Below are 50672 nucleotides of genomic sequence, written 5' to 3' on the forward strand. Positions count from 1 at the left end.
CTCTCGCGGCGCGTCGCCTCTCGGCGACTTAGAAAACTTACAGCACCGTCGGCTCGCGCCTCTCAGTCTCAGTAAGTCCGCGTCCCGCTTGAGCTCTCGCTCTCTGGGGCGCAGTCCAAAATCATATCACCTAAGCCGGCGGCCTTTGCGGCTTGAGGACTTCGGCCCACGGCATGAAGCGATCCAGTGTCTCCTGGCGGTTGGCCACCAACACCGGGAAATCCGTCTGGGCCAGATCTTCCCCGGCCTGCAGTCCATTCGGACTTGCTCCCAGCCAGCGCAGGGGACAGCCCAGTTCCTCAAGCACCAGCCAGGCCGCCGCCAGGTCCCAGATTTTCGGAGTGGCCTCCAGGGCCGCCACGGTCTGGCCCATGGCCACCGACACCATGTTCAGGCTCGCCACACCCAGCAAGCGGATCTTTCCCGGGAAGGGACGGTGCGGCAGCTTCTGAAGCACCCGGATCGAACGGCTGCAAAGGGAGGCGCAGCCGGCGTTGTGCAACTGCTGCGCCGGGGGCGGGATGGGCTTGCCATTGCGCCAGGCTCCCCTCCCCCTGATCGCCACGATCCGCTGACGTAGCGGAGGCACATCAAGGATCGCCAGCACAGGCACTCCGGCCTCGAAGCGAGCCATCGAGATCGCCCAGTAAGGGATGCCGGCGGCGAAGTTGGTGGTGCCATCCAGCGGATCCACCACCCAGTAGGCCTCCGTGGCCGGCACCTGCTGCCGGCCTTCCTCGCTGAGGACGCCTTCGCCCGGGAACAACTCCGCCAGGCCCTCCACAAGGGTGGCGTCGCTCCAGCGATCACAGGCGGTGATAAAGGAACCATCCGCCTTCAGATCCGGCTGGCTGTGGCCGAAATCGGCGCGCTGTCGCTCGGCGACCCGATCGATCAGGGCCTCCAGCCGGGAATCGAGGCGGTGCGGGACATGGTCCGTCATCCGAGTTCCAGCTCCAGAACCTGGCTGAGGCTGCGGGAGGTGTCCTCCCGGAACTGGCGCACATTGACACGGGACAGCAGCACCAGGGCCGCCAGGGCCACCAGCAATTCCACCCCCAGCACCAGGGCGAAGGGGCCGTAGGGACCCTGACCCAGCGGCAGCGAGCGGCCGATGTCGTACAAGCCACCACCAAGCAGCTTGCCGATCGCCCGGGACAGGGCCTGGGCCAGTCCCCAGACGCCGACGAAGGTGCCGGCCGCCTGGGGCAGGGTGAGGTCGAGCATCAGGCAAAGGGCGCTGTTGGTGCCGATGCCGGCCGCCAGGCCGAACAGCACCATCACAGCCTGCAGAAAGGGGATTCTGGCCGTCAGGCCCGCCACAATCAGCAGCAAAAGGGACAGGGCGATCAGCTGGCAGCCGAGGCGCGCGGTGGCCATCTTCCCTAGCCGCGGCACCACCCAGAGCCCTGCCAGCAGCAGGCCCACCAGGGTGCCGACGCCCCAGAAGGCGTTGAGCTGGGCCGTGGCGGCAATCGGCATGGCGAAGACCTGGGCGCCATAGCTCTCGAGCACCGGATCCTGCAGGAACAGGGCGAGGGTGAACAGGATCAGGAAGGAAAAGAAGATCAGCACCTGGCGACTGGAGGTGATCAGGGTCCAGGACTGGTGCAGACCGATCGCATCCTCCCGCCTGGTCGCCGTCCCATCGGGGCCTTCACGCAGGGGCGACTCCATCCCCCAGGTGGCCACCACGGTGAGGAGCATCACGACGGCGGCCACGATCGTCATGAAGCGGGAGAGGGTCGCCTGGAGCACCACAGGATCGCTGACCCCATCCAGGGAGCGCAGGCTTACTCCGATAGCCACGGCGCCGACGACGATACCGACCGTGAGCATGCACCAGATGACACTCACTGCCCGGGGGCGTTCCTGTTCGCTGGTGCGGTCGATCACCAGAGCCAGGTAAGGGGTGGTAGCCAGAGAAATAGCCAGGCCGTAGAGAGCAAACAGGCCGCAGAGGGCCGCGATGCCAAGGGCGAGGCCAGGCTGACTGCCGTCCTGCAGAAGGCGTCCGACCTGGAAAATCAGCGGTACCGACAGCACCGCCAGCAGGCAGAACGCCGCTGTGCCGATCAGGACGTAGGGAACCCGGTGACGGGAGGCCAGGGGGTGGGCATCGGAGATCTGACCGAACAGCACCCGCGACGGGGCCACGAACTGCTCGAAGGCCAACGCTCCGCCCACCAGCAGTCCGGGGAAGCCCAGCTCACTGAGCATGATCCGGTTGAGCAGTCCGGAAAAAATCACCGCCAGGCAGCCCAGGCAACCCTGGAAGAGACCGAGGCGCACGGTGGCGGGGAGGGTCAGGCCGGGGCGAAGGTGGGATGACAACGGGCCTCAGGACCCCGGCGGCATGGCCTCGGGCCCGATCGGGCTGCCCGCCCGACAGGCGGGAATCAGGGGCTGGGGCTCCACTGGAATCAAGGTCGATCCCGCTGGCCTCGGACTGGTGGCTGGCAGGGACTGACGCTGGCAAAGGCCGACCTGGTCGAGGCCGGTGAAACGCCGCAACCGGGCCAGGGCCTTGTTGTAGTCGGAGATGGCCGTCGACCAGCGCACTTCGGCCTGGGTGAGGTCACGCTGGGTATCCACCACCTCCCGCTGGGTGGTGACTCCGGCCTGGAAGCGGAGACGGGCCAGACGCAGGGATTCCCTGGTCGAGATCACCTCGCGGGAGGTGGTGGTGATATTGCGGTTGTTCTTTTCGAGCTCGTAGAAGTTGGTCTCGACCTGCTGGCGGATCGCGTCGCGCTGCTGGGCGAACTGATACGTGTTCTGTTCAGCAACCTGCTTCTGGCGGCGGTAATTGGCCCGGGCGGCACCACCATCGAAGAGGGTCCAGTTGAGGTTCAGACCCACCGTGTTCTCCACCGACCAGCCCTCGTTGCCGAAGTTGACGCCCGGGGTGCTGCGGTTGGCGAACTGAACACCCCTGGTGCGACCACCGGTCAGTCCATAGGCGATGTTCAGGAAGGGTTGGACCCGGCCCAGTGCGGTGTTCGCCTCACTGTTGGCGATGGAAATGTTGAGCAGGACGTTGTCGAGCTCCTCGCGGAAGGCGTAGGCGGCAACAATGCTTTCCTGCAGCGAGGGCAGCCAGGACCCCACCACCCGGGAGGGCTCCTTGGAGGTGGGCGTCACGTCCTGGGGAAGATCAAGCAGGGCGGCGAGGGCGCGGCGGGCGATGGCCTGATCAGACAGACCCTGGGTGAGAACCTGCTGATCGCGGGCCAGCTGGGTTTCCGCTTCCAGCACCTCCAGCTTCGTGGCCACCCCAGCCTGGAAACGGGCCTTGGCATCGCGCAGGCTCACCAGGGAGGAGCGGACCGATTCCTGACCGATGCGGACCGTTTCGTCGGAAACCTGGAGATTGAAAAAGGCCTCGGCCGCCTCCAGACGCCTTGCCCGCAGGCCGATCAGGTACTGGTTCTTGGCCTGCTCAAACCGGTCACGGGCCGCAGCGATCTGCGGCGTGCGCGTGGGGTTGATCAGGCCCCAGCTGGCCTGCAGCACCGCCGTCATCCGCCAGATGCTGGTGATCGTGTTGCCGGGCTGCTGGCCGGTGCCAGTGAACGCGCTGCTGAACTGCTGTCCACCGGTGTAGGTGGGCAGGCTGTTGGCATTGAGCTGGATCGTCGGGTACCAGAGGGCGATCTGGGCGCGTAGGGCCGACTGGGCCTGCTCGACCTGGCTGGCGATCGCCTTGAGCTCGGGGTTATTGACTTCGACCAGGGTTTCCACATCGGCCAGAGCCAGGGGCCGCAGTTCCCGGATGCGCACCTGGGAGGGCTTGATCGGCAAGGCCAGGGGATTGGGAGCCCGAAGGTCCTGGAGCGCCGGGGGCAGCTCCTTGGCGGCGGGAGCCAGCACGCTGGGGTTCGACTTCGGCCTGGATCCCTTGACCTCCGGCGCCAGGGGCAGGGGCTGGGGAGCCGGAAGGGTCTGGATGGCGGGGGCTGGAGCCGGCTGGGCCCCCACCGGCAGCGACTGGAAGCCAACCGAGGGGAGCACCACCAGTGCCGCGAGCAGGAGTGGTTGGCGCCTCACGTTGGACCGTTCGCTTCCGCCCGAGCTTAAGCATCTCCCCGTGGGGTGCCGAGGCAGGCGGCCACCAGATCGTCCGCACCCCCCAGCAAACGGACCGGGACGGGCAGCCGGCTGCGCAGGTCGGCGAGTGTGGTGTCGTCCAGAAACACCTCCTCCACATCCCGCAGCATCACCCTGGGCAGCAGCAGTTCCTCACCCAGGTCACGGCCGCTGAGCCCCTCGATCAGGTCGGAGCCCGTGAGCAGCCCAGTGACCACCTGCTCCTGGCCCCAGTAAGGACTGGGCAGGCCATGGAGCAGCAGCTCCAGCCCCTCGACCCGGTTCAGGCGCTCCACCACCGGTTGCAGCGCCTCGGCCACCAGGCGGCCGACCACCCAGCTGCAACGGCGGACGGTAGCGATCCTGCTCGGCAGGTCCCGGGTGACCCCCTCCAGCTCCTCCAGGAAGGCGCGGATGCTGCCGACGCCGTTCTCCTGCTGGGGCAGGTCCTCGTAGCTGGCCCTGGGCGGCAGGGGCTGGCCGGCGATCAGAAACCACTCATCGGAGAGCCAGGCGAAACGGCTGCCAGTGCTGGCCTGGAAGATCCGCTGCAGCCGCTCGACCCGAGCGATCACCTCCAGGGCCCCGTCACGGTCGACCGGACGCAGGGCATCACCATCCGGCCGGAACCGCGTCAGACCCACCGGCACGACGGCGGTGGACAGCACAGCGGGCCAGGGTCCGGTGGCGAAGCGCGCCAGGTCGGTGAGGGTCCGCTCCAGGGCCTCGCCATCGTTCAGCCCCGGACACACCACCACCTGGGCGTGGATCTGCAGGCGCCGCTCGGCGAACCAGTCCAGCTGCTCCAGCAGCAGGCCGGCCCGCGGGTTCACCAGCAGGCGGCTGCGCAGCTCAGGGTCAGTGGCATGGACCGAGACGAAGAGGGGGGAGAGGCGCTGCTCCTCGATCCGGACCCAGTCGGCCGCCGTGAGATTGGTGAGGGTGAGGTAGGAGCCGTAGAGGAAGCTGAGCCGGTAGTCGTCATCCTTGAGGTAGAGGCTCCCGCGGCGCCCTGGCGGTTGCTGATCGATGAAGCAGAAGGGGCAGTGGTTGTTGCACTGACGCAGGCCATCGAACAGGGCTTCGCTGAAGCCCAGCCCCAGCCCTTCGTCCAGGTCCTTCTCCAGCTCCACCACGTGGAGGGTTCCATCGGGGTCTTCCACCTCCAGTACCAGCTCCTCCTCCCCCTGCAGCACCTGGAGATCGATCAGATCCCGCGGGCGCACTCCGTTGATGCTGCGCAGGCGGTCACCGGGCTGAAAGCCCAGCTCCTCGGCGATCGAGCCAGGCTCCACCGAGGCCACCAGCGCGGGCAAGGGTTGGGTGACGGGCCCGGCGAGGGCAGAGGAGGGCTCCTTCCACACGGGGGTGACGGCAAAGGCGACAGGGATATCGCTCCAGTGTGGCGGCCCTGCCCCCTCAGGGGGTGACACCCTCCAGCCCCCGGAACCCCAGCAGGATCACCAGACCGAACAGCAGCCGGTAGATCACGAAGATCCAGGTGCTGTTCTGCTGCAGGAAGCGAAGCAACCAGGCGATCGCCAGCCAGGAGACCACCGCCGCCGCGGCAATGCCCACCAGCATCGGAATCACACCGCCGTTCTCGACCGAGCCGAAGGCCGACTTGAGTTCCACCAGCCCGGCCAGGGTGATGGCGGGTATGCCCAGCAGGAACGAGAAGCGTGCCGCGTCCGCCCGCTGCCAGCCATCAAAAAGCGACGCTGTCAGGGTGCTGCCCGAGCGCGACACCCCGGGGATCAGGGCCAGGGCCTGGGCCAGGCCCACCAGCAGGCCGTCCCGGGGGGTGACGGCCTCGAGCAGGCGGCGGCGGCGGCCCACCAGTTCGGCCACCGCCAGCAGCAGCGCCATCACGATCGAGACGATGGCGATCGACGTCAAGCTGCGCAGGGGGGATGTCTCGTAGCCGGGCACCAGCACTTTGATGGCCAGGCCCGCCAGCACGATCGGCACGGTGCCGAGGGCGATGGCGACCCCCAGCCGGGCCGGCGGGTCGTTCCACTGGCCGTGGCGGAAAGCGCGGGCCACGCCGGCGCCCACCTCAGCCAGATCCTTGCGGAAGTAGCCGAGCACGGCGGCAATGCTGCCCAGCTGGATCACGGCCGTGAACGCCACTCCAGGATCTCCCCAGCCCAGGAGCACCGGTACCACCTTGAGGTGGGCCGTGCTGCTGATCGGCAGGAACTCCGTTAACCCTTGAACGATCCCCAGAACGAGGGCGTGCCAGCAGGCCTCGACCAGGGGCAGGGTGGCGGCCGTGGCGACCAGCGGCATGGGGAAAGCCGATACTGCGGCTGACCCTATGGCCGGACGGGTCACGGAAGCACCCACCCCGCCCTTTAAGGTTGGTCAACTTTCTTCACAACCAGGTGCTCGGGGTCCCACCCACCCTTTCGACTCGCGCCACGGCCCTGCCGAGGCTTCCGATCGTGGCGACGCCGGCTGCCATCCCAGCCGCGGCGATCCTGCCCCTGGCAGCCGCCTTGTTGGTCACCGTGCCGGTGTTCCTCCAGGCTCCCTGGGTGCGGGCCGCGCCGATGGCGGCGGCCCTGTTCACCATCCCCCTGATGGCCGTGGCCCTGCTGCTGGAGCGCCGGGGCCAGGGGCAGTGGCAGCAGTTGGGTGTGCTCCTGGTTGGCTTCTGCGGCAGCTGGCTGGGGGGCTGTCTGTTCTGGGGTTGGCTCCGGCTCCACCCGGTCTTGCATCTGCCGATCGAGGCTTTCGCCCTGCCTCTCGCGTTGGCGGGTCTCGGGGGCCGCTGGCGCCTGGCGGGGGCTTTCTATCTGAGCTCCCTGCTCGGCACCGCCAGCACCGACGGGGTGATCGCGGCCGCCGGACTCATGGACCTCTGGCCCCAGGTTCTCAATGCACCGCTGGCCGAGGCACCGCTGCTGCTGCAAGGGGCCGCCATCCAGGTGCTGCAGCCCTGGCCCCTGGCCCTCGTTGGCCTGACCGCGAGCCTGCTGGTGCTGATCTGCCGCCGGCTCTGGATCCTGGGGGGGGCCTGGCGGGTTGCCGCCTCAGCCCTTGGCACCACCCTGGCCGTCGACGCCCTGTTCCTGGGTGCTGCCCTGGTGGCCCCTCATCTGAGTGGCCTGATCTGAAGATCTGCAAAAGCAGAGCCGCCCGCCGGGGAAGACCAGGGGGCTTTCTGTAACGTTGCACCGGTGGTCTGCTGATCACCGCCCTGTTACTGCCAGGGTCCCCTGGTTCTATCCCCCAAAGGAGTGTCGTGATGAAGCGGCTGCTTGCCTGGTTGATGAGTGGTGTGGTCCTGGCCGGTCTGCTCATGACCCTGGTTCTGCCCGGTGCCGCCCTCGCCGCGGAGCGCCGTAACGAGATTGACGACAAGATCGCCGAGAGCGGCGGCAAGGTGGACCTCAACAACGCCTCGGTTCGCCGTTTCCAGCAGTACCCCGGGATGTATCCGACCCTGGCCGGCAAGATCGTCCTCGGTGGTCCTTACGACAGCGTCGACGACGTGCTGGCGCTGGATCTCACCGACCGCCAGAAGGAGCTGTTCAACAAGTACAAGGGCAACTTCACCGTGACCCCGCCTGCGATCGCCCTGAACGAAGGCTTCGATCGCATCAACGACGGCGTCTACCGCTGAGCCCATCGGCAACCCGGCGGGCCATTCCCGGCTTTGCCTGGACCACCATCTACGAACCGCCGTCTATGAACCGCCGTCACCCCGGCGGTTTTTTGATGGCAGGCCTGCCGCCGCCCTGGCCATAGGCTCTCCAGCACAAGGCACGGTGTAAAGGGGTGAAGCAGCCACTTGGATGAGCCGAATCCACGCATGGCCTCCCACTGGGACGTGGTGGTGGTGGGCAGTGGCGCCGCAGGACTGATGACCTGCCTGGAGTTGCCACCCCAGCTGCGGGTGCTGCTGCTGAGCAAATCCAGCAGTCCACCATCTGCCAGCCGATGGGCCCAGGGCGGTATCGCCGCCGTGACCGGAGCCGACGACAGTTTCGCCAGCCACATCGCCGACACCCTCAGGGCCGGTGCCGGCCTTTGCGATCCGGAGGCGGTGGACGTGCTGGTGCGGGAAGCGCCGGCCTGCGTTGAGCGGCTCGTGCAACTGGGCATGGACTTCGACCGCACCGCCCAGGGCCTGAGCACCACGCTTGAAGCGGCCCACAGCCACCGCCGGGTGCTGCACGCCCAGGACCGCACCGGCGGCGCCCTGGTGGATGCCCTGGAGCGGGAGGTGCAGCGCAGGCCAGGGCTGGAGCAACGCAAGGGCATCCCCGCCCTGCAGCTGTGGGTGGAGAACGGCCGCTGCGTCGGGCTGCAGGTGCTCGAGGGTGACCGCCTGCGCTGGCTGAGGGCCGGTGCGGTGGTGCTGGCCAGTGGGGGCGGCGGCCATCTTTTTGCCCACACCACCAACCCGACCCAGGCCAGCGGCGATGGCGTGGCCATGGCCTGGAGCGCCGGGGCCAGGGTGCGGGACCTGGAGTTCGTGCAGTTCCACCCCACGGCACTGATGCTGCCAGGTGCGCCCCATTTCCTGATCAGTGAAGCCGTGCGCGGCGAAGGGGCGCGGCTGTTCGACGCCGCCGGCCGCTCTCCGGTGGCTCAGCTGGAGGGAGGCGATCTGGCCCCCCGCGACCAAGTGAGCCGCGCCCTGGCCCGCTGCATGGCGGAGCAGGGGGTGACCCATCTATGGCTCGACCTGCGGCCTGTGGGCCGCGAGCGGCTGGAACGCCAGTTCCCGACCATCCTGCGCCGCTGCCGTGAGCTGGGGCTGTCGCCCTGCGACGCCCCGATTCCCGTGGCCCCGGCCGCCCACTACTGGATGGGGGGGGTCGGCACCGATCTGCAGGGCGCCACCAGTCTGGGCGGCCTCTATGCGGTGGGGGAAGTGGCCAGCACAGGCGTGCACGGGGCCAACCGCCTGGCCAGCAACTCCCTGATGGAATGCCTGGTCTTCGCCCGCCGGCTGCGCCACCTGCGCCCCCAGCCCCTTCCCCCTGCAACTCCCGGCACCCCAGTGGCGGCACCGGGGCTCAGCCGAGCTGAGGTGCAGGCGAGCCCGGACGAAGCCACCCTGATCGCGGCGATCGGCGACCTGCGCCGGTTGTGCTGGCAGGTGGCGGGGGTGGAGCGGCGCGGCGTGGATCTCGAAGGCGCCCTGCATCAGGTCCGCCGTGAACGCTCCGCCCATGAACGGGCTCCCCTGCTGCGCCGGGCCCACGACCTGCCGCCCGGTCAGGAGCTTCCATTGACGTCGGAGCAGAGCCAGCACCTGTTGCTGCTGCAGGATCTGCGCCAGCGGCTGGTGCTGGCTGAACTGCTGATGGAGGCCGCCGCTTTCAGGGTGGAGAGCCGGGGCGGCCATCACCGCACCGATGCCCCGACCCCCCAGCCGTTCTGGCGGCGTCACACACTTCAGCGGCTGAGCCGATCTCCCTTCACAGGTCCGGTGGGCCAGAGCTGAGGGGAGCGCCTCAGTTGGCGGGGGCTGCAGGGTCCTTGAAGCCACTCAGGGCGGCGAGCTGGGCGAGGCTCTTCTGGCCGGAATCCAGCTGGCCCTTGATTTCCCAGGTGGGGAAGCCCTGGATGTTCTTGCTGGTGCAGAGCGCCGCCTGGCTGTTGCGGCCATCGGGCGCGCACTCAATGATCTTGAGCTTGGCCGTGGCCTCCTTGCCGAAGAGCTCCTTCTGGTCGTGGCAATGGGGGCACCAGTAGGCCGAATACATCACCGCGCCTGTGGCGGTGAGGTGCTCGGCGAGGGCCAGGGTGGCTGGGGTGCTGGCGGCGACCACCGGCCTGGGCATTCCAGGGCCGGTGGTCGCCTCGGGGCGGTTGAGGGAGGTCGCCCAGCCGAGTCCGATCAGACCGACAGCCAGAGCGGTGAGCACGCCGCGGAAGATCAAGGCGCCGGTGTCCTCCCATTCCCCGCCGATCAGGCTCAACACGAACAACGACACACTGATGAGTGCCGACATCAGGCAGAAGGTGCAGAAGGCCTTGATCTGGAAGGCCATCACCCCTACCAGCACCAGGCTGAAGATCGCCATGCCGGCGCTGAGCAGGAACAGGCCCCACCAGCTGAGCCCGTTGATGCTGGTGCGGGCCTCGCCCTTGAGCACCAGCGGCAGCAACGCCATCACCAACACCGCCCCGTAGGCCAACAGACCGAAAAGGGACAGGGGCTGGCCGAAGACACTCCCCCAGGGGCTGTTGAGCACCTTGTCGCAGCCCTCGGCCCCTCCAGGACAGGTGAGGCTGCCGATCACGCCCCAGCGGTTCAACGTGATCGATCCGGTGTCGATCACGCCGATGGTGGCCAGCACGGCCATCACCACCCGCGCCCAGCGGCGACCCGGCTCGGGTCGGCGGCGATTGGTGAGGCGGCTGGCGAGGCGGGTGGAAGTCACAGGCACGGACGCGTCGTGGAGGGATTCTCGCAGCCGCGGGGGCTTGCATAGGGTGGACATTGGCGTTGGCGCCCACTCCCTTGGTGCCGGCGTCCCGGCCCGTTCCCCCTCCACCCGCAGCAGCATGTCCCCCCAGCCCAGTCGAGAACGGCCCACCGTGGCCTTCACCCACCTGGGATGCGAGAAGAACAGGGTGGACACCGAGCACATGCTCGGCCTGCTGGCTGAGGCCGGCTACGGCGTCAGCGCCGACGAAAGCGAGGCAAGGGTGGTGGTGGTCAACACCTGCAGCTTCATCCAGGAGGCCCGCGCCGAATCGGTGCGAACCCTGGTGGAACTGGCCGAACAGGGCAAGGAGCTGATCATCGCCGGCTGCCTGGCCCAGCATTTCCAGCAGGAACTGCTCGAATCCCTGCCGGAGGCGCGGGCGATCGTCGGCACCGGCGATTACCAGCACATCGTGGAGGTGCTGGAGCGGGTCGAGGCCGGGGAGCGGGTCAACAGGGTCAGCCCGGTGCCCACCTTCGTAGGCGATGAACACCTGCCCCGCTATCGCACCACCTCCGAGGCGGTGGCCTACCTGAAGGTGGCCGAAGGCTGCGACTACCGCTGCGCCTTCTGCATCATCCCCAGGCTGCGCGGCGACCAGCGTTCCCGCACGATCGAATCGATCGTGGCCGAAGCCCACCAGCTGGCCGCCCAGGGCGTCAAGGAGCTGATCCTGATCAGCCAGATCACCACCAACTACGGGCTGGATCTCTATGGCAAACCGCGGCTGGACGACCTGCTGCGGGCCCTCGGGGACGTGGAGATTCCCTGGATCCGGGTCCACTACGCCTATCCCACCGGCCTCACCGAGAGCGTGCTTGCCGCCTACCGGGATGTCCCCAATGTTCTGCCCTACCTGGACCTCCCTTTGCAGCACAGCCATCCGGAGGTGCTCAGGGCCATGAACCGTCCCTGGCAGAGCGGCGTCAACGGCGCCCTGCTGCAACGCATCCGCGCACAGCTGCCCGACGCCGTGCTCCGCACCACCTTCATCGTCGGCTTCCCCGGTGAGACGGAGGAGCACTTCGAGCATCTGCTGGCCTTCGTGGCCGAGCAGCGTTTCGATCACGTGGGCGTCTTCACCTTCTCCCCCGAGGAGGGCACCGCCGCCGCCGAACTGAGCGACCCCGTGCCACCGGAGATCGCCAAGGAGCGGCGGGACAGGCTGATGGCCCTGCAGCAGCCGATCGCCGCCGATCGCAACGGCGCCTGGGTGGACCGGATTGTGGATGTGCTGATCGAGCAGGAGAACCCCTCCAGCGGCGAGATGCTGGGCCGCTGCGCCCGCTTCGCCCCTGAGGTCGATGGCGAGGTGCATGTCAGCCCCGGTGAGGGTGGACTCTGCGCCGCACCCGGGACGATGGTGCCGGTGCGGATCACCGCGGCCGACACCTACGACCTGCGCGGCGTGGTGGTGGGGGCGGGCGCCATGGTGCGTGAGGCCCAGGCCGCCACGCGGAGCCGGGCTTGAGCCCCGGCAGCAGAGACGGTTGGCTGCAACGGCACCAGCGCCCCCTTTTCCTGGTCGCTTCCGGCCTGAGCACCTCCGGATCCTTCGCCGGGCTGACCGCCAAGGGCTGGATCCTGATGGCCGGCACCGGCAACCCGCTGCTGCTGGCCCTGCACTTCGCGGCCCTGGCCCTGCCCAGCCTGCTGGTCAGCGGCCGGGCGGGGGTGCTCACGGATCGGCTGGGCTGCGAAACCATGCTCATCCGCTCCCAGTGGGGTCTGTTCGGCGGGGCGGCCCTGGGGGCCTTGGCCATCCCCCTGCTGCAGGGGACGGGGCAGGTGGTCCTGCTGCTGCTGAGCACCCTGGTGGTGGGCGTATCCAGCTCCTTCGAGCTCACAGCGCGCAGCAAGTACTGCTCCCTCCTGGTGGACCAGCCGGAGCAGGTGGCGCCCTATCTGGCCAGTTTCTCTGTCGTGTTCAACGTCGGCAAGCTGGTGGGCCCTCCGCTCGGGGGGTGGCTCGTGGCCCTCTCCGGGCCCGCCATGGCCCTGGCGATCGATGCGGCGTCGTACCTGCTGCCGATCGCCACCGTGATCTGGCTGCTGCGACCCCACAGGGAGCTGGAGCAGCGCAGTGCCGGCGGTGAAGGGGCCAGCCTCGGCGCCGCCTGGCGGGATTGCGGCTCCACCCTGCGCCACGTGCTGCGCTTCACCACCGTGGCCTGCCTGGTGGGCTTCTTTCACCCAGGCCTGGCCCCCCTGATCGCCGCCGAAGTGATCGGGCCCTCGCCGCAGGCCCTCGGACTGTTCACCAGCGTGCTGGCGGCTGGCAGCATCGCCGGCGGCGTGGTGCTGCAGCGCAACAGCCTGGCCCTGAGCGAACGGCCGGTGCTGCTGCTGGGGGGCTGCGCCGTGCTGGTGGCCCTGGCCCAGCTGGGCATGGCGGCGGCCACCAGGGGCACGGCCGCCCTGGCGATGGCCCTGTTGATCGGAGCCGGCACGGCGGGCCTGCTGGCGGGATCGAGCCTGATCCTCCAGGTGGGGGCACCCATGGCCTTGCGCGGCCGCATGGCCGGTCTGGGGCAGATCGCCTTCCTGGGCGGCGGCGGGGTGAGCGGACTGGTGGCCGCTGCCCTGGCGATGACCCTGGGACTTCAGGCCACCTTCGCCCTGCTCGGCGGCCTGGGGCTGGTGGTGGGTGTGCTGGAACTGGGGCGCAACGGAGCCCTCAGGCTCAGATCAGCCTGACGCCCTTGAGCACGACAGTGGCCAGGAAGGCGGCGGTGAGCCCGCCACCGACGAGCGCCAGATAAATCACCACACCCACGGCCGCAACTGCGAGGAACCGGATCATTACAGCAGAGGATCCGCCCCCTCTCTCCCCCACAGCAGGGGGAGAGGAGGTAGAACGGCCTGATATTTCCCGAAACCTCCTAGGGTTGCGGCGCAGCGGGACCTGCTCAAGACCCCCTTCCCGTTGCCGCGCAATCGCCCACGGCCCTTCCACAACGCTCCTGCAGCATGCGCACCCTTTTCATCTATCCCGAATTCCCGAAGACGTTCTGGAGTTACGAAAAGATTCTCGAGCTGGTGAACCGCAAGGTGCTGCTTCCGCCACTCGGAATGGTCACCGTGGCGGCCCTGCTGCCCCAGACCTGGGAGATGAAGCTGGTGGATCGCAACGTCCGGGAGGTGACGGAAGCGGAATGGAACTGGGCGGAACTGGTGGTGATCTCGGGGATGATCGTTCAGAAGGCCGACATGGCCGCCCAGATCGCCAGGGCCAAGCAGCGGGGACTGCCGGTGGCAGTGGGCGGCCCTTTCGCCAGTTCCACCCCGGACGCCCCGGAACTTCAACTGGCCGACTTCAAGGTGCTCGACGAGGGGGAAATCACCCTGCCGATGTTCATCGAGGCCATCGAGCGCGGCGACAGCCAGGGTCGTTTCAGTGCTGATGGCGAAAAGCCCGACGTCACCGGCACCCCCATCCCCCGCTTCGATCTGCTCGAACTGGATGCCTACGACTCCATGTCGGTCCAGTTCTCGCGGGGCTGCCCGTTTCAGTGCGAGTTCTGCGACATCATCGTGTTGTATGGCCGCAAACCGCGCACCAAGGCCCCTGATCAGCTGGTGGCCGAACTTCAATATCTGTACGACCTGGGCTGGCGCCGCTCCATCTTCCTGGTTGACGACAACTTCATCGGCAACAAGCGCAACGCCAAGCTGCTGCTGCCCGAGATCAAGCGCTGGCAGATCGCCCACGGCTACCCCTTCAGCTTTGCCACCGAGGCCTCGGTGGATCTCGCCGCCGACGAGGAAATGCTGGAGATGATGGCGGAGGCCCGCTTCGACAGCGTTTTCCTCGGCATCGAGACCCCCGATGAGGCCAGCCTCGAGACCGCCCGCAAGCTGCAGAACACCCGCAGCTCGCTGGAGGAATCGGTCGACCGGATCACCGCCTATGGCATCAGGGTGATGGCGGGGTTCATCATCGGCTTCGATGGCGAGAAGCAGGGCGCCGGCGACCGGATCGTGGAATTTGTGAGCCGCACCGGCATCCCCGCCGCGATGATGGGCATGCTGCAGGCGTTGCCCAACACGGGCCTCTGGCATCGGCTGGAGAAAGAGGGCCGTCTGGTGCAGGAAAAAACCGACGCCAAGGGTGTCAACCAGACCAACCTGCTCAACTTCGTGCCCACCCGGCCGATCCGCCAGATCGCCAACGAGTACGTGGATGCCTTCTGCCGCCTCTATGAGCCCAACGCCTACATCGATCGGGTCACCCACTACTACCTGAAGATGGGCCAGCCCCGCTGGCAGCAGTTCGTCCCGGCGGCGGCCTTCGGCAAGGCCAGCCTGCCCACCTGGACCGATGTCCGCGCCCTGCTGATCGTGATCTGGCGTCAGGGCCTTAAGCGCGACACCCGCGGCCGTTTCTGGCGCTCCCTGCTCACCATCGCCCGCAAGAATCCCAACAACCTGGAGCAGTTCCTGGTGACCCTCGCCCACAACGAGCACTTCCAGGAGTACAGGGGTGTGGTGACCAGGGAAATCCAGGACCAGCTCGCCGCCCTGCCCCCGGAGCCGCCGGAAGGGTCCCGCGCCACCAGCCGCGAGCTTCAGCCTGCCTAGGTCGGAGTACGTTTGATCTGCTGCCTATGAGGCGCAGTGATGCGGCAATCACAAGTCACCAACGCTGGGCTCACCAAGTTTTTTGTCCTGGCGATCATCGGCGGCTTGGGCGTGCTGGTGCTGGCGTTGAGTCGCTGGGACACCATCGGTCCCCAGTCGATGATCTGTCGCCATCGCGATGACCCCACAGGACAGATCGATTTCAGGGTGGATGTGGGCCAGGGCGATGACCGGGTCCGCTTTGCTGACGGCCAGACCCTGCCGGTGAAAACCTCCCGTGATCAGATCACCTTTCTGGAGAAGGAGTCCAACAACTTCCACCTCTCCGACAATGACGGTGATGAGGTTGCCCTGGGCCACGCCCCGACCCAGGAGCAGCTTCCCGGCATCGCGGCGGTGAAGCCCCCGATGGTGATCCATCCCGACCACGGCCACGACGTGGAGCACCACACCACGATTGACCGTCGGGCCCTCACCTTCCAGGAAAACGCCATGCAGAAAGGCGGTGGGCGCGGGGACCTGATGATGGATGGTCGCTGCCGTCTGATCGCGTCCAGCTGACGTCGCTCCGCGGCCGATCCCCCCTAGTCCTGCACGTAGGGCAGGCTCTGTGCCAGGCAGAGCTCGGCCTTCTGCAGCTCCCGGCCCAGGTAGAGGGCATGGTCGAGACGTGACAGAGGATGGGGGCCCTCCGCCTCGGTGAGGGCGATCCCGAGTTCCTTGGCTGTCCGGCCCCGGTAGGTGGCCAGGGGCGCTCTCGGGTCGCTGCTCCGGCAGCTGAGCACCTCACCGGTGTCGGGGTCGGTGGCCAGCCCCCGTTCATCGATGCCGTTGGCGTAGTGCTCGGCCACCAGCTCACCGGCAGCGGCATCCACTTTGATCAGGAAGTAGCCCGACGGGTCGAGGGCGATGAAACGCTGGGAAAGCGCCTCATCCAGGCTCAGGCGTGGGCACGGGTCGCGGTGCATGGGGGGGATCGTAAGCAGCGGTGAAGGGGAGTTCCGCGTTCATCGCCGCGATCGCCTGGTGCATCTCCTGGTTGGCACCTGGCAGCCACTCCCGCAGGATGGCGTCGAAGCGGGGGTCGTACCAGCGGTGCAGGCTGGCCCTGGGCTGGGCCACGAAGCCCCGTCGCCGCTTGTGGCTGCCACCGGCGCCGGGATCGAAGCTCTCCAGGCCCCGGGCGATGGCCCAGGCGATCGGGGCGTAGTAGCAGACCTCGAAGTGCAGGTTGTCGAGCTCGATGTCACTGCCCCAGTAGCGGCCCCAGAGGCCGGTGGCATCGTGCACGCAGAGCGACATCGCCAGGGGCTGCATCGGCTCGCCCCGATGGGCACTGAACAGCACCAGGTGCTGGCGCAGGTCGGAGGCGGCCGCCTGGAAGAACGACTCGGTGAGGTACTTGCTGCCCCAGGGACCCCAGCGGCTGCAGTGCTGCTCATAGAACCCGTGCATGCGCTCCAGCAGCGGCGGCGGGATGTCCTCCCCGGCCAGGGGCGTGACCGTCAGCCCTGCCTCCGCCACCGAGCGACGCTCGCGGCGGATGTTGCGCCGCTGGTTGGCATTGAAGCTGGCCAGGTAGGCCTCGAAATCCCCATGGCCAGGATTGCGCCATTCGCTTTGCTGATTGATCCACAGCGCGCAGCCTGCGGCCTCCGCCAGGGGCTGCCAGGCCGGATCCACATAGAGGAAGTTGCAGCTGAGAATGCGCTGCTGCCGGCAGAAGCTGTCGATCTCCGCCAGCATCAACGCCGTCAGGGCGGCGGCGTCCTCGCCGGGGGCCACATGGAAGCGGTAGCCCTGCACCGGACTCACCGGGCTCATGCCGACGAGTTTGGGGTAGTACCGCAGGCCCAGCTGGCCGGCCAGCTGGGCGAAGGATTGGTCGAAGACGAATTCTCCGTAGCTGTGGCCCTTGAGATACAGAGGGGCAAGGGCCACCAGTTGCCCCTGGCGCCAGAGCCCCAGATGGCAGGGCTGCCAGCCCTGGCGGGGCACGATGCTGCCGCTGGCCTCCAGGTGGTGCAACCAGCGCCAGCCGTAGAAGGGGCGATCCACGGCCTCTCCCGGCGCCCCGCCGTCGCCCCCCACCAGCCCCTGCCACTGGTCTTCAGGGATCTCCTGCGTTGCCTGGTGCCAGCGGACTTGCAGCTCGGCCATGGCCGGTCGCGACACAGGGGGACGGGGCAGGCGCAAAACTAACCGTTGATTCCCTGCGACCGAGCGTCTTTCTCCCGCCATGGCCAAGCCCCTGCGGATCCTGATGCTCCTGGCGGCCGGCACGGCCCTGGTCCTGCCGGCGGCGCCGGCCAGGGCTGGGCTGCTGCGACCGGTGCTGATGATGCTGCGTCCCCAGCTGGAAAACCAGTTGACGCGGGTCTGCATGGAAACGGCCTCCGCCGGCAGGGCAGATCTGGAGAAGAGCCTGCAGGATCCCTGCCGCAAGCTGGCGGTGCCCACCAGCAAATGCCTGATCGAGGAGACCGACAACAGCGGCCGCAGTCTGGGGGTGCTCACCGAGATGGTGAGCGGCCGCTTCGGCGATGACAGCGAAGTGGTGGTGAAACGCTGCCTGGCCAGGATGTTCGGCCTCCCCACCGACAGCCTGCGGGACATGCCGCTGCGGGAACTCGGCAAACGTTTCGGCAGTTTCAAGCTTCAGGAGGAGGTCACGCCCTGAGCCTCAGGTCGCCGCCAGCGCAGCAGCAGTTCGTCCCCCTGCAGCGCCCGGTGCTCCACCAGCCGCCAGCCCGTTTGGGCCTCCGGGGCCACCAGGGCCTCGGCCGGCAACCAGCCATGGACACCACCGAGCAGGCGGGGGCAGACCGTGAGCTGGAGTTCATCAAGCAGGTCCTCGGCGGCCAGGGAGGCCGCCAGCTGCGCCCCCCCCAGCACCACCAGCCGCCGCTGACCCAGGCCCGCCAGGGCGCCCAGGGCCTGGCGCCAGCTCTGCAGGGGCAGGTGGCGCTCGAAGCCCTCGTGCGGTGCACCCTGGGTGCCGGGAGGGTCCTGGAGCAGCCAGCGGGCCAAGGGCTGGCGGAAGAAGGGCAGATCTGCGGGCAACCGGCCGCTGCGGCTGACGGCGATCGCGATCGGCTGGGCGGAGCGTTCCTGGCGGCGACGAGCCTCAACCAGCTCAGGCCGGTGGATCAGGCAGGTGCTGCCGTGGCGCCGCAGGGTCTCGGCCCCCACCAGGGCGGCATCGGCCCAGGCCAGGGCCTCCTCCAGCACCTGCCGGTCACCGGTGCCACCCAGCTGGGCGGCACCACCTTCCGCCGGGGCGAGGCGACCGTCGAGGCTCACCGCCAGGACAAGCCGCAGCTCGGGCCGGGGGCCGGGCCCCTGGGGCGCGGCTACCGCTGCCGGACTCAAACGGCCGCGAGGGCTTCGAGGGCCGCCGGCAGCATCTCCAGCTGGGGCGTCTCAGCGAAGACCTCGGCGGCATTGTTGGGGCTCTCCTGCAGACGCACCTTGTGCAGCCGGGCGCCGGTGGTGGCGATCGGGGCGCTGAGCAGGTCGGCGATGTGGAGCGCGATGTTCTCGGCCGTGGGAACGCAGCCGGCGAAGTGCTCCACGTCCTTGTTCAGAAAGGTGTGGTCGAAGGGCTCCACCACCAGATCGGCCACCAGCCGCTGCAACTCCGCCAGGTCGCAGACCATGCCGGTGCGCGCATCGATCGGCCCCCGCACGGTGACATCGAGCAGGTAGTTGTGGCCGTGGCCGTGGGGGCGAGCGCACTTGCCGTAGATGGCCTCGTTTTCGCTCTGGCTGAGCTCGGGTCGGGCCAGGCGGTGGGCCGCAGCGAAGTGGGTGCGGATCGAGAGAAAGGCTTCCATGGGATCGATGGTGGGACCGCAGAGCACGTCGGCCCAGAGGTTGGTTTGTTCGTGGAGCCGCAGGGCCACCAGCGGCAGATGGGGCGCCAACCGCTCGCGGATGGCCAGCAGCAGGGCTTCGGTGGTGGGCAGCCGCCCCTCGGGCCGGGAAAGGTCGAACTCGGGCCAGACCTCGTTGAGAAAGCGGAAGTCGAGGGGGTCACTGACTTCCCGGCGGATGGCGTGCTTGACGTCCGAGAGGTTGAGCACCATGCCGTCGCCGTCGAGGGGACCGCCCATCGCCACGGTGAGCTCGTAGTTGTGGCCGTGGCCCGGAGCCAGGCTGCAGCGGCCGAAGCGGCGGGCGTTCTCGGCCTCGTCCAGCTCCGGCAGCCGGTAGAGGTGGCTGGCGCTGAAGGTGGCCCGGCGCGTGATCACGCAGGGCCGGCCGCGCCCGTGGGCGGTGCTGGTGGGGGAAGGTGCCGCAGGAAAGGCGGTCAACCGGGTTGCGGTCATCGCCGAGGCCCAGGGGACGCCCATCCTAGAAACGGGGTCAGGATCGCCGCCGACCGCGCCCGCATGGCCCCTGACGCCACCGCTTCCCCCAGCCACCGGGCCCTGGCCCGCCGCCTCGATGGCCTCAACATCTACCTGGTGGGGATGATGGGGGCAGGCAAGAGCGCCGTGGGGCGGCCGCTGGCCGAGGCCCTCGGCTACCGCTTCATCGATGCCGACGTCACCCTGGCGGAAGCCGCCGGTCGGCCGATCGCCGAGATCTTCAGCAGCGATGGGGAGGAGACCTTCCGTGCACTGGAGACCAGCGTGCTCAATGGCATCGCCAGCTGGCATTCCCTTGTGGTGGCCACCGGCGGTGGTGCGGTCACCCGGCCTGAGAACTGGGGTCACATGCACCAGGGGGTCGTGGTGTGGCTGGATGCCCCCGAGGCGGAGCTGCTGCGGCGTCTGAGCGCCGATCCCACCCACCGGCCCCTGCTCGACGCGCCCGATCCCGCCGCCCGCCTGGAGGCCCTGCTGCACGAACGGCGGCCGCTCTATGCCCAGGCCGACCTGACCGTCGTGCAGGACGCGGGCCTTCCTGCCGAGGTGGCCCGGCAGGTGCTGGACGCGCTGCCCTCGGTGCTGCGCGACCCCCGCCAGCCCCCGGGCCTCCCGGACTGAGCGGTGCCCAGGTGCTCAGCCGGGGGGCTCCAGCCGCACGGCGAACCATTGGATCGAGCAACCTGGCGCCAGCTCCAGCTCGCAGGCGGTGTCGAGCAGCCGGCCGGCACGGGCTTCCGGATCGGCCAGATCGGCCAGGTCGGCGGGAGGCTCGCCCAGGGCCTCCACATGGGAGGCCAGCCAGAGCAGGGTTTCGGCCGCCGTGAGGATGCATTCTCCCTGGCCGGGCTCCAGCACCACGTAATGCTCGAGCTCCCGCAGCAGCGGATCGGACAAGGCCAGGACAGCGGTGGATCCCATCCTGGCGGGTGGGGGGCCTGGCGGATGGGCAGCCTCAGGCCCGTCCCACCTCGGCCAGCACCCGGTCCCGCCAGGCGAACAGGGGCTCAAGCACGGGGTTATCAGCGATGCCTTCCACACCCCGCCCGGCCAGGGGGGCGCCGGCACAGGTGGGGAACTTCAGCAGGTACAGCTGGGCCACCACGGCGAGGTCGGCCAGGCTGAGGCCATCTCCCTCCAGGTAGGGGCGCTGGGCCACCAGCAGGGCGAGCTGCTCGAGGCTGCGGTGCAGTTGCCGCACCTCGCAGGGCCCCAGGAGGTCGCGCATCGCCTCGGTGGCGGAGCCAATCAGGCCACCGGGCAGGGCTGCCACCAGATCGCGCAGGGGGCCCGGGGTGGCCTCAGGCAACAGAGCCGTGCGCAGCACCGGGTCGCTGGCCGCCGCCTGGAGCAGGGCCAGACGGGCACCCCGAGCCAGGGCGGTGTCAGCCCAGTCCTCCAGAAGCAGCACCCTGGCGCGGGCGATCGGATCGGCCGGCAGCAGGGGTGGCTGCGGGTGGGTGCCCTCCAGGTGCAGGGCAATGGCCGTGGAATCGGGGATCACCTCACCGCCCTCCACCAGCACCGGCACCTGCCGCTGGCCGGAGAGACGGAACAGCTCCAGCTGGCCCAGGCCGGGGGTCACTTCGACGATCGTGGCGTCCAGACCCTTGCGGGCCAGCAGCAGGCGCACCTTCTCGCAGAAGGCGGAATGTCTGAACTGATGCAGCTCCATGGACCCTCGATGACGGCTGTGCGTGGCCCTGGGCGGCAGAGTAGCCAGCATCCGACCAGGACCGCCGCCGAGGCCATGAAAGAGTTTTTCGTCAATGTGACCCGCTATCCGCGCTATCTGATCGCCTTCAGCCTGGGGGTGTTCAACTCGGTGTTCGAACCCCTGGCCCGGCGGCGCAGCAACCCGGTCACGGCGGTGGCCCTGGTGGGCGCCCTGATCAGCGGCATGGTCAGCCTCACCCTGGTGCTGCGTGCCATGGTGCAGACCGGGCCGGTTTCGTAGTCATGGCACAGAGCCGTCGGGTGGAGCGGGTGGCGGCCCTGATCCGCCGCGAAGTGAGCGAGCTGCTGATCAGCGGCATCAAGGACGAGCGGGTCCAGCACGGCATGGTGAGTGTCACCAGCGTCGAGGTGGCCGGCGATCTGCAGCACTGCAAGATCTTCGTGAGCATCTTCGGCAGCGCCGAGGATCAGGAGGTGGCGATGGCCGGCCTGCAGGCAGCCTCCGTCTACGTGAAAGGGGAATTGGGCCGCCGCCTCAAGATGCGCCGCACACCGGAGGTGGCCTTCGTCCTCGACCGGGGGCTGGAGAAGGGCAACACCGTGCTGGGACTGCTGCAGCGCCTGGAGACGGAGCGGCGCGAGCGCGGTGACGGGGAAGGCCCGGCGGATCCCGCAGATCCGGCGGGCGCCACCGACTCCGACTCCGACTCAGACTCAGAAGCCTGACTCGCCCCATGGCGCCATCCATCGACCAGCAGCAGGCCCTGGACCGCACCGTCGCCGCCCTGCTGGTGGTCCGCTGCAGCGGCCATCCGGCCGATGGCCAGCGGCGCTATCCCCGCTGGGAGCTGGACAACGCCAGCCTGCAGCGCCTGTTGAAGCGCGGGGTGGGCGGGGTGATCCTGCTGGGGGGGAGCGCCGCTGAACTGCGGCTGCGCACCCGCCAGCTGGCGGCCTGGGCCAGCGAACCCCTGCTGCTCTGCGCCGATGTGGAGGAGGGGGTGGGCCAGCGCTTCGAGGGGGCCAGCTGGCTGGTGCCGCCCCTGGCCCTGGCCCGGATCCACGCCGCCGACCCCGCCTTGGCCCTGGATCTGGCCCGGCGTTACGGGGCCTGCACGGGCCGGGAGGCCCGCCAGCTCGGGCTCAACTGGGTGCTCGCCCCGGTCTGCGACGTCAACAACAACCCGGCCAACCCGGTGATCAACGTGCGGGCCTGGGGGGAGGATCCGGCCACGGCCGGTGCCCTGGCGGCCGCCTTCTGCCTTGGCGCCCAGGCCGAAGGGGTGCTCACCTGCGCCAAGCACTTCCCCGGGCACGGCGACACCGCCAGCGACTCCCACCTGGAGCTGCCCCTGCTGCCCCACAGCCGCGCCCGTCTGGAGGCCGTGGAGCTGCCGCCGTTCCGGCACGCCATCGCGGCCGAGGTGGCGGCGGTGATGACGGCCCACCTGCTGCTGCCGGCCCTCGACGCCGAGCACCCGGCCACCCTGTCGCGGCCAGTGCTCACCGGGCTGCTGCGCCAGGAGCTCGGTTTCGAGGGGCTGATCGTCACCGACGCCCTGGTGATGGAGGCGATCGCCGGCCGCTACGGAGCCTCGGAAGCTGCCGTGCTGGCCCTGGAGGCGGGGGCCGACCTGGTGCTGATGCCCAGCGATGCGGACGGGGCGATCGACGCCATCGTCGCGGCAGTCCACAGCGGCAGGCTGCCCCTGGAGCGGCTGCAGGCCAGCCTGGACAGGCGGCGCCTGGCCCTGGGGCGCTGCCCCGCCGGCGACGCCCACAGCGCCGCCACCCCCCTGGGCCAGCTCAGCAATGGCCCCTCCCCCTCCGACCAGGCCCTGGCCCTGGAGCTGGTGCAACGCAGCCTGGAGCTACAGGGACAGGGACCGGTGCGGGACCCCGGGGTGAACCTGATCCGGCTCGACAACAGCCTGGGCTGCCCCTTCCTGGCGGCGACCGCTCCGGCCCTGGCCCTGCCGGCGGCCGCGGGATGGCGGGTCTGCCTGATCGACGGCCAGGGGCCCTCCCCCTGGAGCGGGGATGGGGAGGCCCCCCTGGCCCTGGAGCGGCTGGGCGAGGGTCCGTTGCTGCTGCAGCTGTTCGTGCGCGGCAACCCGTTCCGCGGCCGGGCCGACGGCCCGGATCCCTGGCCTGCGGTGATCCGCCAGCTGCAGGCCGCCGGTCGACTGGCGGGCCTGGCCGTGTACGGCAGCCCCTATGCCTGGCAGGCCCTGAAGCCGCTGCTGGAGCCAGGCGTTCCGGCCGCCTGGTCACCGGGGCAGATGGCCCTGGCCCAGAGCCAACTGCTGGGCCACCTCGGCTTCGGGCTGAAGGCAAGCGGCGGCAGCGCCCCTGGCGCAGCAGCTGAGGTGGACTTCACCGACTGATCCCTCACCGGCGCCTAGCCTCCTGGCACGACCGTCCTGCCCCGCAGCGTCCGATGCTGAGCCTGTCGATGATCGTGCGCAACGAGGCGGAGCGGCTGGAGCGCTGCCTGCTTTCGGTGGCCGGCTTCGTCGACGAGATGGTGGTGGTGGACACCGGCTCCGACGACGGCACGGCAGCGATCGCCGCCAGCTGCGGCGCCAGCGTGCACCATCTGGCCTGGCCAGGGGACTTCGCCCCAGCCCGCAACCACGCCCTGGATCTGGTGACCGGCGACTGGGTGCTGGTGCTGGATGCAGACGAGTGGCTGCGGCCCGAATCCCGCGCACCGCTGAGCGTCCTGATGGCGCAGCCGCAGCTGCTGCTGATCAACCTGCTGCGCCAGGAAGTGGGGGCTGCCCAGTCCCCCTACTCCAGCGTCAGCCGCCTGTTCCGGCGCCATCCAGCGATCCGCTGGAGCCGCCGCTATCACGCGATGGTCGACGACAGCGTGGCCACCCTGCTGGAGCAGGAGCCCCACTGGCAGGTGGTGGCCTGCGGGGAGCCGGCCCTGGTGCACGAGGGCTACCGCCCGGACCTGCTGGCGGCCTCGGACAAGGCCGCGCGCCTGCGCGAAGCCATGGAAGCGGAGCTGGCCGCCAGGCCCGGGGATCCCTACACCTGCGCCAAGCTCGGCGCCCTGGAGGTGAGCCAGGGCCATCACGCCAGGGGTATCGCCCTGCTGGAGGAGGGGTTGGCCCAGGCCGAAACGACCTCTCTCGCCGTGCGCTACGAACTGCTGCTCCATCTTGCGATCGCCCGCAGCCCTGGGGAACCCGCCGCCGCCGCCGCCCTCTACCGCCAGGCCCTGGAGCTGCCCCTGGAGGAGCGACTGACCCTGGGGGCCCGGCTCAACCTCGGGGCCCTGTTGTTGCGCCAGGGAGCCCTGGAGGAGGCGGCGGCCCAGACGGCGGCTGTGACCCGCCTCTGCCCGGAGCTTCCCCTGGCCTGGGTCAACCTGGGCCTGATCGAACGCCAGCGGGGTCGCCTGCTGGAGGCGATCGCCGCCTACCGCCAGGCCCTGGCTCTGGAACCGCAGCAGGCCGACGCCCAGCGCAGCCTGGCGGCCGCCCTGCTCCTGGCAGGCGACATTCCCGGGGCCAGGGATGGTTTCCGTCGGGCGATCGCCCTGCTGGAGGGCCAGGGCCAACAGGAGCAGGCCACCGAGCTGGCCCGACGGGCCGGCGCACTCGTCCGGCTGGACGCCTGATGGATACGACGCTGCCACTGGCCGGCCGCACGGTCGCCGTGACCCGGGCCGAAACCCAGCTGGGCGCAGCGCGCCAGCTGTTCGAGCAGGCCGGCGCCAGCGTCATCGACCTGCCGGCCCTGGTGATCGGCCCCCCCGATCTCTGGGGCCCCCTCGACGATGCCCTGGCGGAACTGGATCAGTTCCACTGGATCGTCTTCTCCAGCGCCAACGGGGTGGACGCGGTGGAGCAGCGGCTGCTGCGGCGGGGATTCGGCCTGGCCCGCAGGCCCAGGGGGGTCCGCCTGGCCGCAGTGGGCCGCAAGACCGCCCAGTCACTGGAGGGCCTGGGGGCCCCAGCCGATTTCGTGCCCCCGGCCTTCGTGGCCGACAGCCTGATCGAGCATTTCCCGGTGTCGGGCTGGGGGCAGCGGCTGCTGCTGCCGCGGGTGCAGAGCGGCGGGCGCACGCTGCTGGCGGAAGCCTTCGCCGCCGCCGGCGCCCGGGTGGTGGAGGTGGCCGCCTACGAGACCCGCTGTCCGGCGGGACTGCCCACCGGGGCCCTGCAGGCCCTCGAAAGGCATGGGCTCGATGCCATCACCTTCAGCAGCGGCAAAACGGTGGACCACACCGCCCAGTTGCTGGCCGGCAGCTTCGGTGATGCCTGGATCCAGCAGCTGGAGGGGGTGCAGGTGATCTCCATTGGCCCCCAGACCAGCCATCGCTGCAGGGAGCGGCTGGGTCGGGTGGATGGGGAAGCGGATCCCCACGATCTGGAGGGGCTGGTGGCGGCCTGTATCAGGGCGGTGGCAGCGGCTTGCTGACCTTGCGATCGCCGCTCTGAAGGATCAGACGACCTTTCGGGATATCGACAGCGGCAACGCTCCAGCCGGGGGGAAGCAGTTTCGTTTCGCGGCCGCCGCGATCGCCCCGGCGCAGGCTGCCGCTTTCGCCGTTGAAGGTCGCCACCACCTCGGTCTGGCCGCCGCTCTGGATCACACCAGAGATCTGCAGCTGCTGCAGAAAGACCGGGGGGGGAGCGCCGCCACCGCTGTGGCACCACGACCAGCCGCCCCAGGAACCATCTCTGGCACGAGGGAACCGAAAGGATCCTTGCGACCCACAGGGAAAGCCGCCACCACCTGCTGGGCGGTGGGCAGAGGGGTCAGGCCTGCTGGCACTGCCCCAGAGGCTGCGGAGGGGGGGGCTGGCCTGGGTGGGGCCGGCGCCGGGGGGGCTTCCACAGTGGGAGCAGCTCCACATCCAGCAAGCAGCAGTGACGCCAAGGCTGCGAAGCCGAAGCGGCCGTTACCCTTTCTCAACCAGGTCGCGAAATCGGTCAAGGTTGGCCTGCAATTCTCTGGTGACGATGCCCCCCATGATGGTGGGTTCCATCAAGGGCGCAAGCGCGCCGGGGAGTTCATAGCTCACCGTCAGCTTGACAGCCGTGAGGTCGGGTCCCAGGGGATAGAAGCGCACGGCCCCCTTGGTGGGCAGGCCACCCACCGATTCCCAGTGCAGCCTCTGGGAATCGACACGCTCGGTGATCCGGGCCTTCCAGTGGAAACGGAAGCCTTGGGCCGCCAGGGTCCAGTCGGTGAGGTCAGGGTCATCGAGGGTGACAACCGATTCGATCCAGCGCATCCAGCGGGGCATGGCCTCCAGATCGCTCCACACCTCCCAGACTCGGGCCACCGGGGCCTTGATCTCGGTGGTGACGCTGTGCTCGAGCCATTTCCCCATGGTTCCGCTCCTAGGCCACCGCCGCGCAGGTGGCCAGGGCCACGGGTTGGTTCAGGATCGCAGCCGCGGCCAGCCGGCCGCTCATTGTGGCCCCCTCCATCGAGTCGATGTAGTCCTGGCGGGTGTAGCTGCCGGCGAGGAAGAAATTGGCCACGGGGGTGCGCTGGTCGGGGCGGAACGGCTCCATCCCGGGGGCTTCCCGGTAAAGGGACTGGGCCAGTTTGACCACGTTGCTCCAGACCAGCTGCAAACCGGCGGCGGAGGGAAACAATTCACGCACCTGGCGATCGGTGTGGGCGACGATCTCCTCGGTTTTCAAAGGAATCCAGGGGTCACCGGGAGTGAGCACGCACTGCAGCAGGGAACCCAGTCCCTCCCGCCGGTAATCGGCGGGGCTGGCCAGGGCCAGGTCAGCAAAGCAGCTGAAATCGGCATCAGCGGTATATAGGAGATTGTCGAGACCGGCCGGGCGGCTCAGGTCGGCGCGCCGGGCCTGGGGTTCGGCCCCATCGCCCAGTTCGGTCACCCAGCCGTCGTAACGGAGCTGCACTGTGGCCACCGGCACCGTTTCCAGTCGGTCGATGGCGGCGAACTCTGGGAATCGGCGCCAGGCCTGGGGCAGCAGCCGCTGGGCTCCAGGCACATCGCAGGCGGCCAGGTAGGCGTCGGCCTCCACCCGCTTCTCCCCATCCGGAGTGCCGAGTACCAGGGAGGTGACGACAGTCCGGCCGTTGCGCTCCTCGTGGCGGACCTCGCTCACCCTGTGGCGCAAGTGCAGGCGGCCGCCCCGGGCCTGGATGTAGTCGAGGATCGGACCGGTGAGCCAGCGGTGGGGGGAACCCTTGAGCAGGTTGAGCTTGGAGGCCTCGGTTCGGGAGGCGAACATCATGAAGATGGTGAGCATGCAGCGGGCCGAGATGGCCTCGCAGTCAATGAATCCCAGCGCGTAGGCGATCGGGTTCCACATCCTCTGGATGCTCCTGGGGCTGCCCCCATGGCCAAGGAACCATTTCTGGAAGCTGATCGCATCCAGGGAGCGGATCACCGTCATGGCTCCGTCGTAATCGATCAGCCCCCGGACAATCGGGCTGGTGCCAAGTGCCAGGGCATTGCGCAGCTTGTCGATCCAGTCGAGCTGGGACGTGGTGAAGAAGGCCTTGAGACCATTGAACGGAGCCCCCACGGGAAAGCGGAAATCCAGGGCCCGCAGGTCCCCGCCGCGGTTGACGAACAGGTGCCAATGCTCCTTGGGCAGGAGATTGTCGATGGCGCCCACCTTGCGCATCAGGGCGAAGAGGTTGGCGTAGTTGAAGAAGAAGACGTGCAACCCCATCTCGATGTGGTTGCCGTCCGGGTCCTCCCAGCTGCCGACCTTGCCCCCCATGAAGGGGCGGGATTCATACAGATCCACCGCATGACCGGCGTCGACCAGATCCACGGCAGCGCTCAGACCGGCCAGACCCGCACCCACGATGGCAACCCGCACCCTTGGATTCCCGCGAAGGTCACGACTCTATGGACCGGAGCCTACCCACGGCGGATGGATCTCCATAGAGTGGGCTCTCACCGCGTCGTCCGGCGGCCCGATTCTTCCCATCCGACCCCCTTGCGCCCGATGAGCAGCCCCGTCCAGACCCCCAGCTCCACGGTCACCGCCACAGCCGCCGTTACAGACAACGTCACAGCCACGGCCGGTGTCGATGGCAAGGGCATCCTGATCACCGAGCCCGCCATGCGCCAGCTCGGCACCCTGATGGCCTCCCAAGGGGGAGACAAGGTGCTGCGGGTGGGCGTGCGCTCCGGCGGCTGCAGCGGCATGAGCTACACGATGGATTTCATCGAGGGCACCGGGATCCTGGGCGACGACGAGACCTACACCTACGAACCCGCCGGGGCCCCGAGTTTCCGGGTCATCTGCGACCCCAAAAGCCTGCTGTACATCTACGGCATGCAGCTGGATTTCTCCTCGGCCCTGATCGGCGGCGGCTTCAACTTCACCAACCCCAATGCCTCCCAGACCTGCGGCTGCGGCAGCTCTTTCGCGGTCTGAAGTCGGGCCGCCGCTGGCGTTGTGGCCCCGTGGCGTGGGAGTCTGACGATCCTCACCCAGCCTCCCCCAGCCGCCATGACGGCCCAGCAGGACTCCCGCTTCGACCAGGCCATCGCCCGCTACCAGCAGGGGGCTGCGCCCGAAGACCTGATTGATGAGTTCCTGCAGATCACGGCCCAGGAACCGCGCCAGTCAGCCGGATGGACCTGCCTGGCCTGGTTGCAGTTGCTGCTTGACCAGCCCCAGGCGGCCCTGCCCTCGGCCCGCAACGCGGTCAAACTCAATCCCCAGGATCCCCAGGCCCGCATCAACCTGAGTGTGGCGATGCTGGAGACGGGGGCCAAGGGGGTGCGGGAGCATATCGACGTGGTCAAGCGCGTGATGCTGATGGCCCCCGAGCTGGCGGGGGAACTGCAGGGCTCGATCGCCGATGGCCTGCAGCGCCGGCCGGGCTGGCAGGCCCTGGAGAAGGTGAAGGCCTGGCTCAGCTGAGTCCCGACCGTCCCTGGGCAAGGGTTTCAAGCACGGTTTCGGCGATGCGCCGGGAGCCCCCCGGCGGCCCGACCCGCTCAAGGGCCGCCTGGACACAGCGCGCCGGCAGCTCAGCATCGGCCAGCAGGCGCAGGATCAGATCGGCGGCCTCCTGAAGCTCGCCGCTCTCGGCCGGCCGCCGCCCGACGGTGTGGACCGTGGGACCCAGCAGCCGCATCTGGGATTCGGCGAAGGCATAGCTGAACTGGGGACCGCGTCCCACGAGCTGCACCACCGGCAGTCCGAATCCCACCGCCTGCTCCACGGCGGTCCCAGCCATGCCCACCACCAGATCACTGGCGGCCAAGATCGACGGAAGGGCCCCCTGCAGCAGGCGCACCTCCAGGTGGCCGGAGTCGGAGTGGAGCACCCCATCGGCCAGATGCCAGCCCACAGAGGCGGCCAGGGATTCCAGCTCCGACCAGTGCGGGCTCTCCACCACGGCGACAAGAAAGCGCCAGTGACCATCCCCGGCCAGGCTCCCCAGCTGGCTGCAGAGCCGCAGCATCAGCACCAGGTTGTGGAGCGCCTCCGGGAAGCGACTGCCGGGCACCAGGGCCAGGCTTCGGGTGCCCTGCTGGCGGGACACCTGGCCGGGGTCAGGGGGAGGGAGATCCATGATCGGGTAGCCGCGGAACAGGGCCTTGGCCAGGCCCTGGGCCTGGAGGTCGCTGGCGGTGAAGGCATCACGGGTCAGCACCAGCCGCACCCGCCGGCGGCGGCAACACCAGCGGGTGAAGGCGGAGAGCCGCAGCCTGCCCTCATAAAAGCTCGAGGTGGAGACCAGGAACACCACCGTCGGCCGCCCGGTGAGCAGGGCGAAGATCAGCGGGACGTGGTCGCCGATGCTCACCACCAGGTCGTAATGGCGGCCCTGGCGCCAGGCCGTCCAGAGCTGGGCCAGGCTCTGCTGCAGCCAGCCGGCTGCCAGATCCTTCCAGATGTTCAGGCCCTGGTACACCATCCCTCCGGACGGCAGGGTCCTGCCCTGGAAGAGGAGCGGCAGACCCCGGCGTCCGTAGGCCGAGCCAGCGCCCACGATCGGCAGGGCCGCCAGTTGGAGCCCTGACGCACATTGGCGCAGACCGTCCGCAATCAATCCCCCATTGAGATCCTCCCCATGACCGTTGCTGATCAGCAGGATCCTGGGAGCAGGGGAAAGGGGCACACGGGACACCAAGTCCGGTCGAGTTTAGGTTTGGGCACAGCCGGGATTCCCGCTCCCTCCCGGCTCACCCCAACGGCATGAGCACTCCCGCCACGGGCCCTGGCGCCCAAATGCGCCGCGTTCTCGACATGGTGCTGGTGGCCGACGTGTTCCTCGTGCTGGCCGGGGCCCTCTTCTTCGCGGTGGCGGTCGTTCTGCATGGCCAGCAGCTGGACGCCCCCCTGGAGCTCTTCCAGCGGCTGTGGCAACCGCTGTTCACCCCGGCCATTGGCGTGCTGATGGCGGCGGCGCTGCTCAGCGGCGCTCTGGGCTGGTGGCAGCGGCGAGGGCAGCGCTGAGGTCGGTGAACTGGAAGTGAAACCCCTGAGCCAGCAGGCGATCGGGCCTCACCTGTTGCCCTTCGAGCACCACCTTGGCGCCATCGCCGAGCAGCAGTTGCAACAGGGGGCCCGGCACGGGCAGCAGGCTGGGCCGGCCCAGGTCGCGGCCGAGGGTGGAGGCGAAGATCGCCATGCGGGTGGGCTCAGGGGCCACGGCGTTGTAGGGGCCGGCGTACGAGGCGTCCTCCAGGGCGGTGGCGATCAGCCGGCAGAGATCGTGGCGCTGGATCCAGCTCATCCATTGCTGGCCGCTGCCCACCGGCCCGCCGAACCCGGCCCGGAAGATGGGCAGCATCTTGCCGAGGGCACCGCCGTCGGGGCCGATGACGATGCCGATCCGCAACACCACAACGCGGCAGGCTTCGGGGGCGACCTGGGTGGCGGCTTCCCAGCGGGCGCAGAGCCGGCCGAGGAAATCGTCGCCCGGCGGGCTGGCCTCCGTGAAGCAGCCCTCCAGGCTGGTGCCGTAGTAGCCCACCGCCGATCCGCTCACCAGCACCGAGGGAGGCTTGGCCAGGTTCGCCATCGCCCGCACCAGCTGGGCCGTCGTGACCAGCCGGCTGTCGAGCAGCCGCTGGCGATAAGTGGGCGTCCAGCGCTGGTCGGCGATCGACTCACCGGCCAGGTTGACAACCCCATCGGCCGCTGCCAACGCCTCAAGCAACGGGGTCTGGAGCCAGCTGGCCGGATCAGCCAGATCGAGGCAGAGGTTGGTGATCCTGGGATCGGCCGCCTCGCTGTCCGGCCGGGGCCGCCGGCTCACCAGGGTCAGCTGGTGGCCGAGGTTGAGCAGGAACGGCACCAGCTCCCGACCGACGAAACCCGTGCATCCGAGCAGAAGCAATCGCATGCCCACAGGTTCATCGCAGTCCTGTTCCGAGGTTAGGTTCCGCCGGCCCTAACCTGGGCCGACCGTTCCTCCGCACGATGGTTGACTCCGCGCCTGCCGCTGCCTTGAGCCTCAAGAAGGGTGCCCTGGTGAGGGTGAACAGAACGGCCTACACCAACAGCCTGGAGGCCGGCGCCAGTGATCCGGTGGCCCCCAGCTACCTGTTCGAGGGGCCCGGGGAGATCCTCGCCATCCAGGGGAGTTACGCCCAGCTGCGCTGGCGCCGGCCCGTACCCGATGTGTGGCTGCGGCTCGACCAACTCGAAGCGATGCCCGCGGCCTAGGAGTTTGCGGAAAAACCGTCTCATAAGCCGCGCTTTACACTCCTCATTGAGCTGATCGTTCCGGGATCGGGCTGGATTTTGATGTTTCAGCGGTTCAGATCGCACGGTTCCGATGGTTTTGCGTTGTTTTGGCTCTCTTGCGAGTGCCGTTTGGCCACACCTCTGGGCAACCGAGTGTTCACGCTGGGGCCATGGCGGGCTTGAGCAGGTTGCCCAGGTGGATCAAGGTGTAGGCGATCACGTGCAGGCCAAACACCTTCTCGATCCCACGGCGGGCATTGATCGATTGGGCACCGCCCTCATGCCGGGTGATGCGGCCATCGATCGCCGAACCACCTGGGCGAGAGGTGTTCTGCGCCACGTGGGGGGTGACATCGAGCCGGCGCATCTCAGCAACGAATGCCTTGGTGTCGTCGTTCTTGTCGGCGCCGATCGTCTTCTGTGGGCACCGGCAAGATCAGCGGCCATCGCCTTGGCCGCATCCCTTTCGCCGTAGCCATTGGCCGGTGTGATGCAGCAGTCAACGATCAGGTCATGGCGGTTGTCCATGAGCACAGGGCCCCGGTAGCTGGGTCGTGCGGAATGGGTGATGGGTCGTCCTGACCATCGATTCGCTCCAACAACGCGTGAGAAGCCCAGGCCTGGAGTAGAAATCCATCCACCGAGAAGTGCTCATTGCTGAGAAGGGGTTTCACCACCGGTGCCCCATCAGCAGCGTCTCCAGGAACTTGCCCATCACCTGCTCGTTGAGCAGGTGATCCCTGTTCTTGGTGAACCTGGTCGGGTGCCAGATCGGATCCTCGGGGCTCAAGCCCACAAACCAGAGGAACAGCAGGGTGTAGTGGAGCTGCTCCAGCAGCAAGCGTTCGGAGCGAATCCCGTAGAACGCCTGCAACAACGAGGCCTGCAGCAGTTGCTCCGGCGGCACCGATGCGCGGCCTTCTGAGGCAGACAGCTCACAACAGGTGGGATTGAGTCGATCGAGAGCTTGATTCGCCAACTTCCGAATCCTCCGCAACGGGTGGCTGGCCGGGATCCGCTCCTCGATCGACACCTAGGAGAACAGGGAGCCACTGAGCTCCTGCTGACCTCGCATCATGACTTGGGCCGTTGCCCCGTTTTCGCAGAGGTGGCGGGGGTTTTCAGCAGGCTCTTAGGGGGTAATGGTGGCGGTGCCGGCGAAGAAGGCCTGGGCCGCGGCCTCGGCATCGATGCTCACGGCACAGGCCTGAGCCAAAGGAGCCCGTGCCCTTGATGGCGAACACCAGGGGACTGCCGATCTCAAGGCTCCAGCCCAACAGGTGGCCGTAGCCATGGCCGTTTGCAGGAATGCTGCATGCCCCATGCAGGGCGCTGTTGGGAACCAGGGCCACGGCGAAATGGAGGACCTTGTGGGTGTCAATACCTATTACGACGTCGCTCTGTTCAGCGAAGGAGGGCTATCTGAGGGTTGGTGGTGCCATTGACACCTAGTAGAGAAATCAGCAGGCAAGCCGGCCAGAACTTGTGATGGGGCCTCTTGACCAGGCTCCTATCAGCTCACGACACTCCCTCTGGTCGGCCCCATCCACCCAAGACTACAAATCTGTCTAGAGGCACCAACAGGGGCTGCTTGGCCAGCCAGTACAGAAGTTAGCTTGGATGGAAGGGATTACCAGAATCATCACAGCCAGGCAAGATGATTCCCTGCTGCCGATCTGGCGGCGATGGTCAAGCTAGGCTGTACAGCGTCGATTACTGTAAGCGGTGGATTGATCCTCAGGTTGGGGCACAATCTTGGTGGTTGAGCTGGTTGACGTCAATCGCAGGAGTCAGTGATGGGCCGCATTCCAACCTGGCGCTGGCGCCTTCTGCGAGGCTCATGGCCACCCGCTGGCTCTTCACGGCAAAAAGCCCCTCCGCCGCCTAACGCGATCAAGGAGCGGGCATATCTGCTGAGCAAGGCTGCCCCCTGGAGAACGGCTGAGGAGAATTTGGAGCTGGCGAATCGGGAGCTCACGAGACCCTGGCCGTTTCCATTCCTGGTTTCCCTGTGGCGATGGACTGGGATCTCTGAGAAAACAGGATGGGAATTATTTGCTGGCATCTCGCTTCCAGTTCTATTGACTGCCGGCGGATGGTACATTACGACATTGGATAACACGAGACAGCGGGAGATGGCAGGCGATGTTCAGAGAAACAACGTATTGCAGGCTTATGTGGAAAGTATTAAATCACTTCTTCTGGATAAGGAACAACCCCTAGTCGCTTCAAATCCAAGCACGGTGTCACAAGGGATTGCTCGGGCATTGACGCTTGCTGCTCTGACGCAGCTTGACAGCAAAAAAGGCTCCATCCAGGATCGGGTTGGCGTGAATGTAAAGAAAAGTCTGGCCATTAACTTTCTGCTTGATTCAGGTCTGAATAGCACACCAGGAATGATCTTCTCCCTCAGTGGAGCCAACCTCAGTGGGGCCGACATCAGCGGGGCTGATCTCCGCGGGGCCGATCTCAGCGGGGCCGATCTCAGCGGGGCCGACCTCCGCGGAACCGACCTACGTGGGACCGACCTACGTGGGGCCGATCTCAGCTTCGCCAATCTCAGTGGGGCCGACCTCAGCGAGGCCTTTCTCAGCGGGGCCAAGTTCTGGCACACAATTTGCCCGGAGGGGAACGAAACGAACTTGGATTGCCTGGTCCCTCCTGCAGGTCAGTGATTGCATCCACAGCCTTCTGCGATGGTCGTGGCCACGGGAGACCCCCCATCAACCAAGCCGTTTCCTGCGTTCACGCGGCCATTGGCTCGTGAATGGGGTGGCTTTTCCAGAGTCTCCCTAGAGCGCCAGCCGGCGCCGTTCCTCCTTCAGCCGGCTGCGGCGCTGGCGGGCCTCACGCAGCATCTCCTTGCCGTCATGGAGGTAGCTGTCCACGTAGCCCATGGTGTAGCGCTCCAGCTCCACCAGGGCATCCTGCACCTGGCTGAGGCAGTGGTAAAGGCTGAGGCCAAACCCCCGTGCCACCGCTGGGCAGGCCCGGGAGCGGTAGAGGGCCTCCACCTTCTCCATCCGTGAGCGGCTCTGCTCGAGAAAGGAACAGAAGGCCTCCATCAGGTCGTCGTCGTAGGGATCAGCCGCCAGGGAGCGCAACTGGGCCGGGAAAGGATTGATCACCTGGCCGATCAACCGGTCGATCGGCACATACACCTGCTGGAGCCAGCCCAGCAGCTCCTCGTCGCTGGCCGCCCCTGCGCCCCGGCCCGGGCCTGAACCATGTCCACCGGGGCGCGGCGGAGCCACCACCCCAAGCCCGGCGCCGTGGTCGTAGTGGCGGCGACGGTCCCGATCCCGGAGCACTTCCCAGGCGGCATTGAGGGCCAGGATCGTGCATTGATCGCCTCCGGCATCAGGGTGGTGCCGTTTGACGAGGGCTCGGTAGGCGGCCTTGATCTCGGCGAGGGTGGCCCCGGGGGGAACCCCGAGGGTGGCGTAGTGGTCGGCTGGGGTCCTGGCCATGCGCTGGAAGCGCCGTCTGGCACCAGCATCGCCGATGGAGCAGCCCGCTGGAGCTCAAAAAAAAGCCCCCCTTGGAAGGGGGGCTGGGGGGGTGGTGAGGAAGGGTGAGAAGGAAGGAACGCCCAGGCCAGGAGACCTGGAGGGGACCCGGAGGATCAGAACTTGAACCGGGTCGAGACGAAGCCGCCAAACACGTTGCTGGACTGGCCGATGGTGGTGAACTGGCCGTTGGGCTTGCTCAGGAAGAACAGCGTTGGGGTCACGCTGATGGCGTCGGTGACCTGGAAGTTGTACCACCACTCCCAGGCAAAGTTGCCGTCCTGAGGGGTCTCGCCGTTGCGCAGCGAGGTGGCGAAAACCGGCTGACCGACGGCCATGCCGGCCTGGTTGCCCTTGATGAACACATCGGACCACTGCAGTCCGACGCTCCAGGACTGGCTGGCGCCCCGGTTGGTCGACTGGTTGAAGGTGGGAACCTGGTCGAAGCCCGTGGGGACGTTGAACGTGGTGGCGCCTACACGAACCGACCGGGTGAGGGGGTTCAGGCTGGGCTGGGTGAGGGCGTTGTAGCCCCAGCCCAGGTTGATCGAGGGGATCCAGCCGCTGTTCTTCGGCTGCCAGGCGGCCGTCAAAGCGAAGTTGTTCGAGTAGGAGGCGCTGCTGTTGAAATCGCCTGCACCAACGAAGTTGTTGTTGATGTTGGAGCAGTCGACCGCTGGCTGGGCAAAAGAACTGCCACGGCGGAAGTTCTGGTTGCACTGCAGGTAGCTCCAGGCGAAGGCCGTGCGCCACTGCTTGCCGACTAGGGCCAGCTGGGTGGTGAAGGTGCCGGCGCTGCGCTCGGTGAACAGGCCGCCCTGGTTCGGGTTGCCGTTGTCGCCATTGGGGGCGACGTACATGGTGGAGGCAGCGAAGTAGGGCTTGCCCTTCTTGACGTTCTGCTTCCAGACCAGGCCGAAACCGGCACCGGTGGCCTTGTTGTAGGTGCCAGGAGCACCCCAGAGTGAAAATACGTCGAGCAGGTCAGGCTTGTAGAACCAGGGCGTGACAGCGAGAGATTCCGTGTTCCTGACCCTGGCACCGAGGAAGACGGTCAGATCCCTGCCGATCGGGAACTTGTAGTAAAGACGATCGAGATTGACGACGTTGGCGCCACCGGTGGGAGCAAAGGCCCGATCCAGGGCCATCAGGTTGTAGGGCTGGCCGTTAAAGGGGCTGTTGTTGAAGTTGCCGCTGCGCAGGCGGGTGTACAGCAGGTCCTTGCCAGTAAAGCTGGTGAGGAAATTGAGGCGGACGTCGTAGTTGAAGACAGCGCCGCCCCAGTTGCGCCGGTTGCTGTTGGGGAAGGCGTTGGCGGCAGCGGCCGGAACACCGAGGGCCGGGTTGGGCAGGGTCTGGTTGCCACCGAAGCTGTTGGCGCCGATCACGAAGACCGTGTCACCCTGAAGCCTGGTGGTAGTGGAGAACTGGGTGGCTTCCAGCTCACCCACCTTGGCCTCCAGGCCATCCACGCGGCCGCGCAGCACGGCGAGTTCCTTCTCGAACTCGTCCATCAGGCGCTTGAGCTCGTCGGTCACCTCGGTGATCCGGTCGAGGCAGGCGTTCAGCAGGGCCGCCGCTTCGTAGCGGGTCATGGCCTGGCCGCCCTTGAAGGTGCCGTTCGGATAGCCGGCGACGCAGCCGTAACGCTCGACCAGGTTGGAGAGCGCCTGGAAGGCCCAATCGGTGGGCTTGACGTCGGAAAACTGGTTGACGCTCGTGACCTGGTTCTGGGCTTCCCAGGCCTTGAAGCTGTCGATGTTCTGCTGCTCCATGTAGGTGGAGATCTCCGCCCTCTGGGAGGGGGAGATCTCACTGGCGGAAGCGGCAAGCGGCGAAAGCAGCCCAAGGGCTACCGGCGCCAGCAGAAGTTGCTGGAAGGGTTTCATTGGTCCTCACACCAAAAAGAGGAATCCCCGTAAAGGGGGTGGCTCAAAACTATTGGAATCCCATCCCAAGTCATCTGGTCTCGATCACATCTGGAGGTATCGCAGATGACATGAGCGAAGGTGCACATTCAAGGCAACAAAAAAACCGGCTGCAAAGCAGCCGGGCAGACACAAGGAGGTTGTGAGGGGTGGATCCGAAAGGATCAGAACTTGAAGGTGGTCTTGATCAGGCCGCCAAAGTTGTTGAACTCGGAGCCGCTGTTGGGCAGGCCGCCGATGTTCTTGGAGATCTGACCGAGGGGGGCGCTCAGGTAGTAGAGAGCCGGGGTCACGCTGATGTTGTCGGTGACCTGGAACTTGTACCACCACTCCCAGGCGTAGTTGCCATCGGCGATGGTGTTGGCGGAGAGAATACCGGGCAGCGGGGTGCCACGGGTGACTGAGGTCAGGAACGTGGGCTGACCGACCGCCATGCCGGCGGAGTTGCCCTTGATGAACACATCGGACCACTGCAGACCGACGTACCAGGACTGGCTGGTGGCCTGGGTGAGGCCGACACCGGGGGTGGTGACCAGATCCGTGGCACCGTTGGTGAACAGACCGTTGTAGTTGCTGGTGTTGATGCCCCAGCCGCCGCTGATCGAGGGGATCCAACCGGAGTTGGTTGGCGACCAGTAGGCGCTGATGCCCACCGAGTTGGTGGAATCGGCGTTGGTCTGGAGGATGGTCGCCAGAGGGGTGCCGTTGCCGGTGTAGAGACCCGTGCCACCCGAAGAGTAGGTGTAAGCCGCCGCGATGCCGTAGTTGGCACCGCTGTAGGCCACCTGAACCGTGCCGGTCTGGGCGGAGCAATCGTTGCCAATACCGCCGCAAGTGGCGAAGTCGGTGCTGGGGGCGCCATTGCCGGCATTGGCCGACACGTAGTTGGCACTGATGCTGAAGCCTCCGCTCTTCCACCACAGACCACCACCACCACCGAGGTTGAGGCTGTAGGTGCCGGGGGCACCGGCGTAGGTGAAGATGTCAAGGATGGTGTCAGCCGGGTAGGCGCTGGGCCACACGGCGAGCATGTCGTCCTGGCGGACCCGGGGACCGATGGTGGCGGTGAAGCCGGAGCCGATCGGGAACTGGTAGAACAGCCGGTTGATCTCGACCATGTTCGGACCGGCAGGACTCTCAAATCCAGCTTCCAGGGCGTTTAGGCCGACCACGGGCCCCCCGAAGGGGCTATTGCCGAAGTTGCCGGCGCGCATGCGGGTGCGCAGCAGATCCTTGCCGGTGAAGCTGGTGTCGAAGTCGATGCGCAGGTCGTAGTTGAAGACCGTGGCGCCCTGCTGGCGGCGAGCCTGGTTGGCCCAGGTGTTGGGCACAAAGCCCACAAGGGCTGCATTGGGACCGAAGGCACCCGGGACCAGGGCCGGGAAGGTGGTGAAGGCTGCCGCCAGGGGGCTCACCCGAGCGTTGCCGCCGAAGCTGTTGGCACCGATCACGAAAGCGGCGGTTCCCTTGAGCTTGGTGGTGGTGGAGAACTGGGTTGCCTCAAGCTCACCCACCTTGGCCTCCAGGCCATCCACGCGGCCGCGCAGCACGGCGAGTTCCTTCTCGAACTCGGCCATCAGCCGCTTGAGCTCGTCGGTCACCTCGGTGATCCGGTCGAGGCAGGCATTCAGCAGGGCCGCCGCTTCATAGCGGGTCATGGCCTGGCCGCCTTTGTAGGTGCCGTTCGGGTAGCCGGCGACGCAGCCGTAGCGCTCGATCAGGTTCGAGAGGGCCTGGAAGGCCCAGTCGGTCGGCTTGACGTCGGAAAACTGGTTGATGCTGGTGACTTGCTCCTCGGCGGCGTACTTGTTGACGCCGTCGATGTTGAGCTCAGCTGCCTGGACCGCCACGGGGGCGAGCAGGCCGAGGGCTGCGGGAGCAACCAGCAGTTGCTGGAAGAGTTTCATGGGGTTCCTCACACGGAAGCGGCGCAATGCGCCAAACGAAGAATCACCCAGGGAGACCTGTCCATCCAGTGTCCATGTGCCAGAAAACACAACGTCCGGTACCCGGAGGTGCTGCCAGAGTGCCGCCCATGAAGGCCCTTTGGGCAACGTTGCCCTTCCTGCCCCTGCTTCTGACGGCGGCGCCGCGCAGCTTCCTGGCCCACGACGAGGGCTACTACGCCCTGCAGGCCCGCTGGATCGCCCAGAGCGGCCAGTGGCTGGCTCCCCCTTGGTGGGACCAGGTGGTGTTCGATCGCACCATCGGCCTGCCCTGGCTGATCGCCGCGGCCTACCGGCTGTTGGGGGTGGGCCCCTGGGTGGCCCATGTGCCGTCGTTGGTCGCCGCCGTGGCCTCCCTGCTGCTCACGGCGGCCCTCGCCAGGCGCCTGCTGGGAGGTGAAGGAGTCGGCTGGCTCGCCGCGGCCGTGCTGGCGCTCACCCCCCTGTGGCTCGACTACGCCCACCTGGCCAGCCAGGACATGCCGCTGCTGGCCCTGGAGCTGCTGGGCCTGCTGGCGCTGCTGCGGGCCGGCGACACCCCACAAAGGCACTGGACGCTACTGGCTGGCGCCTGGATCGGTCCGGCTGTCCTGATCAAGGGCTTCATGGTGGCGCTTCCCGTGCTGGCCCTGCTGCCCTTTGCCCTGCTGGAGCGGCGGCCCGTGCTGCGGCGACCCGCCTTCTGGCTCGGCCTCGCCCTCGGCTGGCTGCCGGTGGCGCTCTGGCTGGGCCTGAGCCTGCGGGAGCTTGGCCTGCCGGTGGTGGCGGGGCTGTGGCAGAAGCTGCACTACCTCTCGCAGAGCGATGTCTACAGCGCCGGTCCGCTCTATTACCTGTGGAACCTGCCGGCCAATACCTTTCCGTGGTGTCTGTTCGCCCTGGCGGGCTGGCGTGGCTGGCTGGGCACAGCGATGGACCGATCCAGGCGTCTGCTGTTGCTCCTCTATCCCCTGCTGATGCTGCTCCTGCTCAGCGCCTTCCGCACCAAGACCCCGTATTACGGACTTCAGCTCACCCCCTTTGTCGCCCTGGCGGCCACCGCCGGCCTGCGCTCCTGGAGCAGCGGAGGCCACAGGAGCGCCCGCTGGGCCAGCCTGGGCCTCGGTGGCCTGGGAATGGTCCTGCTGCTGGCGGCGGCGGTGGTGCTCTCGCCTGGGGCGCCGGCCGGACGTCTTGTCGCCAATGGGGTGGCCAGCCTCGCGCCGACACCAGAACAGTTCGCCCTGGCGGCGGGAGGCCTGGGCCTGGCCTGGGCCCTGGTGCCCTGGTGCCGCTCCAGCTCCCGCCGGCTGGGGGCCCTGCTGATCGGTCCCTGGCTGGCCCTGGTCCTGCTGGTGCAGGCCGGCCTGTTCACCGACAGAAGCCCCCTGCAGCGGCAGGCGCTGGCGCGCCCTGAGGCGGCGATGGCGCTGGCCGCCGGGCCCATCGCCGCCGCGGCCGGCGCCCCCCTCAGCGGTGAGGAGCACGCGGGGCTGATCCTGGTGGCCCTGGCCAGCCCCAGCCTGATACCCCGCATCGGAGCGGCGGAGCGGGTCCCCGCAGGGGAGCGGGTGTGGATCCGGCGCCAGGAGCTGCCGACCGGATGGCCCGTGCGGCTGCAGGCCCCCGAACTGGAGCCCTGGGTGCTGGCCGAAGCCTCAGGAGCGGGCCGATGAGGCTGGCGCGGAACCGGGACGGTTGGGTCCTGCTGGGGTTGTGGTTGGCGGGTGTTCTCCTGGATGTTTTGTGGCTGCAGCGCCACACCCAGCCGCCGGCCTGGGACCAGGGGGAACATCTCAGCCGCGCCCTGGGGGTCTGGCAGGTGCTGGGTGAGGCCGCGCCCTTCGACCCCTCCTGGTGGCAGCGGCTCTGGGCCGAGACCCCCACCTACCGGGGACCCTTCACCTATCTGGTGACGGCACCGGTGTTCAGCCTGCTCGGGCCCGGTTATGGCAGTGCGATTCTCTCCAACAGCCTGTTCCAGGCGCTGCTGCTGGGGAGCCTGTACGGCCTGGGTCGCCTGGCCCACAGCCGGGCCGCTGGCCTCTGGGCCGCCTTTCTCTGCGGCGTCTCCCCGGCCCTGCTCAACCAGCGCAGCGACTACCTGATCGATTTCAGCCTGACGGCCGTGCTCACAGCCACCTGGTGGCTGCTGAGCGTGCGGGTGCTGGCCCGCCCCCGGCACCCGTGGCTCTGGAGTCTGGGGGGCGGCCTGGGGCTCGGGGCGGTCGTTCTGACCCGTCCGACCGGCCTGGTGATGCTGTGGCTGCCCCTGCTGGCGCTGGCCTGGATGGCCCTGGCGGCCCTGGTCCAGCGGGGCCGACCGGCCCGCCTGGGCGAGTCGCTGCTGGCGCTGGCTGCGGCGACGGCCGTGGCCTGGCCCTGGTGGAGCCAGAACTGGCTGACGATCCTCTCCACCGTCAACAAGGCCCGCCAGTGGGGGGTGCTGTATCAGGACGGGCTGGAGGCCAACACCCTGGCGGGCTGGCTGTTCTATCCCCGCCTGCTGCCCACGATGGCCGGGGCCGCCCTGGTGGCGGTGGTGGTGGCGGGAGGGTTGCTGAGCAGGTCGCTCCGCCGCAGCCCGCCACCCTCCCGGTGGCCGAAGCAGCGCCTCGCCTGGTGGCTGAGCTTTCCGCTTGGGGGCCTGCTGCTGGCCACCTTGATGAGCACCAAGGACTTCCGCTTCGTGCTGCCCCTGGTTCCCCAGCTGTGCCTCGGCCTGGGGATCCTTTTGGCCTCGGCCGCCGGTCGCTGGACGACCGGCTGGCGGCTGGCGGTGGTGGGAATCGGGGTGTGGGGCGCCCTGGCCAGCCAATTCGCCCTGGCGGCCAACCCCACCGGATTCCCGCCGCGGCCCCCCATCGCCGGTCCCCCCTGGCCCCTGGAGGCGATCGTTTCCACGATCCGGCAGCGCAGCCCGGAGCAGCTCTCCACCCTGGCGGTGCTGCCCGACAGCCAGGGGCTCAACGCCTTCAACCTCGACGCCGAAGGTCGCCGTCAGAAGTTTCGCGTTGCCGCCCGCCAGACCGTGGCTCCCGTTGACCAGCTTGACGGGGACCTGGCCGGCTTCGACTGGTTCCTGCTCAAGGGGGGCGACCAGGGGGTGATGAGCGACGACCGCCAGGCCGCCCTCGATGGGATGGTGCGCCGTTCGCCGGCGTTCCAGGCCGCCGGGAGCTGGCCGCTGCCCGACGGCAGCAGCGCCGAGCTCTTCGAGCGGCGGCAGCTCAGCCTGGAGATGACCCCGGTGGCCTGCGGGGCGGATCCCAGCCTTCAGCTGGACCTCAGCGTCGAACCCTCCTCCCCCCTGCGTCCGGGCAGCGAGGCGGTGCTGGTGAGCCGCCTGCGGGGGCCGGCGGCCGAGCTGCGGGACGGCCTGCTGCTGCTCGACTGGCGACCGGAAACCGCCGGCGCTGGCCTGCCGAGCTGGCGCCATGACCGCGGCATCGGCCAGGGGATGCTGCGCGTCGATTCTTCCGCCTGCCTGGAGGTCCGCGAACGCCTGGCCCTGGTGGTGCCGGCCGGGCTGCCCGACGGGACCTACCAGCTGCGGGCCCGCGCCCTTGACCGCCAAGGGCAGCCGCTGGCCCTGCGACGTTCACCGCTCCCGCTGACGGTGGCGGCCGATGGCGGCGGCGGAGACAGTGGGGCGCCCCCGAACCGCATCGACCAGCTGCTCGCGCTGGGGAGACTGCTCCGCGAGGGCGAGCTGGATCTGCTGTTCCGGCAGGTGGGACAGATCAACCAGCGCGATCCCCAGCAGACCTACCTGGCCCAGGGGGAGCGGCTGCTGCGGGCCCGGCTCCAGGAGACTCCCCCCGACGCCGGTGGGGGGGATCTTGAGGACCTCTATGGTCTGGCCCTGGCCCAGGCGCTGCAGCGGCACGCCGATGGGGCCGTCGACACCCTGCAGCGCATCGTGTCCCTCGAACCCAGCAATCCCCATGCCCTGATGGCCCTCGGCTTCGTCCAGCTCTACCGCTTCCACCCTGGCCAGGCCCAGGTGGCGCTCGATGCCGCCGCCCGGCTGGACCCCGGCAATCGCACCCTGCGGACACTGCGGGCTGTGGCCAGCGGCCTGCGGCTGGATGTGGCCGGCACCCTGGCGCTGCTGCGATGAACGGCACTCTTCAGCCCGAGGCCCTGCAACGGTTCCACCGACGCAACCGGGCCTACTACGAGGACCTGAACCGGCTGCATCAGCTGCTGGTCGCACCGGGCCTAAGGGTGCTCGAGATCGGTTGCGGCCTGGGCGATCTGCTGGCCGCCACCCACCCGAGCCACGGGGCTGGCATCGAGCGCGACCCCGCCATCGCCGCCGCCGCCCGGGCGGCCCATCCCAACCTGCGGATCGTCTGCGCCGAAGCGGCGGCCATCACCCCGGAGGCGATCGGAGAGAGCGAGCCGTTCGATGTGATCCTGCTGGCCAACACCCTCAACACCCTCGAAGACGTGCAAGGGGTGATCGAGCGGCTGGCGGCGTTCTGCCATGACCGCACCCGGCTGGTAGTGAGTTTCCACAACTGGCTGTGGCAGCCCCTGCTGAAGACGGCGGAAACCCTGGGTCTTCGCCAGCCCCAGCCGCCCGAGAGCTGGCTCACCCCCAGGGACGTGCAGAACCTGCTCGACCTGGCCGGCTGGGAGGTGCTCAAGCAGGGGCACCGCTGCCTGCTGCCGCGCCAGATTCCCGTGCTCGGCCCCCTGGCCAACCGCTGGCTGAGCCAGCTGCCTGTGCTCGAACAGTTCGGGCTCACCCACTGGCTCGTGGCCCGTCCCGCCACCCCGGCCCAGCGCCGGCCCAGCGTCAGCGTGGTGATCCCGGCCCGCAACGAGGCGGGCAACATCGCCGCCGCCATCGACCGCATGCCCCTGCTGGGATCGGCCACCGAGGTGCTGTTCGTGGAGGGTCATTCCTCCGATGACACCTGGGCGGAGATCGAGCGGGTCTGCGCTGCGTACTGCGGCCCACTGCAGCTGCGGGCCCTGCGCCAGAGCGGCCGCGGCAAGGCGGACGCCGTCTGGTTGGGCTTCGATCAGGCCGAGGGGGACGTGCTGATGATCCTGGATGCGGATCTCACCGTGCGTCCCGAAGACCTGCCGCGGTTCTACAAGGCCCTGGCCGAGGGCCGGGGGGAGTTCGTCAACGGCTGCCGACTGGTGTATCCCCGCACCTGCGCCGCCATGCCGCCACTGAACACGGCCGCCAACCGTTTCTTCGCCGCGGCCTTCTCCTGGCTGCTGCGCCAGCGGCTGAAGGACACCCTCTGCGGCACCAAAGTGATCTGGAAGGCCGACTACGAGCGCCTCAAGGCCGGGCGCGCCTACTTCGGCGACTTCGACCCTTTCGGCGATTTCGACCTGCTCTTCGGTGCCTCCAAGCTGAACCTCAAAATCGTGGAGGTGCCGGTGCGGTACCAGGAACGCAGTTACGGCAGCTCCAACATCGCCCACGTGAAGGAGGGACTGATCCTGGCGCGGATGTGCCTCTACGCGGCCCAGAAGCTGCGTTTCACGCCGTGAGCGCCCAGGAGTGCGCCCCAAGTCCCCGTCGCCACCACAGGTGTCGCCGTCGCCGCTGATGAAAAAGCGCTGGTTTCTTGGCCTGGTGGCGACCCTGGTGCTCTACCTGGGGCTCAGTTTCTGGTTCGGCTTCGCCAACGTGATGCGCTCCCTGTCGGCGCTGCCCTGGTGGTGCTGGGTCGTGGTGCCGGCGCTGGTGGTCCTGGGCTATCTGCTGCTGTTCCAGCGCTGGCAGTTCTATCTGCGGCAGCTGGGACACCCCCTGCCCTGGCGTCCCAGCGGCCAGATCTATGCCGCCGGCCTCTCGCTGGTGGCCGCGCCAGGTCGCAGCGGTGAGGCCCTGCGCGGGCTGTGGCTGCAGCGGCGCCACGGCATCCCGATGCAGGTCGGCGTCGGGGTGACCCTGGCGGAGCGGGTGACGGACCTGGCCGGGGCCCTGCTGGTGCTCGCCTGGGGGCTCGGGGGCCGCGTCCTACCGGCCCTGCTGGCTGGCGGGGGGACCCTGGCCATCGGCGCCTGGCTGCTAACCCACCCGGCGGCCCTGCGGCGCCTGGAGGCGTTCCTCGATCGGCTGCCGGCCCACCGGCGCTGGCGCGGACTGACCCGGCTGCTGCGGGAAGCCCTCGGGGCAGTGAGCCGGCTGCGCCGGCTGCTGCGGCCCTGGCCGCTGCTGGTGGGCACCGCCCTGGCCGCACTGGTGTGGCTGATCGAGGCGGCGGCGCTGATGGGCCTCTTTCTGACGCTGGGGGATCCCTTGGCCCTCACCCAGGCTGCCGTGATCCGCACGGCCATGGCCCTCGGTGGCGTCCTCTCCTTCCTGCCGGCGGGCGTCGGCACTGCAGAGGCCACGGCCATCGGCCTGGCGGTGGCCTTCGGTGTCGATCGGTCGGCGGCGCTGGCGGTCACCCTGGTGCTGCGGGTGTGCACTGTGCTGCTTCCCACCGCAGTGGGATTGCTGGTGCTGGCCCGCCACAGGGACGGTGGCGAGGGGGTGGGCGCTTGATCGAGGCGATTCGCTCTCCGGACTCCAAGGCCAGAGGCCGCGCTCCCGCCTCGCCCAGCGGCTACCGGCCCGAAATCGACGGCCTGCGGGCCCTGGCCGTGGTGGCGGTGATCCTCAACCACATCGATGAACGGCTCCTGCCCAGCGGCTATCTGGGGGTGGACGTCTTCTTCGTGATCTCGGGCTTCGTGATCACCGCCTCCCTGACCCGCCGCCCGGCCCGCTCCCTGGCCGATCTGCTGCTCGACTTCTACAGCCGCCGGCTGAAACGGCTCGTGCCGGCGCTGCTGCTCTTCGTGGTGGTGGTGGGTGTGCTGTCCTGCCTGGTGATCCCGCGCCCCCATACGGCCCTGCGCACGGGGATCAGCGCCCTGTTCGGGTTCTCCAACGTCTACCTGCATGGGCAGGCCACCGACTACTTCGGCACCGCCACCAAACTCAACCCCTTCACCCACACCTGGTCGCTGGGGGTGGAGGAGCAGGTCTACCTCTTGTTCCCCCTTGTGGCCTGGCTGACGGGCTTCGCCCGCCCAGGAGCCGGTGGCCAACGGAACCTGTTCGCCGTCATGGGAGTGGCTTCGCTCGCTTCTCTGATCACCTTCGTTCAGCTCTACCCCAGCCAGCAGGCGGCCGCCTACTTCCTGATGCCGCCACGGCTCTGGGAGATGGGGGCCGGCTGCATGCTGTTCTGCGCCGGCGGCGTCTGGCCGGCGGCGGCCCGGGGGCTTGGCCGCGTGCCGCCTTTGGCGCCGGCCCTGGGCCTGGTGGGCGTGATGCTGCTGCCCCTGAGCTGGGCGATCCCGGCCACGGCCGCCGCCGTTGGCTTCACCACGGCGCTGATCGGCAGCCTGAGGGAGGGCACCGCCGCCTATCGCCTGTTCACCCTGCCGGCCCTGGTGGCCGTAGGTCTGATCTCCTATTCCCTCTACCTCTGGCACTGGGGCGTGCTGTCCCTAAGCCGCTGGACCATCGGCCTGCACTGGTGGTCGCTGCCATTCCAGGTCGCCCTGATCGTGATTCTTTCGCTGGCCTCCTACCGCTGGGTGGAGCAGCCCCTGAGGCAGGCCTCCTGGGCGCCTCGGCGGGGGGGAACAATCGCCATCGGGGTGGGCAGCCTGGCGGCCGGGGCGGGCCTGCTGATCGGGGTCGACAACCTGCCCCCGTTCAGCCTCTACGCCGGACGCAACCCGATCCCGGCGGGCATGGGGGTGGAATCGCTGGTCGATCCCTATCGGGTGGCCGGCGCCGCCGGGACCTGGCAAGGCGCACCCTGCGTCCTGGCCAAGGAGGCTGATGCGGACAAAACCATCCCCCTCGAGGCCTGCACCCTCGGGGACTTCGCCACGGCCCGCCATCGGGTGCTGGTGGTCGGCAATTCCTTCTCGGCCTCCTTCGCCGAAGCCTTCGACGACCTGGTGGCCAAAGACAACTTCGCCGTGACGATCACCTCGGCCTGGGCCGCCTCGCCGGTGGCCAACTTCGCCACCGTGGGCGGCGGTGGCCCTTTCGCCGCCATCAATCGGGCCTACTGGAACCGGGTGGTGCCGGAACTGGTCGACCGGCTCTCCCCGGGCGACTGGGTCTTCCTGGTCAACGACATGGTGATGTTCTCGCCGCCCAGCCAAGGGCCTGGCAACCGGCTGATCCTGCAGACCCTCAGGGTCGGCCTCACCGACTTCTCGGCCAGCCTGGCGCGGCGCGGTGTGCGCCTCGCGGTGCTCAACGGGCTGCCCTTCGCGCGGGAGGCGAACTGCCATCCGGCCAGCGCCTTGCCCCAGTGGTTCTCGCCCTTCGGGGGTCCCTGTCTGATGCCGGGCCGGACGGAGTCCCTGCGCCGCCGCCAGCCTCTGGACGACCTGCTGACGCAGCTGGATAACCAGGGAACGCTGCAGGTGGTCGATCTGTTCGACCTCTTCTGCCCCGAAGGGGCCTGCACTTACCGCTCCAAGGGTGGGGCGATTCTCTACCGGGACGAGCATTCCCATCCTTCGAAGCCAGCGGTGCGGCTCGCCGCCCAGGAGATTCGCCGGGTGCTGACGTCGGCGCCGAAAGCGCAAAGCCCGCCATAAACGCTGCGGGTTAGTGACGACCATTTGTACCGTCCATTAACGATGCCCCCGAAACCAAAATCTCCAGATGAACCTGGGGACAACGGTTTCGGGGGCTCTCGCCGGGTCCGCTCTGGCGCGGAACCGATGGATCAGGAGTCAGCAGCCGTGATCAGCCGGCATTCTCCGCGATCAGCAGACCCTGGATGGGACAACTTGGGGGCATGGACACCTCCTCCTGTGGGTTGGATGCCAGCCGGCGACGCCTTCGGGACGGCTTGGAAACGGTTTTCGGGGAAACCCCGAAACCGAAGCCTTGAGCCGTCACCACGCCACTGCTGACAGGACCCAGTGACTGTAACGACTTTTTGAACCTTGCCGCAGGCAACTCCTGCGGGGAGGTTCGGATGGCCTGGCAACACCCTGGCCAGAGAGATCTGCGTAGGAGAATTCTGGTACATCAGTACCTTCTTGGCACGCCACGACATCTGCGCCTTCACGGGTGGGCGGCATGGCAGAGGAATCGAAAGACATCAGTGCAAAGCTTTGACACTCATGTCAGGTAGGTTTCAGATCTCGTGGGGTGCCCCACCAGTCTCCCGGCTTTGATGATGCCACCCGCCCTTACGTCCTTGGCCAGTCAACTGGCCGTCATTACTGTCTTCATACTCTTCAGTTTTGGACTGCTCGCAGCAACAAGGCTGAAGACGGGTGCCAGAGGCAGCACCAATAGCCAAAGCCGGAAGGTCCCAGAGGAGCGCAATGACGGCCTTGACCTTCTGGCCGGCCTCATCGCTTTTGGCGTGGTCTGCAACATCCTACTGATCCTGCCAGGGCTGATTGAACGTCTCACCGGATCGGGCGAACAGCCGATCCTGATGCTGCATCGATTCTGCAGCGGCCTCTCCACGGCAGCCGTGCTGGTGGTGGCGCTGCTCGGATTCCTGGCCCTGATGCAAAGCAATCACTGGCCTGTGCCGAAGCCATTGCGTTCCATAACATCGCCTCTGGCCTCACGCTTCGGGACCGATGCCATCAACCCAATCAATGATGCCAGCCTGCGTGTGCTGTTCTTTGTGCCAGCCGTCTACCTTCTCTCCGTTCCCTACTTAGGACTGCAATATGATACTGGCCTTTATCATTTGCCGTCCGTACTTCATTTCCAAGCCTTCGGCCCTGAACTTGGACTGGCCAACTTTCATTTCAGCTTTGGATTTTTCAACCTGCAGCAGTTCGCCCAGGTCTCACTGCAGAATCTGAGCCCTTCAAGATTCATTCTCTCCCCGTCACTCAACCTCATTTTCCTGGAAGCCTTCATCCTCACGGTCGTCTCAAGCCTGGCATCAATTCAAAAGCCAGAGAAACCAAATGGATCGAGACAGACAACAACAAGGGCCCTGCTCTATCTTGCCACAGGCCTCCTCTTTGGGATTCAATCACTGAACTCACTGGTGTCATTTGATGCGGATTTTGCGGTATCAATGACAACGCTGATGCTGGTCTACATCGTCTACTTCTGCGGCCCTGGCCTGCGACGTGATCAGGCTCTGGCTCTTTCCCTTTTTCTGCCGCTGCTGAAGCTCTCAGGAGCCTTGGGCCTTGCCCTGATTCTCTTGCTGGAGTTGCTGCATCAGAGGCCCGCGATCAAGAACTATCGCCTGCGAGGAGCCTTTCGCGTCGTCGGCCTAGCGCTGCGCACTCTCAAAATGAAAAGCACCTTGGCAGGCGCCACCCTGTTGGCCTACGCAGGCATGCTGGCGACGAACCTGATCACGTCCGGATATCTTCTCTTCCCCCTTCCCATGACTGGACCGTGGGGAGAACAGGCTGTTCCCTTGGCCTCAACCAAGTTCATCAGAAGTGCACTGGTCACAAATTATGCTCGTTTCGATGACAACATATCGCTGTCGGCAAGCGTGTATCCGAAACATCTGACGCTATCCGATTGGCTGCCAAGATTTCTATCTACATCCAGAGGGCAGCTGATGACGTTCTGGATCGTTTCCGCCTTGGTCCTATTTCTCGTCCTCGCTGCAATGACGATCGCAAGCAGGCGAAAGATTCGTGAACAAAAGTTGATGCATCTCAGTGCCTGCCTCCTACCTGTGACGGTACTGGCGCTGTTGGCATTACCTCCCAATCCACGGTTCTTTCCTTGGATTGGCTCTCTGATCGGCTTTGAGTTCACCGAGCTGGTGATTTTCTATCCACTGATTTCCTTGCTGACATCCACCCTACTGATGTCATTGCTGAGCGTGCGCTTACAGCGATCGCTTCTCAAGGCGACCGGTCCTGAACAGTACTCCATCAGGTCGCTTTCGAAAAATCAACTTTATGGTTGGCACTCAAGACACGAATCTGCTGCTGACTCCAAGGGAATTCAGGTCCGCTCTCCCAAAAAAGACAAATGCTGGTCGATTCAGCCTCCATGCACCCCCTACCTTCCATCCGCTGAAGGAAAATCCAAAAAGACGACAATGAACTGACCACCTGCATGGGCAAACCCAGCGAGCGGGCGAAATGGCCGCAGCCTTCAGAGGCGCATTGAACACAAAAAAGTGCCCTTGCTAAGGGCACTAAGTGTACTCAGAAGTGAGAAAGGAAAGATCTGCGATCAGAGCGCGTTGCCGCGGGGCAGAACCTCTTCAGGGAAGATGAAGTTTTCGTGCGGCTGGTCGGCGGGGGCCATCCAGGCACGCAGACCTTCGTTGAGCAGGATGTTCTTGGTGTAGAACGTTTCAAATTCAGGATCCTCCGCGGCGCGGATCTCCTGGCTCACAAAGTCATAGGCCCGCAGGTTGAGGGCCAGACCGATGATGCCGATGCTGCTGGTCCACAGACCCATCACCGGCACGAACAGCATGAAGAAGTGCAGCCAGCGC

Annotated in this window: 46 protein-coding genes and 2 pseudogenes; 25 read left to right on the forward strand and 23 right to left on the reverse strand. The window is 67.6% G+C overall.

Going from position 1 to position 50672, the window contains the following annotated elements; translation table 11 throughout:
• Positions 1-130: 130 nt before the first annotated feature.
• The 5 genes from KQ305_RS14055 to KQ305_RS14075 are packed head-to-tail and all read right to left on the reverse strand — an operon-like array spanning position 131 to position 6381.
• Positions 131-943 carry an inositol monophosphatase family protein gene (locus tag KQ305_RS14055; RefSeq protein WP_259726028.1) on the reverse strand — a complete coding sequence of 271 codons (813 nt, stop codon included), beginning with the start codon at positions 941-943 and terminating at the stop codon, positions 131-133.
• Positions 940-2334, reverse strand: a complete 1395-nt coding sequence (locus tag KQ305_RS14060) for a BCD family MFS transporter (protein WP_259726030.1) — start codon at positions 2332-2334, stop codon at positions 940-942. Before KQ305_RS14060 ends, KQ305_RS14055 begins: the two co-directional genes overlap by 4 nt.
• 6 nt (positions 2335-2340) lie before the next feature.
• Entirely contained in the window at positions 2341-4050 is a 1710-nt protein-coding gene (locus tag KQ305_RS14065) for a TolC family protein (protein WP_259726031.1), read from the reverse strand.
• A 26-nt stretch (positions 4051-4076) separates the two neighbouring features.
• Complete coding sequence (locus KQ305_RS14070; protein WP_259726070.1) at positions 4077-5453, reverse strand: TIGR03279 family radical SAM protein; 1377 nt, start codon at positions 5451-5453, stop codon at positions 4077-4079.
• 55 nt (positions 5454-5508) lie between these two features.
• The gene (locus tag KQ305_RS14075; RefSeq protein ID WP_259726032.1) at positions 5509-6381 is read right to left on the reverse strand and encodes an undecaprenyl-diphosphate phosphatase; all 873 of its coding nucleotides are present in this window, start codon (positions 6379-6381) and stop codon (positions 5509-5511) included.
• A 155-nt stretch (positions 6382-6536) separates the two neighbouring features.
• Here KQ305_RS14075 and KQ305_RS14080 point away from each other — a divergent pair, with 155 nt between their 5' ends.
• From KQ305_RS14080 to nadB, 3 genes are all read left to right on the forward strand, one after another.
• Entirely contained in the window at positions 6537-7211 is a 675-nt protein-coding gene (locus tag KQ305_RS14080) for a DUF3120 domain-containing protein (protein WP_259726033.1), read from the forward strand.
• Between the two features lie 131 nt (positions 7212-7342).
• Positions 7343-7720 (forward strand): photosystem II complex extrinsic protein PsbU, encoded by a 378-nt coding sequence (gene psbU / locus KQ305_RS14085; protein WP_259726034.1) that lies wholly within the window; start codon positions 7343-7345, stop codon positions 7718-7720.
• 189 nt (positions 7721-7909) lie between these two features.
• Positions 7910-9553 carry an L-aspartate oxidase gene (gene nadB, locus KQ305_RS14090; RefSeq protein ID WP_259726035.1) on the forward strand — a complete coding sequence of 548 codons (1644 nt, stop codon included), beginning with the start codon at positions 7910-7912 and terminating at the stop codon, positions 9551-9553.
• A 10-nt stretch (positions 9554-9563) separates the two neighbouring features.
• Here nadB and KQ305_RS14095 read toward each other — a convergent pair whose 3' ends face one another.
• On the reverse strand, positions 9564-10496 hold the full coding sequence (locus KQ305_RS14095; protein ID WP_259726071.1) for a vitamin K epoxide reductase family protein: 933 nt from the start codon (positions 10494-10496) through the stop codon (positions 9564-9566).
• A gap of 124 nt (positions 10497-10620) precedes the next feature.
• Between KQ305_RS14095 and rimO the strand changes: the two genes are divergently transcribed.
• Together rimO and KQ305_RS14105 are read left to right on the forward strand one after the other, a co-directional pair.
• Positions 10621-12015 carry a 30S ribosomal protein S12 methylthiotransferase RimO gene (gene rimO, locus KQ305_RS14100; protein WP_259726072.1) on the forward strand — a complete coding sequence of 465 codons (1395 nt, stop codon included), beginning with the start codon at positions 10621-10623 and terminating at the stop codon, positions 12013-12015.
• Positions 12012-13241: an MFS transporter gene (locus tag KQ305_RS14105; protein WP_259726036.1), complete on the forward strand. Its 1230-nt coding sequence runs from the start codon at positions 12012-12014 to the stop codon at positions 13239-13241. Before rimO ends, KQ305_RS14105 begins: the two co-directional genes overlap by 4 nt.
• Here the strand turns inward: KQ305_RS14105 and KQ305_RS14110 are convergent.
• A complete protein-coding gene (locus KQ305_RS14110) occupies positions 13228-13347 on the reverse strand; it encodes a cytochrome b6-f complex subunit 6 (RefSeq protein WP_259726037.1) in 120 nt (39 codons plus the stop codon). The genes KQ305_RS14105 and KQ305_RS14110 overlap by 14 nt on opposite strands.
• A gap of 167 nt (positions 13348-13514) precedes the next feature.
• Between KQ305_RS14110 and KQ305_RS14115 the strand changes: the two genes are divergently transcribed.
• Both KQ305_RS14115 and KQ305_RS14120 read left to right on the forward strand, forming a co-directional pair.
• On the forward strand, positions 13515-15125 hold the full coding sequence (locus tag KQ305_RS14115; RefSeq protein WP_259726038.1) for a B12-binding domain-containing radical SAM protein: 1611 nt from the start codon (positions 13515-13517) through the stop codon (positions 15123-15125).
• Between the two features lie 39 nt (positions 15126-15164).
• A complete protein-coding gene (locus KQ305_RS14120) occupies positions 15165-15686 on the forward strand; it encodes a hypothetical protein (protein WP_259726039.1) in 522 nt (173 codons plus the stop codon).
• A 23-nt stretch (positions 15687-15709) separates the two neighbouring features.
• Here KQ305_RS14120 and KQ305_RS14125 read toward each other — a convergent pair whose 3' ends face one another.
• Positions 15710-16093 (reverse strand): DUF4346 domain-containing protein, encoded by a 384-nt coding sequence (locus KQ305_RS14125; protein WP_259726040.1) that lies wholly within the window; start codon positions 16091-16093, stop codon positions 15710-15712.
• Positions 16056-17285, reverse strand: a complete 1230-nt coding sequence (locus KQ305_RS14130) for a GNAT family N-acetyltransferase (protein ID WP_259726041.1) — start codon at positions 17283-17285, stop codon at positions 16056-16058. Before KQ305_RS14130 ends, KQ305_RS14125 begins: the two co-directional genes overlap by 38 nt.
• Before the next feature lie 79 nt (positions 17286-17364).
• Between KQ305_RS14130 and KQ305_RS14135 the strand changes: the two genes are divergently transcribed.
• Positions 17365-17805, forward strand: coding sequence for a hypothetical protein (locus tag KQ305_RS14135; protein WP_259726042.1), 441 nt, complete (start codon positions 17365-17367; stop codon positions 17803-17805).
• Here the strand turns inward: KQ305_RS14135 and KQ305_RS14140 are convergent.
• Together KQ305_RS14140 and KQ305_RS14145 are read right to left on the reverse strand one after the other, a co-directional pair.
• On the reverse strand, positions 17784-18497 hold the full coding sequence (locus KQ305_RS14140) for a RibD family protein (RefSeq protein WP_259726043.1): 714 nt from the start codon (positions 18495-18497) through the stop codon (positions 17784-17786). The genes KQ305_RS14135 and KQ305_RS14140 overlap by 22 nt on opposite strands.
• Entirely contained in the window at positions 18494-19456 is a 963-nt protein-coding gene (locus KQ305_RS14145; protein ID WP_259726073.1) for a 6-carboxytetrahydropterin synthase, read from the reverse strand. The genes KQ305_RS14140 and KQ305_RS14145 overlap by 4 nt, the downstream gene beginning before the upstream one ends.
• 63 nt (positions 19457-19519) lie before the next feature.
• On the opposite strand from KQ305_RS14145, the gene KQ305_RS14150 reads away from it, so the two are divergent.
• Positions 19520-20119 (forward strand): shikimate kinase, encoded by a 600-nt coding sequence (locus tag KQ305_RS14150; protein WP_259726044.1) that lies wholly within the window; start codon positions 19520-19522, stop codon positions 20117-20119.
• Between the two features lie 15 nt (positions 20120-20134).
• On the opposite strand, the gene KQ305_RS14155 is transcribed toward KQ305_RS14150, so the two are convergent.
• Both KQ305_RS14155 and KQ305_RS14160 read right to left on the reverse strand, forming a co-directional pair.
• Complete coding sequence (locus KQ305_RS14155) at positions 20135-20395, reverse strand: chlororespiratory reduction protein 7 (RefSeq protein WP_259726074.1); 261 nt, start codon at positions 20393-20395, stop codon at positions 20135-20137.
• 58 nt (positions 20396-20453) lie between these two features.
• The gene (locus tag KQ305_RS14160) at positions 20454-21173 is read right to left on the reverse strand and encodes a glutathione S-transferase family protein (protein ID WP_259726045.1); all 720 of its coding nucleotides are present in this window, start codon (positions 21171-21173) and stop codon (positions 20454-20456) included.
• A gap of 75 nt (positions 21174-21248) precedes the next feature.
• Here KQ305_RS14160 and KQ305_RS14165 point away from each other — a divergent pair, with 75 nt between their 5' ends.
• Genes KQ305_RS14165 through KQ305_RS14185 form a run of 5 tightly spaced genes read left to right on the forward strand, consistent with a single transcriptional unit; the run spans position 21249 to position 25612 of the window.
• A complete protein-coding gene (locus tag KQ305_RS14165; protein ID WP_259726046.1) occupies positions 21249-21455 on the forward strand; it encodes a DUF751 family protein in 207 nt (68 codons plus the stop codon).
• A 2-nt stretch (positions 21456-21457) separates the two neighbouring features.
• Positions 21458-21901, forward strand: a complete 444-nt coding sequence (rbfA, locus tag KQ305_RS14170) for a 30S ribosome-binding factor RbfA (RefSeq protein WP_259726047.1) — start codon at positions 21458-21460, stop codon at positions 21899-21901.
• A gap of 8 nt (positions 21902-21909) precedes the next feature.
• The gene (locus tag KQ305_RS14175) at positions 21910-23562 is read left to right on the forward strand and encodes a glycoside hydrolase family 3 N-terminal domain-containing protein (protein ID WP_259726048.1); all 1653 of its coding nucleotides are present in this window, start codon (positions 21910-21912) and stop codon (positions 23560-23562) included.
• Positions 23563-23615: 53 nt separating this feature from the next.
• A complete protein-coding gene (locus KQ305_RS14180; RefSeq protein WP_259726049.1) occupies positions 23616-24809 on the forward strand; it encodes a glycosyltransferase in 1194 nt (397 codons plus the stop codon).
• Complete coding sequence (locus tag KQ305_RS14185) at positions 24809-25612, forward strand: uroporphyrinogen-III synthase (protein WP_259726050.1); 804 nt, start codon at positions 24809-24811, stop codon at positions 25610-25612. The genes KQ305_RS14180 and KQ305_RS14185 overlap by 1 nt, the downstream gene beginning before the upstream one ends.
• Here the strand turns inward: KQ305_RS14185 and KQ305_RS14190 are convergent.
• From KQ305_RS14190 to zds, 3 genes are all read right to left on the reverse strand, one after another.
• Complete coding sequence (locus tag KQ305_RS14190; protein ID WP_259726051.1) at positions 25587-25787, reverse strand: hypothetical protein; 201 nt, start codon at positions 25785-25787, stop codon at positions 25587-25589. The two genes, KQ305_RS14185 and KQ305_RS14190, sit on opposite strands and share 26 nt — an antisense overlap.
• Positions 25788-26096: 309 nt before the next feature.
• Complete coding sequence (locus tag KQ305_RS14195; protein ID WP_259726052.1) at positions 26097-26531, reverse strand: SRPBCC family protein; 435 nt, start codon at positions 26529-26531, stop codon at positions 26097-26099.
• A gap of 10 nt (positions 26532-26541) precedes the next feature.
• Positions 26542-28017 (reverse strand): 9,9'-di-cis-zeta-carotene desaturase, encoded by a 1476-nt coding sequence (gene zds / locus KQ305_RS14200; RefSeq protein ID WP_259726053.1) that lies wholly within the window; start codon positions 28015-28017, stop codon positions 26542-26544.
• Positions 28018-28146: 129 nt separating this feature from the next.
• On the opposite strand from zds, the gene KQ305_RS14205 reads away from it, so the two are divergent.
• Both KQ305_RS14205 and KQ305_RS14210 read left to right on the forward strand, forming a co-directional pair.
• The gene (locus KQ305_RS14205) at positions 28147-28581 is read left to right on the forward strand and encodes an iron-sulfur cluster assembly accessory protein (RefSeq protein ID WP_259726054.1); all 435 of its coding nucleotides are present in this window, start codon (positions 28147-28149) and stop codon (positions 28579-28581) included.
• A 75-nt stretch (positions 28582-28656) separates the two neighbouring features.
• Complete coding sequence (locus KQ305_RS14210; protein WP_259726055.1) at positions 28657-29073, forward strand: M48 family metallopeptidase; 417 nt, start codon at positions 28657-28659, stop codon at positions 29071-29073.
• Here the strand turns inward: KQ305_RS14210 and KQ305_RS14215 are convergent.
• Entirely contained in the window at positions 29066-30280 is a 1215-nt protein-coding gene (locus KQ305_RS14215; protein ID WP_259726056.1) for a lipid-A-disaccharide synthase-related protein, read from the reverse strand. The genes KQ305_RS14210 and KQ305_RS14215 overlap by 8 nt on opposite strands.
• A gap of 110 nt (positions 30281-30390) precedes the next feature.
• Here KQ305_RS14215 and KQ305_RS14220 point away from each other — a divergent pair, with 110 nt between their 5' ends.
• The gene (locus KQ305_RS14220; RefSeq protein ID WP_259726057.1) at positions 30391-30618 is read left to right on the forward strand and encodes a hypothetical protein; all 228 of its coding nucleotides are present in this window, start codon (positions 30391-30393) and stop codon (positions 30616-30618) included.
• Here the strand turns inward: KQ305_RS14220 and KQ305_RS14225 are convergent.
• Positions 30575-31510 carry a TIGR01777 family oxidoreductase gene (locus tag KQ305_RS14225; protein WP_259726058.1) on the reverse strand — a complete coding sequence of 312 codons (936 nt, stop codon included), beginning with the start codon at positions 31508-31510 and terminating at the stop codon, positions 30575-30577. The two genes, KQ305_RS14220 and KQ305_RS14225, sit on opposite strands and share 44 nt — an antisense overlap.
• A gap of 77 nt (positions 31511-31587) precedes the next feature.
• On the opposite strand from KQ305_RS14225, the gene KQ305_RS14230 reads away from it, so the two are divergent.
• Positions 31588-31833 (forward strand): NAD(P)H-quinone oxidoreductase subunit O, encoded by a 246-nt coding sequence (locus KQ305_RS14230; RefSeq protein WP_259726059.1) that lies wholly within the window; start codon positions 31588-31590, stop codon positions 31831-31833.
• A gap of 178 nt (positions 31834-32011) precedes the next feature.
• Here KQ305_RS14230 and KQ305_RS14235 read toward each other — a convergent pair.
• A pseudogene (locus tag KQ305_RS14235) lies at positions 32012-32887 on the reverse strand (transposase).
• Between the two features lie 1102 nt (positions 32888-33989).
• On the opposite strand from KQ305_RS14235, the gene KQ305_RS14240 reads away from it, so the two are divergent.
• Entirely contained in the window at positions 33990-34529 is a 540-nt protein-coding gene (locus tag KQ305_RS14240) for a pentapeptide repeat-containing protein (RefSeq protein ID WP_259726060.1), read from the forward strand.
• A gap of 117 nt (positions 34530-34646) precedes the next feature.
• Here the strand turns inward: KQ305_RS14240 and KQ305_RS14245 are convergent, their stop codons facing one another.
• From KQ305_RS14245 to KQ305_RS14255, 3 genes are all read right to left on the reverse strand, one after another.
• On the reverse strand, positions 34647-35324 hold the full coding sequence (locus tag KQ305_RS14245; RefSeq protein ID WP_259726061.1) for a J domain-containing protein: 678 nt from the start codon (positions 35322-35324) through the stop codon (positions 34647-34649).
• A gap of 155 nt (positions 35325-35479) precedes the next feature.
• Complete coding sequence (locus KQ305_RS14250; RefSeq protein WP_259726062.1) at positions 35480-37252, reverse strand: iron uptake porin; 1773 nt, start codon at positions 37250-37252, stop codon at positions 35480-35482.
• A gap of 203 nt (positions 37253-37455) precedes the next feature.
• Positions 37456-39198 (reverse strand): iron uptake porin, encoded by a 1743-nt coding sequence (locus tag KQ305_RS14255; RefSeq protein ID WP_259726063.1) that lies wholly within the window; start codon positions 39196-39198, stop codon positions 37456-37458.
• A gap of 128 nt (positions 39199-39326) precedes the next feature.
• Between KQ305_RS14255 and KQ305_RS14260 the strand changes: the two genes are divergently transcribed.
• The 6 genes from KQ305_RS14260 to KQ305_RS14285 all read left to right on the forward strand — a co-directional run bounded on the left by KQ305_RS14260 (position 39327) and on the right by KQ305_RS14285 (position 50276).
• Positions 39327-40892 carry a glycosyltransferase family 39 protein gene (locus tag KQ305_RS14260; protein ID WP_259726064.1) on the forward strand — a complete coding sequence of 522 codons (1566 nt, stop codon included), beginning with the start codon at positions 39327-39329 and terminating at the stop codon, positions 40890-40892.
• Positions 40889-43339 carry a hypothetical protein gene (locus tag KQ305_RS14265; RefSeq protein WP_259726065.1) on the forward strand — a complete coding sequence of 817 codons (2451 nt, stop codon included), beginning with the start codon at positions 40889-40891 and terminating at the stop codon, positions 43337-43339. The genes KQ305_RS14260 and KQ305_RS14265 overlap by 4 nt, the downstream gene beginning before the upstream one ends.
• Positions 43336-44739: a glycosyltransferase gene (locus KQ305_RS14270; RefSeq protein WP_259726066.1), complete on the forward strand. Its 1404-nt coding sequence runs from the start codon at positions 43336-43338 to the stop codon at positions 44737-44739. Before KQ305_RS14265 ends, KQ305_RS14270 begins: the two co-directional genes overlap by 4 nt.
• 58 nt (positions 44740-44797) lie before the next feature.
• Positions 44798-45742: a lysylphosphatidylglycerol synthase transmembrane domain-containing protein gene (locus KQ305_RS14275; RefSeq protein WP_259726067.1), complete on the forward strand. Its 945-nt coding sequence runs from the start codon at positions 44798-44800 to the stop codon at positions 45740-45742.
• Positions 45739-47811, forward strand: a complete 2073-nt coding sequence (locus KQ305_RS14280) for an acyltransferase family protein (RefSeq protein ID WP_259726068.1) — start codon at positions 45739-45741, stop codon at positions 47809-47811. The genes KQ305_RS14275 and KQ305_RS14280 overlap by 4 nt, the downstream gene beginning before the upstream one ends.
• A gap of 611 nt (positions 47812-48422) precedes the next feature.
• Positions 48423-50276, forward strand: coding sequence for a hypothetical protein (locus KQ305_RS14285; protein WP_259726069.1), 1854 nt, complete (start codon positions 48423-48425; stop codon positions 50274-50276).
• A gap of 128 nt (positions 50277-50404) precedes the next feature.
• On the opposite strand, the pseudogene KQ305_RS14290 reads toward KQ305_RS14285, so the two are convergent.
• Positions 50405-50672, reverse strand: a pseudogene (locus KQ305_RS14290) (photosystem II D2 protein (photosystem q(a) protein)); the annotation flags it as partial.

The organism is Synechococcus sp. CS-1332 (assembly GCF_025127995.1).
Taxonomy (GTDB): domain Bacteria; phylum Cyanobacteriota; class Cyanobacteriia; order PCC-6307; family Cyanobiaceae; genus Cyanobium.

Coding starts and splice junctions, on each gene's coding strand:
- KQ305_RS14145 (WP_259726073.1), bottom strand. CDS start 19,456: ATGACCGCAACCCGGTTGACCGCCTTTCCTGCGGCACCTTCCCCCACC.
- KQ305_RS14265 (WP_259726065.1), top strand. CDS start 40,889: ATGAGGCTGGCGCGGAACCGGGACGGTTGGGTCCTGCTGGGGTTGTGG.
- KQ305_RS14185 (WP_259726050.1), top strand. CDS start 24,809: ATGGATACGACGCTGCCACTGGCCGGCCGCACGGTCGCCGTGACCCGG.
- KQ305_RS14255 (WP_259726063.1), bottom strand. CDS start 39,198: ATGAAACTCTTCCAGCAACTGCTGGTTGCTCCCGCAGCCCTCGGCCTG.
- KQ305_RS14220 (WP_259726057.1), top strand. CDS start 30,391: ATGCGCCGCGTTCTCGACATGGTGCTGGTGGCCGACGTGTTCCTCGTG.
- KQ305_RS14260 (WP_259726064.1), top strand. CDS start 39,327: ATGAAGGCCCTTTGGGCAACGTTGCCCTTCCTGCCCCTGCTTCTGACG.
- KQ305_RS14160 (WP_259726045.1), bottom strand. CDS start 21,173: ATGGAGCTGCATCAGTTCAGACATTCCGCCTTCTGCGAGAAGGTGCGC.
- KQ305_RS14210 (WP_259726055.1), top strand. CDS start 28,657: ATGACGGCCCAGCAGGACTCCCGCTTCGACCAGGCCATCGCCCGCTAC.
- KQ305_RS14110 (WP_259726037.1), bottom strand. CDS start 13,347: ATGATCCGGTTCCTCGCAGTTGCGGCCGTGGGTGTGGTGATTTATCTG.
- KQ305_RS14075 (WP_259726032.1), bottom strand. CDS start 6,381: ATGCCGCTGGTCGCCACGGCCGCCACCCTGCCCCTGGTCGAGGCCTGC.
- KQ305_RS14115 (WP_259726038.1), top strand. CDS start 13,515: ATGCGCACCCTTTTCATCTATCCCGAATTCCCGAAGACGTTCTGGAGT.
- psbU (WP_259726034.1), top strand. CDS start 7,343: ATGAAGCGGCTGCTTGCCTGGTTGATGAGTGGTGTGGTCCTGGCCGGT.
- KQ305_RS14270 (WP_259726066.1), top strand. CDS start 43,336: ATGAACGGCACTCTTCAGCCCGAGGCCCTGCAACGGTTCCACCGACGC.
- KQ305_RS14150 (WP_259726044.1), top strand. CDS start 19,520: ATGGCCCCTGACGCCACCGCTTCCCCCAGCCACCGGGCCCTGGCCCGC.
- KQ305_RS14130 (WP_259726041.1), bottom strand. CDS start 17,285: ATGGCCGAGCTGCAAGTCCGCTGGCACCAGGCAACGCAGGAGATCCCT.
- KQ305_RS14125 (WP_259726040.1), bottom strand. CDS start 16,093: ATGCACCGCGACCCGTGCCCACGCCTGAGCCTGGATGAGGCGCTTTCC.
- KQ305_RS14250 (WP_259726062.1), bottom strand. CDS start 37,252: ATGAAACCCTTCCAGCAACTTCTGCTGGCGCCGGTAGCCCTTGGGCTG.
- KQ305_RS14120 (WP_259726039.1), top strand. CDS start 15,165: ATGCGGCAATCACAAGTCACCAACGCTGGGCTCACCAAGTTTTTTGTC.
- KQ305_RS14275 (WP_259726067.1), top strand. CDS start 44,798: ATGAAAAAGCGCTGGTTTCTTGGCCTGGTGGCGACCCTGGTGCTCTAC.
- KQ305_RS14175 (WP_259726048.1), top strand. CDS start 21,910: ATGGCGCCATCCATCGACCAGCAGCAGGCCCTGGACCGCACCGTCGCC.
- KQ305_RS14240 (WP_259726060.1), top strand. CDS start 33,990: ATGGCAGGCGATGTTCAGAGAAACAACGTATTGCAGGCTTATGTGGAA.
- KQ305_RS14135 (WP_259726042.1), top strand. CDS start 17,365: ATGGCCAAGCCCCTGCGGATCCTGATGCTCCTGGCGGCCGGCACGGCC.
- KQ305_RS14195 (WP_259726052.1), bottom strand. CDS start 26,531: ATGGGGAAATGGCTCGAGCACAGCGTCACCACCGAGATCAAGGCCCCG.
- KQ305_RS14245 (WP_259726061.1), bottom strand. CDS start 35,324: ATGGCCAGGACCCCAGCCGACCACTACGCCACCCTCGGGGTTCCCCCC.
- KQ305_RS14165 (WP_259726046.1), top strand. CDS start 21,249: ATGAAAGAGTTTTTCGTCAATGTGACCCGCTATCCGCGCTATCTGATC.
- KQ305_RS14225 (WP_259726058.1), bottom strand. CDS start 31,510: ATGCGATTGCTTCTGCTCGGATGCACGGGTTTCGTCGGTCGGGAGCTG.
- nadB (WP_259726035.1), top strand. CDS start 7,910: ATGGCCTCCCACTGGGACGTGGTGGTGGTGGGCAGTGGCGCCGCAGGA.
- KQ305_RS14180 (WP_259726049.1), top strand. CDS start 23,616: ATGCTGAGCCTGTCGATGATCGTGCGCAACGAGGCGGAGCGGCTGGAG.
- KQ305_RS14230 (WP_259726059.1), top strand. CDS start 31,588: ATGGTTGACTCCGCGCCTGCCGCTGCCTTGAGCCTCAAGAAGGGTGCC.
- rimO (WP_259726072.1), top strand. CDS start 10,621: ATGTCCCCCCAGCCCAGTCGAGAACGGCCCACCGTGGCCTTCACCCAC.
- rbfA (WP_259726047.1), top strand. CDS start 21,458: ATGGCACAGAGCCGTCGGGTGGAGCGGGTGGCGGCCCTGATCCGCCGC.
- KQ305_RS14205 (WP_259726054.1), top strand. CDS start 28,147: ATGAGCAGCCCCGTCCAGACCCCCAGCTCCACGGTCACCGCCACAGCC.
- KQ305_RS14055 (WP_259726028.1), bottom strand. CDS start 943: ATGACGGACCATGTCCCGCACCGCCTCGATTCCCGGCTGGAGGCCCTG.